This is a genomic window from Stenotrophomonas sp. TWI587, from assembly GCF_039674145.1.
Lineage (GTDB): Bacteria > Pseudomonadota > Gammaproteobacteria > Xanthomonadales > Xanthomonadaceae > Stenotrophomonas > Stenotrophomonas maltophilia_AY.
This window is the reverse complement of record NZ_JBDJMW010000005.1, coordinates 228,689-285,430: the sequence shown is the minus strand read 5'-3', so window position 1 is coordinate 285,430 and position 56,742 is coordinate 228,689. Positions and strand designations below refer to the sequence as shown.

Here is a 56,742-nt window from a genome sequence, read left to right as displayed (position 1 = left end):
CTAGCGGGCAAATAAAGAACACCGTCAAGTCGACGATACTCAGTCTATCTTCTCCATGGTGGCGAATAGTACCGAAGTGGGCAGACACGATCGCCCAAACATTGATCTTTCCGCTCATATCCTCTCCATGGGCTAATTTGCCTTGATGAGATCGTCTATCAAGTCCGTCGCGTAGCCTGAGATCGAACTCCGTACGGGCATACCGTTGACGAATTTTACCTCAGGGTCCTGGATGTAGAATTTGGCCTTGGGTGTCTTCGTGCCTTCCAGCGAGATGGTTCGTGTCCGGCCGTCAAATGCAACTTCTGCCTTCACATCTGTGCAGTTCGCATCAGAGATAGCCACCAGCTGATCGCGCTTCTTGCCAACGCCCATGAGCGACTTGAGCTTGCCAAAGCCCCCCTCTTTTTTGAGGACTAGAATTTTCTCAACATCCCCATCCATCAGGATGTCGGCGACGTCAGGGCCTGCTTGGACTTCAAATGCAGAGACCTTGATCGATTTAACGTCAGCTTCCTTCAAGTACTTCTTCATGGCCAGTGACGAGCACAATGGTTTCATTTTCAATGCGCAGCCCGAGAGCGTGGTATTGACATGGAGACCCAAGTTGTCAGCGAACCAGCTTTTGACATTCATGTTGCCAATGGAATGAAAAATTACATACCCACACTTCCGGCCTGCCGGGATGCGCAAATGGACGTAGTACTCAACCACGTCACTTTCTTCTGATTGTTTTTTGTGCGTCGAGACTAAGCTCTTTGAGCTAATGATGTCGCTTGGAATACCGAACGTACCTTGGCCCACATAGCAAGAAATTTCTCGTGTCGCCTTGTTGGTCGTTATCGCACTGACTTTTACCAAGCGATTGGAGTTATTTACAATAAATTGCTTGTGCGTTGCAGAGTGAAGGCCAAGAAATTTCCCTATTACATCGAACAGATCGTGGGCAACCCCCTTGATGGTGATCTTATCGAGGACAGCGAGCTGGTCGCCCTTGAGTGCAGTGTTCCTGACCTGAATTTCGAACGCAGAAACTGAGTGTGATGTCATCTTGTGTTCCCCCTGTATGTTGCCCGCCGACTTGTCGCTGACATGCTCCAAGTTCACGCGACACTAACGGGGCATGATGCCACTCAGGGACGATTTGCACTGTAGGGATTCCCCTACCGTATGCTCCGCCTTTCGCTGGGGAAACCGCGTCAAGTGGATCAGCCGAGGAGCCGTACGCGCCTCGGGTGCGACTGTGGTCAGAACTCCTCGGCCTCACGCAATGGGTGGGCATAGGGTGGCAATAGGGTGTAGAACGAAAAAAGGCTCACGCATGTCTGCGTAAGCCTTTGATCTTTTTGACAACATTGGTCGGGACGGCCGGATTTGAACCGACGACCCTCTGCCCCCCAGGCAGATGCGCTACCAGGCTGCGCTACGCCCCGATGATGCTGGCAATGTCCCCGCCTCTCAGCGGGCCGACGAGTATAACGGGTTTGCGTGAAAAATGGTTCAGCGGCGCAGCAATTGCAGCACTTCTTCCAGTTCCATCCGCGTCTGCTTGATGATCTGGTTGCTCAGCGCCGATTCCTCGCGCGCATCGGCACCTTCCAGGCGCAGGCGCGCGCCGCCGATGGTGTAGCCCTGCTCATAGAGCAGGCCGCGGATCTGGCGGACCATCAGCACGTCGTGGCGCTGGTAGTAGCGACGGTTGCCGCGGCGCTTGGCCGGCTCGAGACTGGGAAACTCGGTTTCCCAGTAACGCAGCACGTGCGGCTTGACGTCGCACAGTTCGCTGACCTCACCGATGGTGAAGTAGCGCTTGGCCGGTATCGGCGGAAGTTCTCGGTTACTGCCCGGATCCAGCATATGCCTCTACCCTTTCCTTGAGCTTCTGGCCCGGACGGAAGGTGACCACCGTACGGGCGGAAATCGGAATTTCCTCACCGGTCTTGGGGTTGCGACCCGGGCGCTGGTTCTTGCGCCGCAGGTCGAAATTCCCGAAGCCGGACAGCTTCACCTGACGTCCCTGTTCCAATGCTTCACGCAGCACATCGAAGAACGCGTCGACAAATTCCTTGGCTTCGCGCTTGTTCAGACCGACTTCGTCGAACAGCTTTTCGGCCATCTCCGCCTTGGTCAATGCCATTGCCTGCTATCCCCCATGCTTCCCGCTCAACCGCGGATCCGAGCGTGATGTTCACGCTCCATGGCAGAGACCGCCTCGGCCACCACCGCATCCACGTCGCGGTCCGTCAGAGTGCGCGACTTGTCCTGCAAAATCAAGCCCATAGCGAGACTCTTGAACCCCGGCTCGACCCCCTGGCCGACGTAACGGTCGAACAGGGTGACCTCGCGCAGCAGCGGGCCGACGGCCCGGCGCAGGGTCGCTTCCAGGTCGGCCCAGGCCGCGGCCTCGGGCACCAGGAAGGCCAGATCGCGGCGCATCGACGGGAAGCGCGACAGCTCGGTCGCGCGCGGCAGCGCGCGGGCGGCCAACGGGGCCAGGTCCAGCTCGAAGGCGAACACGTCCACGTCGATGTCCATGGCCTTGGCCAGGCGCGGGTGGATCTGGCCGATCCAGCCCAGGCTGACACCGTCACGGGAGACCTCGGCCGACCGTGCGGGGTGGCCATACGGACGCTGCGACGGCGTGAACACCAGCTCGGCGCCACTGGCTGCGGCCAGCGATTCCAGGTCGCCCTTGAGGTCGTGGAAATCGACCTTGCGGGTCGGCAGACCCCACTGCTGGGTGTCGGCATCGCCACAGATCGCCGCGGCTACGCGCTGGGTTTCCAGCGGCGCGGGCTGGCCTTCGCCGGCCTGCTGATGGAACACGCGGCCCAGTTCGAACAGGCGCACGCGGCCCAGCTGGCGGGCGGCATTGCGGCCCAGGGTGGCGACCAGGCCCGGCAGCAGCGACGGGCGCATCACCGCCAGTTCGGCCGACAGCGGATTGGCCAGCGCGACCAGGCCCTCGCCCAGCTGCCACTGCGCAAGCAGCGCGGCATCGACGAAGGCGTAGTTGATGGTTTCCTGCAGATCGCGGGCGACCAGCTGGCGCCGGACGCTCAGATCGTCCAGACGGGTCTCGGTCGGCATCGCCACGCGCGAGGCACCGCCCGGCAGCGTGGTCGGGATCTGCTCGTAGCCGTGGATACGGGCCAGCTCTTCGATCAGGTCTTCTTCGATGGCGATATCGAAACGGCGGCTCGGCGCGGTGACCTGCCAGCCATCAGCGGTCGGGGCCACGTCCATGCCCAGCGCGCGCAAAATGCGCTCGACATCGGCATCGGCGATCTGGATGCCCAGCACGCGCGCGATACGGGCGCGGCGCAGACCGATGGTGGCGGTCGCCGGCAGGTCCGCTTCGCGCACCGCCTCGGTGACGGGCGCAGGGGTCCCGCCGGCCAGATCCAGGATCAGGCGGGTGGCGTACTCGATCGCCGCGCGCGGCAGCACAGGGCCGACACCGCGCTCGAAGCGGTGGCCGGCATCGGTGTGCAGGCCCAGCTTGCGGCCACGGCCCATGATCGCGGCGGGCGCGAAGTGCGCGGCCTCCAGGAATACGTTGGTGGTGTCGTCGGTGACCCGCGTATCGAAGCCGCCCATCAGGCCGGCCAGCGCGATCGGGCGGTCCGCATCGGTGACCAGCAGGAAGCTGTCGTCCAGCGCCGCGTCGCGGCCGTCGAGCAGCTTCAGGGTTTCACCCGCGCGAGAACGGCGCACGCCGATGCTGCCCTGCAGGGTGCCCAGATCGAAGGCATGCATCGGCTGGCCGAGTTCCAGCATCACGTACTGGGTGACGTCCACCAGCAGCGAGACCGGGCGCACGCCACTGCGGCGCAGGCGCTCAGCCATCCACAACGGGGTGGCGGCGCGGGCGTTGACGCCCTCGATCACACGACCGACGTAGCGCGGGGCCTCGGCGCCAGCGTCCAGCTGGACCGTCAGCTCACGCGTGCCCACGGCGGCGACCGGCGCGGCGTCGAACGGCACGACTTCACTGGCGCACGCGGCGGCCACGTCGAAGGCGATGCCGCGGATGCTGAAGCAGTCGGCGCGGTTCGGGGTCAGCTTGATCTCGATGCTGGCGTCGGGCAGGCCGAGATACTCGACCAGGGTCTGGCCGACCGGCGCATCGTCCGGCAGTTCGAACAGCCCGGACGCATCGGTGTCCAGGCCCAGTTCCTTGGCCGAGCACAGCATGCCGTTGGACTCCACGCCACGCAGCTTGGCCGGCTTGATCTTCAGATCGCCGATCTGCGCGCCGACCATCGCCAGCGGTGCGACCAGGCCCGGGCGCGCGTTCGGCGCGCCACAGACGATCTGCAGGTGCTCGCCCTGCCCCGCATCGACCTGGCAGATCTGCAGGCGGTCAGCTTCGGGATGGCGTTCGGCGGAGATGATCTTCGCCACGACAACATGCTGCAGGCCATCACCCAGCGCATCGACCTCTTCCACTTCCAGACCGATGGCGGTCAGCACCGCGCTGAGTTCATCGCGCGAAACGGTGGTCGGGACGTGGCTGCGCAGCCAGTTTTCAGAGAATTTCATGGTGTCACCCTGGTGGACCCGGCGCAGGCGCCTGGGCCGTGATGAATGGTGGTGCGACGTAGCGCCGGGGGCTGCCCGGCGGTTCCGCTGTTACGCAAACTGCTTCAGGAACCGCACGTCGTTTTCGAAGAATGCGCGCAGGTCGTTGACGCCGTAACGCAGCATCGCAAAGCGCTCCACGCCCAGGCCGAAGGCGAAGCCGGTGTAGCGCTCCGGATCGATGCCAACGCTGCGCAGCACGTTCGGGTGGACCATGCCGCAGCCGAGCACTTCCAGCCAGCGGGTGCTGCCATCCGGCTGCTGCCAGGCGATGTCCACTTCCGCGCCCGGTTCCACGAAGGGGAAGTAGCTGGGACGGAAGCGCATCTCGAAATCGCGCTCGAAGAACGCGCGCACGAACTCGGACAGCGTGCCCTTCAGATCGGCGAACGTGGAGTGCTCGTCGACCAGCAGGCCTTCGACCTGGTGGAACATCGGCGAATGGGTCTGGTCGCTGTCGCTGCGGTACACCTTGCCGGCCGCGATCATGCGCAGCGGCGGCGCGTGCTCGCCCATGTAGCGCACCTGCACACCGGAGGTATGCGTGCGCAGCAGGCGGCCATCGCCGAAATAGAAGGTGTCGTGCATCGCGCGCGCCGGGTGGTGCGGCGGGAAGTTCAGCGCTTCGAAGTTGTGCCAGTCATCTTCGATTTCCGGCCCTTCGGAGAGCTCGTAACCGAGGCGGCCGAAGATCTCGGTGATGCGCTCCAGGGTACGGGTCACCGGATGCAGGCCACCGCGCTCATCGCGACGGCCCGGCAGGGTGATATCGATCGCTTCGGCGGCCAGGCGCGCGTCCAGCGCAGCGTCTTCCAGCACGGTCTTGCGATCACCCAGCGAGCTGGTCAGCGCGTCACGGGCACGGTTGATGGCTTCGCCGGCGGCTTTGCGCTCGTCGGCCGGCAGGCCACCGAGCTGCTTGAGCTGGGCGGTGATGCTGCCGTTCTTGCCCAGCAGGGCCACACGCAGGGCTTCCAGCGCGTCAGGGCTCTGGGCAGCGGCCACATCGGCCAGTGCCTGCGTGGTCAGGGATTGGATGTCACTCATGGATAGCCGGAGCCTCGCGTCGGTATGCCATCGCGATGCGCGTCGGGCCGACCCCCGTCGCCACCGCTGTCGATCAATGGCACCGGGAGGGCCACCGCCAACACAAAAAAGAATGGGGAAGGACTTGCGCCCTTCCCCATGCATTTGCCTTACCCACAGCCGTTGCGCGTGAACGGCAACGGCAGGGGAATGGACTTATGCCGCCAGTGCGCCCTTGGCCTTTTCGGCCAGTGCAGCAAAACCAGCTGCGTCGTGCACGGCGATGTCAGCCAGAACCTTACGGTCCAGGGTGATGCCGGACTTGAGCAGGCCGTTCATGAAACGGCTGTAGCTCAGGCCGTTGATGCGGGCAGCCGCGTTGATGCGGGTGATCCACAGCGAACGGAAATTACGCTTCTTCTGCTTACGACCGATGTAGGCGTACTGCTGTGCCTTGATCACGGCCTGCTTGGCAACGCGGAAGACCTTGCGGCGAGCGTTGTAGTAACCCTTCGCCAGGGTCAGAATTTTCTTGTGGCGGCGACGCGCCTGTACGCCACGCTTTACTCGTGCCATGGGTCAGTCCTCAGAGGTAGGGAAGCATACGGTTCAAACGGCCTGCGTCTTCTGCACGAACATGGTTCGTCTGACGCAGATTGCGCTTCCGCTTGGTCGACTTCTTCGTGAGGATGTGGCTACGGTTGGCGTGGCCAGCCTTGAACTTGCCGGACGCGGTCTTGCGGAAGCGCTTGGCCGCCGCCCGGTTGGTCTTGATCTTGGGCATTGCTATGTCCTTGATGATGTTTTGTCACTGACCAGGGCGGTGGCATTGCCACACTTTCCGTCCGTGCCCTTGCCTGCTTGTAAGCCCGGGATCCCCTATGGGAACCAGGCCGGTCCTGTTTGCCGTTGAAACAGCGTGCCTTTGTGGGGCGAGAAACCGTTCAAAACAGCACCCCCGCAAAACGGGGCCGCCCATTATGCCCGTGAATCCAGGCAGTTGCAAACGCTTGATTGGGCGGGTGTTTACCGGTGCCGGCCGGCGTGGAACGCCCAGCGGACGGGCCGCAGGAGGCTGCGGCCACGGCAAACGGCAGCAGGCGCCTGAAAAGGCGCCCGTGCCTGTTACGCGAATCGAAACAGCCGGCGGGGCCGGTTATTTCTTCTTCGGCGCGATCATCATCACCATCTGCCGGCCTTCAAGGCGCGGACGGGACTCGATCACGATGTCTTCGCCCAGATCACCTTCGATCCGGTTGGCCATCTCGCGACCCAGTTCCTGATGGCTCATTTCACGGCCACGGAAGCGGATGTTGACCTTGATCTTGTCGCCCTCTTCCAGGAAACCGCGCATCTTGCGCAGCTTGATCTGGTAATCACCTTCATCGGTGACCGGGCGGAACTTCACTTCCTTGATCTCGACCTGCTTGGTCTTCTTCTTGGCCTCGTTGGCCTTCTTCTGCGCTTCGAACTTGAACTTGCCGAAGTCCATGATCTTGCACACCGGCGGATCAGCCTGCGGCTGAATCTCGACCAGGTCCAGACCTTCGTCTTCGGCCATCGACAGCGCTTCGTCACGCGTCAACACGCCAATCATTTCTCCGTCGCTGCCGATCACGCGGACGCGCGGCACCCGGATTTCCTGATTCTTGCGGTTCTGTTTGTTGTCAGGGGTACTGATATTGCAATCTCCCAGAGGAATCAAACCGGCCCATCGCGGAACATCCGCAGGGCCGGGACTTTCTTACACGGACTGTTCTGCCTGCAACCGCTCGATGAAGGCCTGGACGGACATGCTGCCCAGATCTTCGCCAGAGCGCGTACGCACGGCCACGGCGCCATTTTCCTTCTCACGGTCGCCAACCACCAGCAGGTACGGGACCCGCTGCAGCGTATGCTCGCGAATCTTATATCCGATCTTCTCGTTGCGCAAATCGGCGTTCACGCGGAAGCCTTGATCTGCAAGGGTTTTCCGGACCTCGCTGACGTATTCAGCCTGAGCATCGGTGATATTGGCCACCACCACCTGGGTCGGGGCCAGCCAGGACGGGAAGGACCCGGCGTGGTGCTCGATCAGGATGCCGATGAACCGCTCCATCGAGCCGACGATCGCCCGGTGCAGCATGACCGGGTGCTTCTTCTGGCTGTTTTCGTCCACGTACTCGGCGCCGAGGCGGCCGGGCATCATGAAATCGACCTGCATCGTGCCCAGCTGCCAGGTACGGCCGATGGCGTCTTTGAGGTGGTACTCGATCTTCGGGCCGTAGAAGGCGCCCTCGCCCGGCAGCTCCTGCCATTCCACGCCACAGTTGCCCAGCGCCGAACGCAGCGCGGCTTCGGCCTTGTCCCAGGTGGCGTCATCGCCCAGGCGCTTTTCCGGGCGCAGTGCGATCTTGATCTGGATCTCGTCGAAACCGAAGGTCGTGTAGACCGCCAGCGCCTGCTGGTGGAAGGCCGTCACTTCGGCTTCGATCTGCGACTCGGTGCAGAACACGTGGCCGTCGTCCTGGGTGAAACCACGCACGCGCAGGATGCCGTGCAGCGCGCCGGACGGCTCGTTGCGGTGGCACGAGCCGAACTCGCCGTAGCGGATCGGCAGGTCGCGGTAGCTGTGCAGGCCCTGGTTGAACACCTGGATGTGGCCCGGGCAGTTCATCGGCTTGACCGCGTAGGTGCGCTTCTCCGATTCGGTGAAGAACATGTTCTCTTGGTAGTTGTCCCAGTGGCCGGACTTCTGCCACAGCGACACATCCAGGATCTGCGGGCAGCGCACTTCGCCGTAGCCGCTGTCGCGGTACACACGGCGCATGTGCTGCTCCACCACCTGCCACAGCGCCCAGCCCTTGGGGTGCCAGAACACCAGGCCCGGGGCCTCTTCCTGCAGGTGGAACAGCTCCTGCTGCTTGCCGATGCGGCGGTGGTCGCGCATTTCGGCTTCTTCGATGCGCTTGATGTAGGCCTCAAGCTGCTTCTTGTCGGCCCAGGCGGTGCCGTAGATGCGCTGCAGCTGCTCGTTCTTGGCATCGCCGCGCCAGTAGGCACCGGAAATGCGGGTCAGCTTGAAGGCCTTCAGGAAGCGCGTGTTGGGCACGTGCGGGCCGCGGCACATGTCCACGTATTCCTGGTGGTAGTACATGCCCATCGCCTGGATCTCCGGCGACATGTCCTCGATCAGGCGCAGCTTGTAGTCTTCGCCACGCGCCTTGAAGATCTCGATGACCTCCGCACGCGGGGTGACCTTCTTGATGACGTCGTAGTCCTGCGCGATCAGCTCGCCCATGCGCTTTTCGATGGCGGCCATGTCCTCGGGCGTGAACGGACGCTCGGAGTAGATGTCGTAGTAGAAGCCTTCGGCGATGACCGGGCCGATCACCATCTTGACGTCCGGGTACAGCTGCTTGACCGCATGGCCGACCAGATGGGCGGCGGAGTGGCGGATGATTTCCACGCCCTCCTCGTCCTTGGCGGTGATGATGCGCAGGCTGGCATCGTGGTCGATGACGTCACTGGCATCGACCAGCACGCCATCCACGGCACCGGCGATGGTGGCCTTGGCCAGGCCGGCGCCGATGGACTGGGCGACGTCCATGACACTGACGGGGTTTTCGAATTCACGGCGGCTGCCGTCGGGGAGCGTGATCGCGATCATGAGAGTGCTTTGGTCTGGTGGCCCGCAAGGGGGCCTGGAGAATCCGGGGGCGAGGCAATAAAAAAGCGCCACGAGGGCGCCTGCGTCAGGGGCCGTCGGGGGCGTTCAGCGGTGGGCGGTGGTAGTGCTCATGTCACACGCTAGACCGGCGCAGGGCGCGGGCCACCTTGTTGCCTCGATAGAGATGCCCTGATCTTAAACCAATCCGCCGATGAATGCGCCGCCCGCCAGCCAACCGGTGCCCGCACAGCGCCTGAATGCGTCCGTGTGGCGCCCGCAAACCGCAATGATTACCATGCGCGGATTACTGTCCTGCCCGGGACAGGGTTTGCCGACTGGATTGCCGATGATCACTGTTGCCCTGACCTCGCTCGGCTTCTGCAGCCTGGCGCTGGTCGGCTCCGCCTTTTCCGCCCTGGCACTGTATGCCGCCTCCCCGCATTGCCGCTGGCCACGCCTGCGTCGTGCCGGACGGCTGGGCCGGCAGATCAGCCTGGTTGCCGCCGTGGCGGCGCTGTGGCTGTGGATCGCCAACCTGGGCATCGCCACCGGCGTGGTGGTGATGCTGTGCAGCTGGATGCTGGTGGCGATCGCGCTGCCGCTGCTGGCCGCGTGGCACCGCCCGGCACAGGTGATGCGCTGATGTGGGCACGCGCCGGTGCCGCCGTGCTGGCGGGCTTTTTCGTCGCCGCCGCGGCCACCGGGTTGATCGCCTGGCTGCCGCCGGGGCCGTGGCAGACCACGTTGGTGCCCAGCCTGATCGCCTTCATTCCACTGTGGATGCTGGGCGCGATCTGGGCCTTCAGCTTCCGTACCGGGCTGCGGGCATGGACTGTGATGAGCGCCACCGCCCTGGCCGGATTCGGCCTGCTGTGGCTGCTGCGCCTGACCGGCGCGGTGCAATGAGAGCGATACGATGAAGTTCAGTTCCCAGACCCTGCGCACCTTCACCACCCTGCACACGTGGGTGGGCCTGGTCGCCGGTTTCGCACTGTTCGTGGCGTTCTACGCCGGTGCGCTGACCCTGTTCCATCACGATCTGCCGCTCTGGCAGACCCCGCACGCCGTGGATACCCCGGCCGCGAGCCTGGACGACGCGCAGCGGCTGCTCGACGGCGTGCTGGCGCGGCACCCCGCTGCGCGCGCCCACGTGGGCATGACCTTCCCGGGCGCCGATCATCCACAGCCGATCGCCTATTGGCAGGATGCCAAGGGCACCTGGCTGTACGCCTGGCTGGATCACTACGACGGCAGCGTCACGCCGCCGCAGACCGGGCTGGCCGAGCTGGTCAACGAATTGCATTACAGCCTGGGCCTGCCGGTTGCGGGCACCTACCTGATGGGCATCGTCAGCCTGCTGTATGGGGTGGCCCTGCTCAGTGGCCTGGTGATCCACCTGCCCAAGCTGCTGGGCGATCTGTTCGCACTGCGCCCGGGCCGCAACCTAAAGCAGATGTGGCAGGACGCGCACAACGTGATCGGCGTGCTCAGCCTGCCCTTCCATCTGATGTTCGCCGTCACCGGTGCACTGCTGTGCCTGGTGTTCCTGCAGATGGCGGCGCTGAATCCGCTGATCTTCGACGGCAAGCTGATGCAGGCGGTGCCGGCGGCGATGGACACTGCGCCGGTACGGGAGCCCAGCGGCCAATCGGGCGACGGAACGAACCTGCGCATGCTGCACGCCCGCGCGATCGACGTAGCGCGCACCCAGGGAGTCGCGGATTTCGAACCTGCCTTCCTCAAGCTCGCCCATGCCACTGATGCCACGGCCACCATCGAGATCACCGGCGAATCGGGCGGCACGCTGGGGCCGCTCGGTGCGGTCGGGCTGGATGCGGCCACCGGGCGCCTGCTGAGCAGCCAGCTGCCCGGCCAACGAGATGCCAACCACGCCACCCTGAGTGCGGCGTATGCGCTGCACTTCGGTGAGTTCGGCAATGGCGTGGTGGTGTGGCTGTATTTCCTGCTCGGCCTGGGCGGCGCCTTCTTGTTCTATTCCGGCAACCTGCTATGGATCGAATCACGGCGCAAGCGACGCCAGGTGGAACAGGGCCGCGCGCAGATCAACATGGCCCGGGCCACGGTGGGGGTCTGCATCGGGCTGTGTGTGGCGGTCTCGGCGAGCTTCGTGGGCGCGCAGATCCTGGAGCAGGTCGCACCGCAGGCGGTGGACCGTGGCATCCGCTGGATCTGTTTCGTCACCTGGGCCGCCTGCGCGCTGTGGGCGGCAGTCCGGCGCCCCGACCAGGCCGCCCGTGAGTTGCTGTGGGCAGCGGCCATCAGCACCGCGCTGGTGGCGGTCATGCACGGCGCGCTGACCGGCCACTGGCCCTGGGTGAGCGCGGCGCGCGGCTACTGGCCGCTGTTCGGCGTGGATGCGGTGGCACTCGCGCTGGCCTTCGGATTTGCCACGCTGGCGCGTGCGAGCCTGCGCCGCGCGCGGCATGGCGACCCGAACAGCGTCTGGAGTGCGCCGCGCTGATCACCCTGGAGGCCTGCTGCGGCGGGCTTTCAGAATTCTTCAGGCGCATTTCCAGCACTTCAGACCGCGTCATGGCGTAGTCGGCCCTCATCTCGAGGAGCCTTGCCCATGCATCACCACCGACATCCCTTTGCCCCCCTGTTCTTTGCCGTGGCGGCCGCCCTGCCACTGACCGCTCCAGCCGCACCCGCAGCGCTGGACAGCGCCCGGATCACCGCACTGGAGTCGGCGATCGCCACCCAGGACATCAAGCAGGTCACCAGCGTCCTGCTGCTGGTGGACGGCCAGGTGGCGTACGAGAGCTACTTCAACGGCGGCTCTGCGGACACGCTCAATGACGTGCGCTCGGCCAGCAAGAGCGTCACCGCGATGCTGGTCGGGGCGGCCATCGGCGACGGCCACCTGCCCGGCGTGCAGGCCCGTGTGTACGACTACTTTCCCGCATTCACTGCCAGCCATCCCGTCGATCCGCGGCTGCGCTCGATGACGGTGGAAGACCTGCTCACCATGAGCACGTTGTGGGAGTGCGATGACCAGAACGCGTTCTCGGCCGGCAACGAAGAACGCATGTACGTCACCGAGCGCTGGCTCGACTTCACGCTGTCGCTGCCGGTCAAAGGCTTCGCACCGTGGATGACGCGACCGGAAGACAGCCCGCACGGCCGCGCGCATGCCTACTGCACGGCCAATTCCTTCGTACTCGGCGCGGTGCTGGAACAGGCCACCAAGCTGCCGTTGGCCGACTACGCCGCGCAGGTCCTGGAACGCCCGCTGGGCATCACCGCCAGCCGATGGAACCGCTCGCCCGAAGGCATCGGCATGGGTGGCGGCGGAACGCGCTATCGCAGCCGTGACCTCGCCCGGCTGGGCGAACTGGTGCTGGCCGAGGGTCGCTGGCGGGGCAGGCAGCTCATCCCGGCCGCCTATGTCCGTGCGATGGTCAGCGCGCAGGCCAGCACCGATGACGGCAGCGACTACGGCTATCAATGGTGGGGGCTGAAGCTTCCGGTCGATGGGCACGAAACCACGGTCTGGACAATGTCCGGCAACGGCGGCAACTACGTGTTCGTGATGCCGGAGAAGAAGCTGGTGGCGGTCATCACCAGCCAGGCCTACAACCGCAACTACGCCCACCCGCAGTCGCGCCGCATCCTCACCGAGTTCCTGCTGCCCGCGCTGCGCTGAGGCCATCGAGGTCTGTTGGCCGCCAGGTGGCGGCCAGCACCTGGGCGCGCTGGGCAAATACGTCCGTCTCGATCGTGTCGAGCAGTCCCTGCCAGCCGGCCGCACCGTGCAGCGGCGCAAACAAGGGGGTGGCGCGAAGCCACGCCGCATCGCGGAAGCCGGCGCTCACCGCGTGGCGCAGGGCCACCAGCGCAGCTGCCTCATCGCCTTGGGCGTGCAGCAACAGGGCACGCTCCAGCGCGGTGTCGGACCAGCCATCGTCGCCCTGCCCTTTCAGCCGTTGCAGACGCTCGGCAATCCATGCCGGCGTAGGCGCTGGATCGCCGTACAGACCGGCCAGGGTCTGCCCCATCGACTGCTGTGGGCGCAGTGCCCGGCTCTGCTCGAAGGCGTCAGCAGCCTCCTTCCGATTCCCGTTCAACAGCCGCAGTTCGCCCTGCAGACGCAGCAGCTGCGGATGCGGGGTTCCACGCGTCAGCGCCTGATCGAGCGCCGCCTGCGCCTTGCCCGGCTCCCCCATCGCCAGCAGGCTGCGCGGCCAGGCGATGTTGGCGAACACGTTGTCCGGATAGAGCTGGAAGTTGCGGGCATGCCGGCGAGCGGCGGCATCGGTGAACCCCAGCAGCTCCAGTTCGCGCGCGACCTGTACGTCGCGGAAGCGGACCCGCTCGGGCGCACGCAGCGACAGGTTGTCCTGCAGCGCCTGCGCGAGGTCGCCTTTTTCCTGCTGCAGGTAGGCCAGCGATGCACGCGTGCGCTCGTCACCCGGATCGCGCTGCAGTGCCTGCCGGTAGTCCGCCATGGCCTGCGACATCGCGCCAAGGCAGTCGTAGGCATAACCGCGTGCCGCCCAACCGGCTGCATCTTCCGGGGCCTTGCGCACCAGCTCGCCGCCCAATACCAGCGCCTCCTCCGCGCGCTCGCGTGCGCCGTTGAACAGGCAGGCATCGGCGGCCAGCGCACGGGCGAGCCCGCGCCTGGCCGTCAACGATTCCGGATCTATCTGCAGCGCCTGGCGATACAGCCCGATGGCACGCTCGTTGTTGCTGGCCTGCCCGATGCCCGCGTAATACGCAGCGCGCTGCAGCACCGGATCGGCAGGCGACACCGGTGCGGGATCGGGACGGGCCACGATCACCGCGGCAGCGACAGCGGCGACGGTGACGCCCGCCGCCAGCCAGATCCAGCGTGCACGTCCGTGTCGAGGTGACACGAGGGCGCTGTCAGCGATGACCATGGCAACGGTGTCGTGCACTATCGGCTGCGGCGGCGCGCACAGCTGGTAGCCGCGGCCGCGCACCGAGCGCACGTAGCGTGGCCGCCGGCTGTCATCGCCCAGTGCCTGGCGAAGCAGCTTCACACGCTGGCTGATCGCATCCTCACCGACCACCGCCGGCGCCCAGACCTGCTGCGCGAGGGTGTCGAAGCTGACGACATCGGTACCGTGCGACAGCAGACACTCCAGCAAGCGCCAGCTCAATCCATTGACCGGCAGCACCTCATTGCCGCGCCGCACCTGCTGTGCGTTGCGGTCGATATGCAGATCCAGCAGTGTCTCTATCCCCATGCCGCCCAGCATAGGGCACTGCGCACAGACGCGGCAGGGAGCGCTCGATGGCAGGCCCACAGCGCCAGATGTTCACCTGCGGCTTGCGCGCCCGGCCGTACAGTTCAACCGCTCTCCCTGCCTGCTGCGTGACACCGATGACCGACCTGCATATCGACCGATTGGACCACCTGGTCCTGACCGTGGCGGATGTCGCCGCGACCTGTGCGTTCTATCAGCGCGTGCTGGGCATGGAGGTGGAGACCTTCGGCGAAGGCCGCAAGGCGCTGCGCTTCGGGCTGCAGAAGATCAACCTGCATGCACACGGGCGCGAGTTCGAGCCCAAGGCCGAGCGGCCCACACCCGGCTCGGCGGACCTGTGCCTGATCACCTACGCGACGATGGACGAGATCCTGGCGCATCTGCAGGCGCAGGGCGTGACTGTCGAAGAAGGACCCGTGCAGCGGACTGGTGCGACCGGACCGATCCTGTCTGTCTACTTCCGCGATCTGGACCGGAATCTGATCGAGGTATCGCGCTACCTGGCGTAGCGCGGGATACGCCAGCGGCAGCCATGCCTGGCGTGGCACTACAGCGCCGAGCGCCTGAAACGCGCGCACAAAAAAAGCGGGCCGAAGCCCGCTTTTTCCTGTCTGCGTAGGCGTGAGGACCAACGGCCCTCACCTACCGCGAGATCGGCGTTGGCCGATTACTCGGCGGCGGGGGCGCCCTCGCCTTCTTCGACGGCCTTCATCGACAGGCGGATACGGCCCTGCTTGTCGACTTCCAGGACCTTGACCTTGACCACATCGCCTTCCTTCAGCACGTCGCCGACCTTCTCGACGCGGTCGCTGGAGATCTGCGACACGTGGACCAGACCGTCCTTGCCCGGCAGGATCGTGACGAACGCACCGAAGTCCATGATCTTGGCGACCTTGCCTTCGTAGATGCGGCCCGGCTCGACGTCCGAGGTGATCTGCTCGATGCGGGCCTTGGCAGCCTGGGCAGCGATGGCATTGACCGAGGCGATGACGATGGTGCCGTCATCCTGGATGTCGATCTGGGTGCCGGTTTCCTTGGTGATGGCCTGGATGGTGGAACCACCCTTGCCGATCACTTCGCGGATCTTGTCCGGGTGGATCTTGATGGTCAGCAGGCGCGGCGCGTAGTCCGACAGCTCTTCGCGCGGGGCGGTCAGGCCGTGGGCCATTTCACCCAGGATGTGCAGACGGCCAGCCTTGGCCTGCTGCAGTGCCTGCTTCATGATCTCTTCGGTGATGCCTTCGATCTTGATGTCCATCTGCAGGGCGGAGATGCCCTCAGCGGTACCAGCGACCTTGAAGTCCATGTCGCCCAGGTGATCTTCGTCACCCAGGATGTCGGACAGGACGACGAAGCGCTCGCCTTCCTTGACCAGACCCATGGCGATACCGGCGACCGGCGACTTGACCGGCACGCCGGCGTCCATCAGGGCCAGCGAGGAACCGCAGACCGAGGCCATCGACGAGGAGCCGTTGGATTCGGTGATTTCCGAGACCACGCGGATGGTGTACGGGAAGGCTTCCAGCGACGGCATCACTGCCAGCACGCCGCGCTTGGCGAGGCGGCCGTGGCCGATTTCGCGACGCTTCGGGCCCATCATGCGGCCGGTCTCACCCACCGAGTAGGGGGGGAAGTTGTAATGGAAGAGGAAGTTTTCCTTGTACTCACCAGCGACGGCATCGATGACCTGGCCATCACGGGCGGTGCCCAGGGTGATGGTCACGATGGCCTGCGTTTCACCGCGGGTGAACAGCGAGGAGCCGTGGGTACGCGGCAGGATGCCGGTCTTCACCGAGATCGGGCGGACGGTGTCCAGCGCACGGCCGTCGATGCGGACCTTGGTGTCCAGCACCGAGTTGCGCATGGTGCTGTATTCCAGCTCGCCGAATTCCTTCGACAGCTCGGCCGGATTCCAGCCGTCAGCGGCCACACGGCCAGCCAGCGACTCGGTCACGTCCTTCTTGATCGCCGAGATGGCGTCACGGCGCTGCAGCTTGTCGCGCACCTGGAAGGCTTCGCCCAGACGCGGGCCGATGGCTTCCTGCAGGGCGCTGATCAGGGCGGTGTTCTTGGCCGGGGCTTCCCAGGTCGACGGCTTGGTGCCGGCTTCCACGGTCAGCTCGTTGATCGCGTTGATGACCTTCTGCATTTCGCGGTGACCGAAGGTCACAGCGCCCAGCATCACGTCTTCGGACAGCAGCGCGGCTTCGGATTCCACCATCAGCACGGCGTTGGCGGTACCGGCGACAACCAGTTCCAGCTCCGAATCCTTCAGTTCGGTCACGGTCGGGTTGAGGATGTACTCACCGTTCTTGTAACCCACCTTGGCGGCGGCGATCGGACCCTTGAACGGGGTGCCGGCCAGCGACAGCGCAGCCGAGGCGCCGATCAGGGCAGCGATGTCGCCATCGATGTCCGGGTTCAGCGACATCACCGTGGCGATGATCTGAACTTCGTTCTTGTAGTCTTCCGGGAACAGCGGACGGATCGGGCGATCGATCAGGCGCGAAATCAGCGTCTCTTTTTCGGTCGCGCGGCCTTCGCGCTTGAAGAAGCCACCCGGGATACGGCCACCTGCGTAGAACTTCTCCTGATAGTCGCAGGTCAGGGGGAAGAAGTCCTGGCCCTCACGCGCGCTCTTGGCGGCAACGGCGGAGACCAGCAGCACGGTGTCGTCGAACTTGACGATGACGGCACCGCCGGCCTGACGGGCGATTTCGCCGGTTTCAAGCGTGACGGTGTGCTTGCCGTACTGGAAGGTTTTGGTGATTTTTGCCACGGGGGTTTCCTTGGATGATGCTTTCTTCAATGGACCGCGGGCGACCCTTGCCGCCGACGGGTGACCGGTTGTCCGGCCCATACGTTTGATGCGGTACTGCCAAAACAAAACCGCGGCGCATTCCTGCGCCGCGGTGGGGGTTCGTGCTTAGCGACGCAGGCCGAGCTTTTCGATCAGGGCCTTGTAACGCGGAGCGTCTTTCTTCTTCAGGTAGTCGAGCAGGCTGCGGCGACGGTTGACCATCTGCAGCAGACCACGACGGCTGTGGTGATCCTTCTTGTGGGTCTTGAAGTGGCCGGTCAGCAGCTCGATGCGGGCGGTCAGCAGAGCGACCTGGACTTCCGGGGAGCCGGTGTCAGCGGCGCTGCGCTTGTTGTCTTCAATGACCTTCTGGGTGTCGATCGACATATCTGTTTTCTCTTGGATGCGTGGCCCGCAGAAACGTCCCATTGACGTACCGCGCGACTCGCCGTGAACGAAAGGATGAACCCGCAGAACGCGGGAAGCCTGAAAAGGCCGCGGAATTGTAACGTCAGCGGCCCTCCGGAACAAGGACCGGGGTGTAATGCCCGGCCGGGTCGGTCAGAGGTTGAACAGGCGCTGCGGGGCCAGCAGACCGGTCTCGTCGACCTGGCCCAAGCCCTGGATCGCCTCCCCGGGGCCGAAGACCACCACCCCACCCTGCGGCCAGCCTGCGTCGCGGATGCGCTGCCCCACGCGGAAGCGAGGGGTCTGCTCGTCGTCCAGCGTCACCCGGGGGTAATGGGCCAGACCCGCGTCCAGCGGCAGCAACAGGGCCTCCATGCCGGCCTCATCGCCCTGCTCGGCCAAAGCCCGCAGGGTGTCGAGGGTGACCATCGGCGCCTCACGGAAGGGGTCCACCCACAGCCGGCGCAGGCCGGCGATGTGGGCGCCACAGCCCAGGGTCTCGCCCAGATCGCGGGCCAGGCTGCGGATGTAGGTGCCTGAACCGCAGGTCACCCGCAGCGACAGCCGGGTCGGTTGCTGCGCCAGCACCTCCAGGGCGTGGACCTCCACATCGCGCTCCGGCGCTTCGATCGACTCGCCACGGCGCGCCTTCAGGTACAGCGGCTCGCCGCCCTGCTTGAGCGCAGAGTAGATGGGTGCGCGCTGGCGGATGCGACCGCGCAGCGGTGCCAGTGCAGCCTCCAGTTCGCCCGCACTGATCGCCGGGACCGGCCGCTCGCGCAGCACGGTGCCATCGGAGTCATCGGTATCGGTGGTCTGGCCCAGCACCACCTCGGCGTCATACGCCTTGGCCGAGCCGAGCAGCAGGCCCGCGATCTTGGTCGCTTCACCGAAGCACAGTGGCAGCAGACCGGTGGCCAGCGGATCCAGGCTGCCGGTATGGCCACCCTTCTCGGCGCGGTACAGGCGGCGGGCCACCTGCAGGGCTGCGTTGGAGCTCATGCCGGTCGGCTTGTCGAGCAGCAGGATGCCATCCAGGCGGCGGAATGAAATTCGGGGTGCCATGCATTCGATTCAAAAACGGCGCCGTGTGGCGCTGCCGGTCAATCCGGCCTCCGGCGGAGCGGTCGCACTGCGACAGGCCCCACCCCATAAGACAACAGCCCTTTCGGGCTGTTGGTCCATCAGGCTTTCTTTTCGCCTTCGTCGGCGTCTTCGCCTTCGTCATCTTCACCGTCGTCATCGCCCTGCCGGCTTTTCTCTGCCGCCAGCGTATCGGGCAGATCGCGCAGGATGTTGTCGATGCGCTCGCCGCGATCCACCGAATCATCGTAGTGGAAGTGCAGCTCGGGCACGTGGCGCAGCTTCATCGCACGCGCCAGCTCCATCCGCAGTTCCCAGGCCAATTCCTTCAGGCCTTTCATGGCCTCCACCGAACGTTCGGGCATCAGCGCGGTGACGAAAATCTTGGCATGCGCCATGTCACGGGTGATTTCCACGTCGGAGACGCTCACCGAAGGCAGGCCGTGTACACGCACGGCGTTGTGCACGAGCGTCCCCAGTTCGCGGCGGATCTGGGCGGAAACACGGTCGGTTCGATGGAAGGTCTTTGGCACGGTAGGCGGACTCGTCTTGAAGGGTCATGCGTAAGCGAAAAAGCCGGACCGCATCAAGCGGCCCGGCCTGGAACATTACAGGGTGCGCGGCACTTCGATACGCTCGAAGCACTCGATCTGGTCACCCGGCTTGACGTCGTTGTACGCCTTCACGCCGATACCGCATTCGGTACCGTTGCGGACTTCCTCGACGTTTTCCTTGAAGCGACGCAGCGATTCCAGCTCGCCTTCGAAGACCACGACGCTGTCGCGCAGGACGCGGATCGGCTTGCTGCGCTTCACCGTACCTTCGATGATCATGCAGCCTGCGACCGCACCGAACTTCGAGCTGCGGAACACATCGCGGACCTGTGCGATACCGATGATCTCTTCGCGGATTTCCACGCCGAGCAGACCGGAGGCCACCTGCTTCACCTGATCGATCACGTCATAGATGATCGAGAAGTAACGCAGGTCCACACCGTTGGACTCGATGATGCGACGCGCGGAGGCGTCGGCACGCACGTTGAAGCCGATCACGGTGGCCTTGGAGGCAACCGCCGAGTTGGCGTCCGACTCGGTGATGCCGCCCACGCCGGAGTGGATCACGTTGATGCGGATGTCGTCGTTGGACAGCGCCACCAGTGCCTGGCTCAGCGCCTGCACCGAACCCTGCACGTCGGCCTTGATCACCAGGTTCAGCACCTGCTGGCCATCGCCCTTGCCCAGGGTCGCCATGATGTCTTCCATGCGGCTGCCGGCCGACTGCACCAGGCGCGATTCACGGCGCTTGGTTTCGCGCTGCTGCGCGACGTCCTTGGCCAGACGCTCGTCTTCAACCACGACGAAGTCATCACCGGCATCCGGCACGCCGGACAGACCCAGCACCTGCACCGGAATCGACGGGCCAGCCTGGTCGGGCTGTGCGCCGGTTTCGTCGAACAGGGCGCGCACGCGGCCGTACTGGATACCGCAGACCAGGTAATCGCCCTTCTTCAGCGAACCCTGCTGCACCAGCACGGTGGCGATCGGGCCACGGCCCTTGTCCAGCGAGGACTCGATGACCACGCCGGTGGCGCGACCGTCGGCCACGGCCTTCAGTTCCAGCAGTTCGGCCTGGATCGAGATCGCGTCCAGCAGGTCGTCGATGCCCAGACCGGCCTTGGCCGAGATCTCGACCATCTGCACGTCACCACCGAAATCTTCGGAGACGACCTGCTCGGTGAGCAGCTCGTTCTTGACGCGCATCGGATCGGCGCCGGACTTGTCGATCTTGTTGATCGCCACGATCAGCGGCACACCCGCCGAACGGGCGTGCTGGATGGCTTCCTTGGTCTGCGGCATGACGCCGTCATCGGCAGCCACCACCAGCACCACGATGTCGGTCAGCTTGGCACCGCGGGCACGCATGGACGTAAACGCCGCGTGGCCCGGGGTATCCAGGAAGCTGATCACGCCCTTCGGCGTTTCAACGTGGTATGCACCGATGTGCTGGGTGATGCCACCGGCTTCGCCCGTGGCGACCTTGGTGCGGCGGATGTAATCCAGCAGCGAGGTCTTGCCGTGATCGACGTGGCCCATGATGGTGACCACCGGCGGACGTGCCACCGGCTCGCCCTGGTTGCCACCGGCCAGCGCCAGCAGCGCGTCTTCGGCGTCGTTGGTGTTGGCACGGATCACGTTGTGGCCGAGTTCTTCGGTCACCAGCGCGGCGGTGTCGTGGTCGATGGTCTGGGTGATGGTCGCCATGACGCCCATCTTGAACAGCGCCTTGACCACATCGCCGCCCTTGACGGCCAGCTTCTGGGCCAGATCGGCGACGGTGATGGTGTCGCCGATGGTGACGTCACGCACGATCGGAGCGACCGGACGTTCGAAACCATGGGCACCACCGCCGCTGCGCGACTGGTTGCTGTCACGGCGGCTGCCGTGCTGCACGCGCCCGGTCGGACGACCACGCGAGTTGCTGTTGTTGCCACGGCGGGCACGATCGGCGGCCGACAGATGCAGCTGACCGGCGAAGCGGTTGCCACCATCGTCGTCGCGCTTGGCGCCCGGACGGTTGTTGTTGTTGTTCGAGTTGCGATCGTCCGAACGCGGTGCCGGACGGGCAGCCGACGGTGCAGCCGGGCGCGCGTTGCGGGCCGGTGCATCGGCAGCAGCCGGCTTGGCCGCAGCCGGGGTCGGGGCCGGCGGTGCGTTCTTGGCCGCTTCTGCAGCGGCTTCAGCCGCCTTGCGCTCGGCTTCGGCACGCTCCTTGGCGTCGATCTCTTCCTGACGCTTGCGGGCGATTTCTTCGTCGCGCGCACGGTCCTTCTCGGCCAGTGCGCGCTGCTCGTCCAGATTGCGCTGGCGGGATTCCTCCAGCTTGCGCAGGATGTCGGCGCGCTCCTCATCCGCGGTCATCGGCTTGCCGCTGGCGTCCTTCATGTAGGTACGCTTCTGGCGCACTTCCACGTTGACGGTGGTCTTGCTGCGGCCGGCGCTGACGGTCACTTCCTGCAACTTGCGACGGTTCAGGGTGATCTTCTTGGCGGCTTCGTCGGTGCTCTCGACAGGCTGCTCGGTCTTGCCGTGCGAGCGACGAAGGAAGCCCAGGAGCTTCACCTTCTCGGTACTGGTCACGACCTGGTCGGGACCGCTGAACTTCATGCCGGCTTCGGCAAGTTGTACGAGCAGTTTATCGACCGGGGTGTTGACCAGTTCGGCAAGCTTGCGGATGGTGGTTTGCTGCGACATTCGGATCCTATGATCTGGTTGGCGCTCCCTCGAAACGTGCGAAGGCAGCGCGGAGTCTAAGCCCTGAGCGGGTCAGGGCACTGTTCATCGCTGGCTCATTCGCCGCGCTCCAGGCGGGCGATCTCCTCGGCTCGGGCGGCAAGGATCAGGGCGGCGGCGCGCTCCTGGTCCATGTCCTCGATGCCGAACTCGAGGATCTCGTCGGCGGCCAGGTCCGACAGGTCCTCACTGGTACGCACGCCATGACCGGCCAGGGCGTAGGCGGTTGCCTCGTCCATGCCTTCCAGGGCGAGCAGGTCTTCCGACGGCGAGCCGTCCTCCAGACCTTCTTCCACCGCCAGCGCTTCGTTGAGCAGCGCATCGCGGGCACGGGCACGCAGCTCTTCGACGATGTCTTCGTCGAAGCCTTCCACGGCCAGCAGTTCGCCGACCGGGACGTAGGCGATTTCTTCCACGGTGTTGAAGCCTTCGGTCACCAGGATGGCGGCGATTTCTTCATCCACTTCCAACTTGTCCATGAACAGCTGGCGGGCAACGCCCTGCTCTGCCTCGGACTTGGCGGTCACCTGGTCCTGGGTCATCACATTGAGCTGCCAACCGGTCAGGCGGCTGGCGAGGCGCACGTTCTGGCCGCCCTTGCCGATCGCCTGCGCCAGGCGCTCTTCCGCCACGGCCAGGTCCATCGAGTGCTTTTCTTCATCGACGATGATCGACTGCACTTCCGCCGGCGCCATCGCATTGATGACGAAGTTGGCGGGGTTCTCGTTCCACAGCACGATATCCACGCGCTCGCCATTGAGCTCGTTGGACACGGCCTGCACGCGCGAACCGCGCATGCCGATGCAGGCACCGATCGGATCGGTACGCGAATCGTGGGCCAACACGGCGATCTTGGCGCGGTCGCCCGGATCACGGGCACAGGCCTTGATCTCGACCAGGCCCTGGCCGACTTCCGGCACTTCGAGCTTGAACAGTTCGATCATGAATTCCGGGGCGGCGCGGCTGATGAACAGCTGCGGGCCACGCGGTTCCGAACGGACTTCGGCCAGGTAACCGCGCACGCGGTCGCCAGCGCGCAGTACGTCGCGCGGAATGCCCTTGTCCTTCGGGATGAAGGCCTCGGCGTTGCCGCCCAGGTCCACATAGATGTTGCCGCGCTCGGCGCGCTTGACCACACCGGTGACCAGTTCGCCAACGCGATCCTTCCACGCATCGACCACCTGCTGACGCTCGGCCTCGCGCACGCGCTGGACGATCACCTGCTTGGCGGCCTGTGCGGCGATACGGCCGAAGTCCGGGTTTTCGATCTGCTCTTCGATGAAATCGCCGACTTCCACGCCGTCGGCTTCATCGATGGCGTCCATCAGACGGATCTGGCGGTCCGGAGACTCCATGACCACGTCATCGGCCACCACTTCCCAGCGGCGGAAGGTTTCGTAGTTGCCGTCCTTGTGGTCGATCGACACACGGGCCAGCACTTCTTCTTCCGGGTAACGCTTTTTGGCAGCCGAAGCCAACGCTGCCTCGATGGCATCGAAGATGACTTCGCGCGGAACGCCTTTTTCGTTGGCGACCGCATCCACTACCAGCAAAAGTTCCTTGCTCATTGGCTCACTCCGCGCGCGGCTTTTTGGCCGCCGGCTCGTTGGATGGTTTCTTGTTCGCCTTGCCACCCTGTTTGGGTGCCGGGCCAGTCGGTTTGGTCGGAGCCAGGCCGAGGGCGGCCCAGTCCGGCATGATGCGCGCCTTGTCGATGTTCTCGATGTCGGCGGTAAACGGGGCATTGTCCACCTTGAAGGTGACCGTGCCTTGTTCGATATCCACGGCGAGGATTTCGCCCTGCAGACGACGACGGCCGTCCTGCGGCAGCTTCAGCGTCACCTTGGCGGATTCGCCGACGGCGCGCTCGAACTGGTCGCCGGTGAACAGCGGGCGGTCCACGCCCGGCGAAGACACTTCCAGCGTGTAGTTCGCCGTGATCGGGTCTTCGACGTCCAGCTGGGCGGACACTTCGCGGCTGACGCGTTCGCAGTCGTCGATGTTGACGATGCGCTCGGGCTGTTCGGCCAGCGGCACGTCGATGTACAGGCGCAGCGTGGCACCACCCGGGGCGGTCAGATATTCCACGCCCAGCAGCTCGAGACCCAGCGACTGAACGGTGGGGGCGAGCAGATTCGCGATTTCGGTTGCCTTGTCGCTCACAGTCGGCCTTGATTCGTTGAAAAGAAATACGGTCTGGTCCACGGCTTGGACCACCTTCCGGAAACAACAAAGGGCCCGTTGGGCCCCTGTCCGGTACAACTCCGGTCATGCTGGATTCCGGTGCAGATGCGCACGTGGTGCACGTCTGCGAGCCCAGCGTTCCGGGGGGTCACGGCGGCCTGGGTACAGGTTGCCGTTCCTGGAAGCCGGTCGCGGGGCCTGTTCATATCCGTTGAGGGGATATGAGTAGACAGTCCGCTAAGCCACTGATGATAGCCGTTGCACCGCGCTGGTGCAATGGTTGGGGTGGCTTGGCGCCTCACCATTTGGAAAGCTGAACGGCAAAAGCCGCTGTTTCGGCCTTCGTCGTGGGCAGCGGTGCGGGCAGGTCCGCGGGACGCGCCGTGAACCCGTCCATGGGGGCTCATGGGCGACATCCATGTCGCCCCAATGGTCCCGCCAACCTGCCCACACCGCTGCCTACGGAAATGGCTGGTCAGTCATTGAGGTCACAAGCAAAAGCAGAGCAACATTCCAAACGACTACTCGTCACTAATCTTGGGTGCACTTCAATCATCGTTGGCGCAACTGCAACTGCAATCGCAATCGCAACCGCAACAGGAGCCGCCGCCCGCGCTCTGCCACGCATCCACCGTCGCGCCGACGATGTCGATGCCACAACGAAAAAAGCGACCTCGTTGCCGAGATCGCCTTTTCGTCTACTGCATCTGCACTGCAGATTTTCTGTGGTAGCGGGGGCAGGATTTGAACCTGCGACCTTCGGGTTATGAGCCCGACGAGCTGCCAGACTGCTCCACCCCGCAGCAGAAGCGGAATTGTAAGGGAGTTTAAGTTCCCGTGCAACCCCTTTGAAACATTGGCTGTGCAAAAGCCCATAAGCCAAAGCCAAAGCCAAAGCCAAAGCCAAAGCCAAAGCCAAAGCCAAAGCCAAAGCCAAAGCCAAACAGGCAATGCGATCCAAGCCCTGGAACGAAAAAAGCGACACCGTTTCCGGTATCGCTTGATTCGTCCACTGCCTCCGGTTTACACCGGAGCTATATGGTAGCGGGGGCAGGATTTGAACCTGCGACCTTCGGGTTATGAGCCCGACGAGCTGCCAGACTGCTCCACCCCGCAGCAGAAGCGGATGAGTGCGGAAGACCTTAAGGACTTCCTAGCAACGATGTTCTGGCGAAACCGCTGCATCAACAACTCAGGAGATGAATATTACACGAGTTGCGCACGTTTGTATCGTTTTTTACGAAATATGTGCAAATGCCTGCTGGCACCACACCATGATCGGGTTCCATGCCACGCCCAGGGCCAGCAGCGCCAGGGCGTTCACGCCCAGCACCACACCCAGCACGCGGTCGTTGTTGGCCGGCAGCGGCTCGCCCACCGGCTCATCGAAGTACATGACCTTGATGACGCGCAGGTAGTAGAAGCAGCCGATCACGGCGCAGATCACGCCGACCATGGCCAGCCACAGCATGTCACCCTGGATCGCGGCACCGAGCACGGCCAGCTTGGTCCAGAAGCCCAGGAACGGCGGGATGCCTGCCAGCGAAGCCATGATGCACAGCACCAGGCCGGCCATCCACGGGTTGCGGGCGTTGAGGCCCTTGAAGTCCTCGATCTTCTCGGCTTCAAAGCCATTGCGCGACAAGGCGATGATCGCACCGAAGGCGGCCGTGGACATGATCGCGTAGCTCAGGGCGTAGAACAGCGCCGCCGAGTAACCGCGCTCGCCACCACCGGCCATGCCCATCAGCAGGAAGCCGATGTGCGAAACGGTCGAGAAGGCCAGCATGCGCTTGAGGTTGGTCTGCGCGATGGCCATCAGGTTGCCGATCACCAGCGACAGTGCGGCCAGGCCACCGATCAGGTACTTCCACTCGTCGGCCAGCGGACCCACGCCCATTTCCAGCAGGCGGTAGGCCATGCCGAACGCGGCGAGCTTCGGGGCCGAGCTGATGAACAGCGCGACCGGTGCCGGAGCACCCTGGTACACATCGGGCAGCCACATGTGGAACGGGGCCGCGCCCAGCTTGAAGGCCACGCCGGCGATCATGAACACCGCGCCGGTCAGCAGCAGCATCTTCTCTTCGGTATGCGGAATGGCCGCATTGATGGCGTCCAGGTGCAGCGAACCGGTGGCGCCGTAGATCAGCGACATGCCGTACAGCAGCAGACCCGAGGCCAGCGAACCCAGCACGATGTACTTCATCGCCGCTTCCGAGGCCAGACCGTTTTCACGGTTGCTGGCGACCAGCGCGTAGGAGCACAGCGCCAGCAGTTCCAGGCCCAGGTAGACCATCAGCAGGCTGCCGGCCGAGACCAGGATCATCATGCCCGCGGTGGCGAACAGGATCAGCACCGGAATCTCACCCTGATAGAGCTTGCGCTCGCGCAGGTAGCTCCAGCCGTAGATCAGGGTCAGGCCGCTGCACAGCACGATCACGGTCTTCATCACGTCGGCCGCGGTGTCGCGGACGAACATGCCGTGGAAGACCTCGCCCTGCCCGCCCACTCCGGTGGCGAGCATGAAGAACACGACCGCCAGCGCGGCGACCGAGAACAGGTGGGTCCAGATCTTGTTCTTCTCACTGATGAAAAGATCAAGCATCAACAGGGCGAACGCACTGCCGACCAGCACCAGCTCGGGAGCGAGCGGCGGGAGGTCAGCGGCGGTCAGTGGCAACAGCGGCGAGGTGGTCATCATCAAATCCTGGAATCAATACTCTCGACGGCCCGATTACAGCAGCTTGCTGGATGCGATCTGCATCGCCAGCTTCGCGATCGAGGGCTCCATCAGGTCGGTCAGCGGCTTGGGGTACAGGCCCAGGGCAAGGGTGCCCACGGCGAATACACCCAACACCAGCCACTCGCGACCGTTGATGTCCTTCAGTTCGGCGACATGGGCGTTGGCCACTTCACCGAAGAACACGCGCTTGTACAGCCACAGCGTATACGCCGCGGTGATCACCAGGGTGCTCGCCGCGCCGAGTGCCAGCCACGGATTGCGCTGGAAGCTGGCCATGATGATCATGAATTCACCGACGAAACCGCTGGTACCCGGCAGGCCGGCATTGGCCATGAAGAACAGCATGGCAAAGGTGGCGAACCAGGGCATGACGTTGACCACGCCGCCGTAATCGGCGATGCGGCGGCTGTGCATACGGTCGTAGAGCACGCCGACGCAGGAGAACATCGCGCCGGACACGAAACCGTGCGAGACCATCTGCACCATCGCACCCTGCAGGCCCAGGCGGGCCGCATCCGGGTTGCCGGCGTCACGCACCAGCCACATGGCGATGAACGTACCCAGGGTCACGAAGCCCATGTGCGCGATCGACGAATAGGCGATCAGCTTCTTCATGTCGTCCTGCACCAGGGCGACCAGGCCGACGTAGATCACCGCCACCAGCGACAGCGCGATCACCAGCCAGGCCCACTCATGCGAGGCGTCCGGCACGATCGGCAGGTTGAAGCGCAGGAAGCCGTAGCCACCGATCTTCAGCGCGATCGCCGCCAGGATCACCGAACCGGCGGTCGGTGCTTCCACGTGGGCGTCCGGCAGCCAGGTGTGGACCGGGAACATCGGCACCTTGACCGCGAAGGCGATCAGGAAGGCGAAGAAGATCCAGGTCTGCTCCTTGCCCGACAGCTGCAGTTGGTACAGGTCGGCCAGCTGGAAGCTGCCGCCCTTCAGGTACAGGTAGATCAGGGCCACCAGCATCAGCACCGAGCCGAGGAAGGTGTACAGGAAGAACTTCAGCGCGGCGTAGATGCGGCGCGGGCCGCCCCAGACGCCGATGATCAGGAACATCGGGATCAGCATCGCTTCGAAGAACACGTAGAACAGCATCGCGTCCGTCGCGGCGAAGATACCGACGGTGACACCTTCCAGAATCAGGAAGGCAGCCACGTACTGGTTCACGCGCTTGTCGATCGCGCTCCAGGCACCGATCAGGGCCAGTACCGAGACCAGCGTGGTCAGCAGGATCAGCGCGATGGCGATGCCGTCGACGCCGAGGTTGTAGCCGATGTCGTAGGCGGGGATCCAGGCGCGGGTCTCGACGAACTGCAGCGCGTCGATTCCCGTGTCATAGCCGCTGAGCAGCGACAGGCTGGCCACGAAGGTCAGCACCGCCACACCCAGCGACGCCCACCGGGCGGTCTGGGCATCACGGATGGCAAGGATCAATGCACCGCCGATGATCGGCAGCCAGATGAGAACACTAAGTAGGGGCCAGTTCGACACGTCTTCTTATTCCGTACAGGTCATCAACGCAGGTAATGCATCAGGACGCCCAGGAGGGCAATCAGGCCGATGATCATCGCGAAGGCGTAGTGATAGAGGAAACCGGATTGGGTGCGACGCAGCAGGTTGGCCGCCAGATCGATCAGGCGCGCCGAACCGTTGACCACCACACCATCGACCACATTCGTGTCGATCGCGCGCGAAACCTTGCCGAGCTTGATACCGCCGCCGGCGAAACCGCCGATCCAGAGCTTGTCGAAGCCGTACTTGTTCTCCAGCACCGACACGATCGGCGCGAAGGTCTTGCGGGCCTTGCCGGCCAGTTCCGGCTTCCACAGGTAGAACAGCGCCGCCAGCAGGAAGCCGACCACCGTCAGGATGAAGGCCGGGGCCATCATGCCGTGGATAGCGAAGGCAACCGGGCCGTGGAACTCTTCGGCCAGCGCACCGATGGTGTTGCGCGCGGGGTCGTAGAAATCAACGATGCCGGTGAAGAACGAATGCACCTGGCCCGGGATGGCGGTCTCGGCATGGTGGCCGGCCCAGTCGGTGCCGTACAGCATCGGACCGATGCTGAAGAAACCGATAACCATCGAGGGGATCGCCAGCAGGATCAGCGGCAGCGTCACCACCCACGGGGTTTCGTGCGGCTCATGGGCGCCATGGCCGTGGCCATGATCGTCATGATGCGCGTCGCCATGGTGGGCATCGGCTGCATGCGCGTCGGCGGCGTGGTGACCGTCATGGCCATGGCCGTGATCGTCATGCGCATCGCGGAAGCGCTCCTTGCCATGGAAGGTCAGGAACAGCAGGCGGAAGCTGTAGAAGCTGGTGACGACCACGCCACCGAGCACCGCCCAGTACCCGTAGGTCGCCACCCAGCTCGAGGACACGTGCGCGTGGTGCTGCGCGGCCTCGATGATGGTGTCCTTGGAATAGAAGCCGGAGAAGAACGGGGTACCGACCAGGGCCAGCGTACCGATCCACATGGTGATGAAGGTGATCGGCATGTACTTGCGCAGGCCGCCCATCTTGCGCATGTCCTGCTCGTGGTGCATGGCGATGATCACCGAGCCCGCGCCGAGGAACAGCAGCGCCTTGAAGAAGGCGTGGGTCATCAGGTGGAACACGGCGGCCGAGTACGCCGACACACCCAGGGCGACAGTCATGTAACCCAGCTGGGACAGCGTGGAGTACGCGACGACGCGCTTGATGTCGTTCTGCACGATGCCGATCAGGCCGGTGAAGAACGCGGTGGTGGCACCGATGAACAGCACGAAGTTCAGCGCGGTCTGCGACAGCTCGAACAGCGGCGACATGCGGGTGACCATGAAGATGCCCGCGGTGACCATCGTCGCGGCGTGGATCAGGGCCGAGATCGGGGTCGGGCCTTCCATCGAGTCCGGCAGCCAGACATGCAGCGGCACCTGGGCCGACTTGCCCATTGCACCGATGAACAGGCAGATGCAGATGACGGTCGCGACCGACCAGATCACCGGCTCGCTCATCACCGGGATGGAGGTGCCGAACAGGTTGATCGTGCCCGACCAGATCTGGATCAGCGCATCCGGGTGGCCCAGCACCTGGGCATTGGCGAACACGGTGGCGTAATCCAGGGTGCCGAACACCCACAGCACGCCGGCGATGCCGAGGATGAAGCCGAAGTCACCGACACGGTTGACCAGGAAGGCCTTCATGTTGGCGAAGATGGCGGTCGGGCGCTTGAACCAGAAGCCGATCAGCAGGTACGACACCAGGCCCACCGCTTCCCAGCCGAAGAACAGCTGCAGGAAGTTGTTGCTCATCACCAGGGTGAGCATCGAGAAGGTGAACAGCGAGATGTAGCTGAAGAACCGCTGGTAGCCCGGGTCATCCTGCATGTAGCCGATGGTGTACACGTGCACCAGGAAGGACACGAAGGTCACCACGACCATCATCATCGCGGTGAGCTTGTCGACCATGAAGCCGACGTGCGCCGAGTACTGGCCCACTTCGAAGAACGTGTAGATGTTCTGGTTGAACGGCTGGGCACCGCCCCACAGCAGCATGTACAGCACGTAGCTGGACAGCACGCAGCTGACCGCCACGCCGAGGATGGTGACCGCCTGCGCGCCAGCGCGACCGACCTGACGACCGAACAGGCCGGCGATGATGCTGCCGAACAGCGGTGCGAGCACCACTGCGATCAACAGACTCTTGGAGAGAGTGATTTCCATCTACGGATCAGCCCTTCAGCGAATCGACTTCGCCGACATTGATGGTGCGGCGAGTACGGAACAGGGTTACCAGGATCGCGAGGCCGATGGCGGCCTCGGCCGCGGCCACGGTCAGGATGAAGAAGACGAACAGCTGTCCGCCCGTATCACCCATCTCACGCGAGAACCCGACGAAATTGATGTTGACCGACAGCAGCATCAACTCGATGGACATCAACAGCACGATGATGTTCTTGCGGTTGAGGAAGATGCCGGCAAGGCTGATGCAGAACAGCACTGCGCCCAGCGCCAGAATGTGGCCAAGCGTGATCATGGCTGCGCCTCCTCGTTGCTGGACGGCTTGATGTTGGTGTGCACGACCGGCTTTTCGGCATCCATCTTGACGATGCGCAGGCGGTCGCTGCCCTTGACCATGGTCTGCTCGGACGGGTTCTGGGTCTTCAGGCCGGTGCGGCGACGCAGGGTCAGCATCACGGCCGCAACCACGGCCACGGTCAGGATGACGGCGGCGAACTCGAACGGCAGCAGGTACTCGGTGAACAGGCTGCGGGCCAGCCAGGTGATGTTGGAGGTGTCGGCGGCCAGCGCGGCGGCGTTGTCGGCCGGGAACGGATTGACCGCCCTGCCCTTCACACCGATCAGCACCAGCATCTGCACCAACATCGTCACCGCCACCACCAGCCCGACCGGCAGGTAACGCACCCAGCCCTCACGCAGGTTGGAGGGATCGATGTCCAGCATCATCACCACGAACAGGAACAGCACCATCACCGCGCCGACGTAGACCAGCACCAGCGCGACACCGAGGAACTCGGCCCCGACCAGGATCCAGATGCAGGCCACGGAGAAGAAGGTCAGGATCAGGCACAACACGGCATAGACCGGATTGCGCACGCTGATCACCGCCGCAGCGGAAATGCCCGCCACGATGGAGAAGACCCAGAAACTGATATTTACCCAATCCATCATTCGACCTCAGCGGAAAGCGGCATCGGCGGCGCGACGCTCGGCGATCTCGGCTTCAAGCCGATCACCGATGGCCAGCAGCTGCGGCTTGGTAACGATGTTCTCGCCACGGTTCTCGAAGTGGTACTCGAGAATGTGGGTCTCGACGATCGAGTCCACCGGGCAGCTTTCTTCACAGAAGCCGCAGAAGATGCACTTGAACAGATCGATGTCGTAACGGGTGGTACGGCGGGTGCCGTCCTCGCGCTTGGCCGAATCGATGGTGATCGCCAGCGCCGGGCACACCGCTTCGCACAATTTGCATGCGATGCAGCGTTCCTCGCCGTTAGGGTAGCGGCGAAGTGCATGCAGACCGCGGAATCGCGGCGACTGCGGGAACTTCTCCATCGGGTACATCAGCGTGTACTTGGGCTTGAAGGCGTACTTCAGGGTCAGCCACAGACCACCGAGCAGCTCAAGGAGCAGCAGGCTTTTGAAGTAATGGGTAATTCGGTTCATCGCTTAGACGCCCTTCTGGATCACGCCGTAAAACACCATCAACGCCGTCACTGCAATCCAGAAGATGGTGAGCGGGATGAAGACCTTCCAGCCCAGACGCATGATCTGGTCGTAACGGAAGCGCGGGAAGCTGGCACGGAACCAGATGTAGGAGCTGGCGAAGAAGAAGACCTTCAGCAGCAGCCACGGCCAGCCGCCCTTCCAGATCCAGTCGATCCACGGCGAGATGTCTGCCGTGATCCACCCCTGGAGCGGGCTCAGCCAACCACCGAGGAAGAAGATCGAGATCAGGAAGCTGATCAGGATCATGTTGGCGTATTCGGCCAGGAAGAACAGCGCGAAGGCACCACCGGAGTATTCGACCATGTGGCCGGCCACGATTTCCGATTCACCTTCCACCACGTCGAACGGCGCGCGGTTGGTTTCGGCGACGCCGGACACCCAGTACACGATGAACAACGGGAACAGCGGCAGCAGGAACCAGTCGAACAGACCGGAGTTGCCCGCCTGCGCCATCACGATGTTGCTCAGGTTGAGGCTGCCCGAGGCGATCATGACGCCGACCAGGGCAAAGCCCATCGCGATTTCGTAGCTGATCATCTGCGCCGAGGCGCGCATGGCACCCAGGAACGCGTACTTCGAGTTGGACGCCCAACCGGCCAGGATGATGCCGTACACGCCCAGCGAGGTCATCGCCAGCAGATACAGCAAGCCGGCGTTGGCGTTGGACAGCACAATCTGTGCGTCGAAGGGAATCACCGACCAGGCCGCGAAGGCCGGGCCCAGCGTGATCAGCGGCGCAAGGATGAACATCGCCTTGTGCGAGCTGCTCGGCTGGATGATTTCCTTGAACAGCAGTTTGAAGACGTCGGCGAAGGCTTGGAAGATGCCCATGCCGACATACATCGGGCCATGACGCACGTGCATCCAGCCGATCAGCTTGCGCTCCCAGACCACGTAGAAGGCCACCGAGATGATCACCGGCATGGCGATCACCAGGATCTTCAGGATGATCCAGAGCAGCGCGCCGATGTCGCCCAGTGACAGCAGCCACTGGTGCAGCGGGTCGACCGCGTTCAACAGCAATTCGTTCATGCAGCCACCACCGTTACGCGTGCGGCGCCCAGCGGTGCGGTTGCACCGTGGCCCGATTCAATCCAGACCGACCCAGCGGCAACGCGGGCGTCGACCACCACCGGCAAGGTGGCACGACCGGCATCGGTGCCGACCTTGGCCATCTGGCCTTCCACCAACTGCAGGCGGGCAGCGTCGTCGGCGTTGAGCACGATGCGCGGGGCGTTGTTGAGCGGATGCGATTGCAGTGCCTGGGCGCGACGGACCACCGCATCGGTGCGGTAGATCGCGGCGGTCGAGGTCACTTCCAGGCCCTCGCCTGCCACCGGCGTTGCCGCCGAAGACGAGACGGCGACGCTGACCGGCGCCAGGCTGGCGCGCAGGCCGGCCAGATCGGTGAACTCGAAACCGGCCAGCGACAGTTCGCCGCCCAGTGCGCGCAGCACGCGCCAGCCCTCACGCGCCTCGCCCGGCAGCTTTCCGCCGGCACGGGCCGACTGCTCGCGACCATCGAGGTTGGTCAGGGTGGCATCCACTTCGGGCAGCGCACCGATCGGCAGGATCACGTCGGCGACGTCGCGGGTCGAAGCACAGGCGAACTGGCTGAAAGCCACCACCTGGGCACCGGCCAGTGCCTTGCGGGCAGCGGCGGCGTCGGCGAAGTCCAGGCCCGGCTCGATGCCGTAGATGGCATAGGCCTTGCGCGGCTGGGCGAGCATGGCGTTGACGTCCTTGCCGGCCGGCAGCACGCCGGCGCGGGTCAGGCCCACGGCATTGGCGCCCTGCGGGATGCGGCACAGCTTGGCACCGGTCGCAGCGGCGAAATCACGCGCGGCAGCGCGGATCGCAGCAGCCTGCGGGTGGTTTTCGGCGATACCACCGACGATCAGCACCGCGTTGCTGGCGCCCTTGACGGCGTCACGCAGCTCGGCGTTGCCCAGTGCGTCGATGAAGGCCGACGGGGCGACGATCTGCTTGCTGGCCAGCTTGAACGCGAAATCGAAGTCCACCGGATTGACGGCGTGGATCTTCGCATTGCGCGTGGTCTGTGCCTTGCGCAGGCGGGCATGCAGCAGCGGCAGCTCGTGGCGGATGTTGCTGCCAAGCACGACGATGCTGTCCGCGCCTTCGATCTCCGCCAGCGGCAGGCCGAACACTTCGGCGGTGGCGGCGTCGGAGAAGTCGCGGTTGTTGATGCGGTGATCGATGTTCGTGGTACCCAGGCCGGTGGCGAGACGGGCCAGCAGTGCGCCCTCCTCGTTCGAGGCCGACGGGTGCACCAGCACGCCGAGGTCGTCGCCCTGGTTGGCAGCGAAGATCTCCTTGGCAGCGGCCAGGCCTTCAGCCCAGCTCACTTCTTTCCACTCGCCATTGACCTTGCGCAGCGGCTTGACCGCACGGTCTTCGCTGTACAGGCCCTGGTGCGAATAGCGGTCGCGATCGGACAGCCAGCATTCGTTGACGGCTTCGTTGTCGCGCGGCACGGCGCGCAGCACTTCGCCGCGGCGCACGTGCAGGAACAGGTTTGAGCCCATCGCGTCGTGGTAACCCAGCGACTCGCGTGCGGTCAGTTCCCACGGACGGGCGCGGAACTGGAACACCTTGTTGGTCAGCGCGCCGACCGGGCAGACGTCGACGACGTTGCCGGACAGCTCGGTGGTCAGCGGCTTGCCGTCGTAGGTACCGATCTGCAGGTTTTCACCGCGGTACATGCCACCCAGTTCATAGGTACCGGCAACGTCGGCGGTGAAGCGGACGCAGCGGGTGCACTGGATGCAGCGGGTCATTTCGGTGGCGACCAGCGGACCGATGTCTTCGTCGGGCACCACGCGCTTGCGCTCGTTGAACCGGCTGACCGAACGGCCATAGCCCAGCGACACGTCCTGCAGCTCGCACTCGCCGCCCTGATCGCAGATCGGGCAGTCCAGCGGATGGTTGATCAGCAGGAATTCCATCACCGAGCGCTGGAACTTCAGCGCCTTTTCACTGCGGGTGGCGACCTTCATGCCATCCATGACCGGCGTGGCGCAGGCCGGTGCCGGCTTGGGCGACTTTTCCACGTCGACCAGGCACATGCGGCAGTTGGCGGCGATCGGCAGCTTCTCGTGGTAGCAGAAGCGCGGGATCGGAATGCCGGCCTTGTCGGCGGCCTGGATGATCATCGAGCCCTTGGGCACGACCAGGGACTGGCCGTCGATTTCGACGGTCACATGATCCGGTGGCACGCTCGGGTTTACGGGTTGCGCGCTCATGCGGCGGCTGCCTCCACCTTCTTGCCGTCAACCATCGAATGACCGTTGACGATGTAGTACTCGAATTCGTCCCAGAACTGGCGCAGGAAGCCCTGGATGGGCCATGCCGCCGCTTCACCGAACGCACAGATGGTGTGGCCTTCGATCTGGCCGGCCACCGTCTTCAACTGGTGCAGGTCTTCCATCGTGGCCTTGCCCGCAACGATGCGCTCCAGCACGCGGTGCATCCAGCCGGTGCCTTCACGGCACGGGGTGCACTGCCCACAGGATTCCTTGTGGAAGAACTGACTGATGCGGCAGGCGAACTTGACGCAGCAGACGCTGTCATCCAGCACCACGATGGCGCCCGACCCCAGACCGGTGCCGAGGGCACGCAGGGTGTCGTAATCCATCTGCAGGCCCTTGAGCTCTTCAGCCTTCAGCACCGGCATCGAGACGCCGCCCGGGACCGCGCCCTTGAGCTTGCGGCCCGGCTTCAGACCACCGGCCATTTCCAGCAGGTCGTCGAAGGTGGTGCCCAGCGGCACTTCGAAATTGCCGCCCTTCTGCACGCAACCGGAGACCGAGAAGATCTTCGGACCGCCGTTCTTGGTCAGGCTCAGGCCCTGGAACCACTCCGGACCATTGCGGATGATCGCCGGCACCGAGGCATAGGTCTCGGTGTTGTTGATCGTCGACGGCTTGCCGTACAGGCCGAAGTTGGCCGGGAACGGCGGCTTGTAGCGCGGCTGGCCCTTCTTGCCTTCCAGCGATTCCATCAGCGCGGTTTCTTCGCCGCAGATGTACGCGCCGGCGCCCAGCGCACCGTAGATGTCGATGTCCACGCCGCTGCCGAGGATGTCCTTGCCCAGCCAGCCGTTCGCGTACGCGTCGGCCAGGGCCTGCTCGAAGTTCTCGAACGGCTCGTGGTGGAACTCGCCACGCAGGTAGTTGTAGCCCACGGTCGAGCCGGTGGCGTAGCAGGCGATCGCCATGCCTTCCACGACCGAATGCGGGTTGTAACGCAGGATGTCGCGGTCCTTGCAGGTTCCCGGCTCGGATTCATCCGAGTTGCACAGGATGTACTTCTGCATCGTGCCCTTGGGCATGAAGGACCACTTCAGGCCGGTCGGGAAGCCCGCGCCGCCACGGCCGCGCAGGTTGGACTGCTTGACCATCTCGATGACCTGCTCCGGCGAGATCTTCTCTTCGAGGATCTTGCGCAGGGCAGCGTAGCCACCGGTCTTGAGGTAGCTTTCATACGACCACGGGGTGTCGTAATGCAGGGTGGTGTAGACCACCTGGTGCGGCAACGGTGCGGGACCGACCGGACCACTGGGTGCGTGATGATGTGCCATGTCTTACTCCAACCCGTCCAGCAGCTCGTCGACTTTCTCGACGGTCAGGCGCTCGTGGTAATGGCCATTGATGACCATCATCGGCGCACCGGCGCAACCGGCCAGGCATTCTTCTTCGCGCTTGAGGTAGATGCGGCCATCAGCGGTGGACTGACCGGTCTTGCAGCCGAGCTTCTTCTCGGCGTGCGCGACCAGGTCTTCGGCACCGTTCAACCAGCAGCTGATGTTGGTGCAGAAGGCGACGTTGTGGCGGCCGACCTTCTCCAGTTCGAACATCGAGTAGAAGCTGGCGACCTCGTAGGCCCACACCGGCGGCAGATCCAGGTACTTGGCGACGCCGGCGATCAGCTCGTCGGTCAGCCAGCCCGCATTCTGTTCCTGTGCGGCGTGCAGGCCCTGCAGGACAGCCGAGCGCTTGCGATCCGGCGGGAACTTGGCCAGCCAGTGATCGATGTGCGCACGGGTCTTGTCATTCAAGACCACCATCGGGTCGACGTCGCGCGCCGCCTCGAAATTACCTGTCGCCTTCATCGGCCGACCTCAGCGAATACGAAATCGTTAAAAACCAGAACCTGCAGCGCCGGCAGCAGCCGGCGGGTGTCAGGCGTCGTGCAAGCGGATGCGATCACCGGTCCACCTCACCAAACACCAGATCGTAGGTGCCGATCATGGCCACCACGTCGGCGAGCATGTGCCCGCGCACGACCGAGTCGATCGAGGACAGATGGGCGAAGCCCGGCGCGCGCAGGTGCACGCGGAACGGCTTGTTGGCACCATCGGACATCAGGTAGCAGCCGAACTCGCCCTTGGGCGCTTCGACGGCGGCGTAGGTTTCGCCGGCCGGGACGCAGTAGCCTTCACTGAACAGCTTGAAGTGATGGATCAGCGCTTCCATGTCGTCCTTCATGTCTTCGCGGCTGGGCGGCGCGACCTTGAAGTTCTTGACCATGACCGGGCCCGGGTTGGCCTTCAGCCAGGTGACGCACTGCTTGATGATCCGGTTGGATTCGCGCATCTCGGCCACGCGGCACAGGTAACGGTCGTAGCAGTCACCTTCCTTGCCGAGCGGGATGTCGAACTCAACCGCGTCGTACTTGGCATACGGCTGCTTCTTGCGCAGATCCCAGGCAATGCCCGAGCCGCGCAGCATCACGCCGGTCATGCCCCAGGCGTGGGCGAGTTCCGGGGTGACCACGCCGATGCCGACCGTACGCTGCTTCCAGATACGGTTGTCGGTCAGCAGGGTTTCGTATTCGTCCACGCGCTTGGGGAACTCAACGGTGAAGTTCTCCAGGAAATCCAGCAGTGAACCTTCGCGCGCGGCGTTGAGGTTCTTCAGGGCCTTGCCCTTGTGCCAGCGCGATTCCTTGTACTTGGGCATGTGGTCCGGCAGGTCGCGGTAGACGCCACCCGGACGGTAGTACGCTGCGTGCATGCGCGCGCCGGAGACCGCTTCATAGCAGTCCATCAGCTCTTCGCGCTCGCGGAAGGCGTACAGCATGACCGCCATGGCGCCCAGATCGAGCGCGTTGGAACCCAACCACATCAGGTGATTCAGGATGCGGGTGATTTCGTCGAACATGGTGCGGATGTACTGGGCACGCTCGGGCGCCTCGATCCCCATCAGGGTCTCGATCGCGCGCACGTAGGCGTGCTCGTTGCACATCATCGACACGTAATCCAGGCGATCCATGTAGCCGATCGACTGGTTGAACGGCTTGGACTCGGCCAGCTTTTCGGTACCACGGTGCAGCAGGCCCACGTGGGGGTCGGCACGCATGATGGTTTCGCCGTCCATTTCCAGGATCAGGCGCAGCACACCGTGCGCGGCCGGATGCTGCGGGCCGAAGTTCATCGTGTAGTTGCGGATCTCCTGCCGGAGTTCGGCTGGATTGCTCGCAAAGGCCTGGTGGGCCTGGGTGAATTCACTCACTTGCTTGCCTCCGTCTGCGCGCTTTCGCCGGCAGCGGTCTGGAAACGGGCGTCGTCACGGATGACACGCGGCACGCCGACGCGCGGCTCGACCGAGGTCACCGGCTCATAGATCACGCGCTGCTTCTCTTCGTCGTAGCGCACTTCGACGTTGCCGATCAACGGGAAATCCTTGCGGAACGGGTGCCCGACGAAACCGTAGTCGGTCAGGATCCGGCGCAGGTCCGGGTGACCTTCGAAGATCACACCGAACAGATCGAACGCTTCGCGCTCGAACCAGTTCAGGCCCGGCCAGATGTTGGTCAGCGAGGCGACCACCGGCAGTTCCTCGTTCGGCGCAAAGCAACGGATGCGCATCGTGAGGTTGTGCTGGTAGGAACGCAGCTGGGCGACCACGGCAAAACGCTGCAGCGGGATCGGCTGGGGCTGGGCGCCATCGCTGGTTTCGCGGGTGGGGAATTCACCCCACGCGAAACGACCGACGGACTTGCCCTCGACGCCACGGCTGAACCCCTGGGACGACACATCGGCCGTATCCCATTCGTCGCTGCCATAGCCGAGGTAATCCAGGCCGCACAGGTCAACGGCCTGCTCGAAACCGAATTCGTCGCGCAGCGCCAGAGCGGTGGCATGCCAGTCAGCGGCGGGCACTTCCAGCGTCACTTCGCCGCGGGGTTCGACCACGAAGACCTGCGCACCTGCGAAACGTGCGGAAAGTCGGTCGATGAAGGAAGGTGCTTGCTCTGCCATGGGGGCTTGGCGTGCTCTTGTCAGGAGGGATGTCAGCGGGCGATGGTCTGCGTACGCCAGATCTTCTTCTGCAATTGCAGGATCCCGTACACCAGCGCTTCGGCGGTAGGTGGGCAGCCGGGGACATAGATGTCCACCGGCACCACGCGGTCACAGCCACGCACTACTGCATAGGAGTAGTGGTAGTAGCCGCCACCGTTGGCGCAGCTGCCCATCGAGATGACCCATTTCGGGTCCGGCATCTGGTCATAGACCTTGCGCAGGGCCGGAGCCATCTTGTTGACCAGGGTGCCGGCCACGATCATCACGTCGGACTGACGCGGCGACGGGCGGAACACCACGCCGTAACGGTCAAGGTCCAGGCGCGCCGCACCGGCATGCATCATTTCCACTGCGCAGCAGGCCAGACCAAAGGTCATCGGCCACATCGAACCGGTACGCGCCCAATTCAACAGCGCATCGACGCTGGTGGTCACGTAGCCCTTTTCGAGCAGGGGGTTGTCGCCTTCGGGGCGCAGGATGTCATCGACCCGCCCTTCCGGGACCGGGTTGTTCATCAGGCCGTCGAGCGTCTGAATTACTCCCATTCCAGCGCTCCCTTCTTCCAGACGTAAATGAAACCGAGGAAAAGCATGCCTACGAAGAGGCCCATCGTGACCAGCGAACGTGCGCCCAGTTCCATGAAGACCTGGGTCCACGGCACGATGAAGATGATTTCCAGATCAAATACGATGAACTGAATCGCGATCAGGTAGTAGCGCACATCGAACTTCATGCGCGCGTCCTCGAAAGCCTCGAAGCCGCATTCGTACGGCGAGAGCTTTTTAAGATCAGGACGTCGGGGACCGAGGAATCGGCCAACCAGCATCAGCGCAACGCCGATACCGGTGGCAACGATCAGAAACAGCAGAGACGGCAAATATTCGGCCAGCACAGCGATTCTCTCTTGCCTCTGCCGCTGCGCCTGCAGGCGCTTTGGCATGGGGGAGTGGACGGATACCGCTACCTGGCGCTTTGCGCGCCAGACGAACCCGCTTACAAACAAATGGTGCCCAAGAGGGGACTCGAACCCCTACGACTCTCGTCGCTACCACCTCAAGGTAGTGCGTCTACCAATTCCGCCACCTGGGCTTACGATCGCACCGGTTGTTCTCCAGTGCGCCGCATATTGTAACCGTCTTCAGCGAGTCTGGGTGCCTTCCGAAGGCTTTTCTTCACCAGATTTCGGAGTTTCTGCCTGAGCCGGCACAGTGGCCGACGGAACAGGCTGCTGCACCGGGGTTTCCGGTGCCTTCGGCACGGCCGGAAGTTCGCCTGCCGGTGCGGCCGGCGCAGTGGCGGCCGGTGCCGACATCAGACCCAGATCCTGCTGCGCCGCCGGGCGCGAGCCATGGCTGGCGTACCAGGCCATGAAGAGACTGATGCCGAAGAACACCACGGCCAGCCACTTGGTCGACTTGGACAGGAAGTTGGACGCGCCACGCGCGCCGAACACGGTGCCCGAGGCGCCGGCACCGAAACCCGACCCTGCGGCCGCGCCGGAACCACGCTGCATCAGGATGAGCGCGATCATGGCCACTGCGACCAGCACGTAGACCACATTGAGGATCAACATCAGCATTTCGAATCCGTCCTCGGACATGTCGTGCCGGCGGTTGGGCCGACAACGTAACTAATTAGCGCCCCGCCGCCGCGGCAGCGATGGCAAGGAAATCCGCGGCCACCAGCGAGGCGCCGCCCACCAGCCCACCATCGACATCGGGCTGTGCGAACAGTTCCGCGGCGTTGTCGGGCTTCACGCTGCCGCCATAGAGGATCGACAGTGAATCCGCAATTCTAGCATCGAGCTTGGCCACTTCGCCACGGATGAACGCGTGGACCTGCTGGGCCTGCTCCTTGGAGGCGGTCCGGCCGGTCCCGATGGCCCAGACCGGCTCATAAGCGACGACGGCCTGGGCGAAGCCCGCGGCGCCGACCAGCTCCAGAACGGGTGCCAGCTGCGAGGCGATGACGGCGTCGGTCTGGTCGGCTTCACGCTGCTCGAGGGTTTCGCCGACGCACAGGATGGGGGTCAGGCCGGCGTGCAGGGCGGCGGCGAACTTGCGGGCGACCAGTTCGCTGCTTTCAGCGTGGTACTGGCGGCGCTCGGAGTGGCCGACCAGGCCGTAGCGGGCACCGACTTCGGCCAGCATGGTGGCCGAGACCTCGCCGGTGTAGGCGCCCTTTTCATTACTACTGACGTCCTGGGAGCCAAATTTGACGGCGCGGCCTTCAAAGGCTTCGACCAGTTCGCCCAGATACGGGAGCGGGGGGAGCACGACGACGTCGACGCCGGGCAGCGGCAGGTCGGCAACCAGGTCACTGACCAGGTCGGTGGCGAATTGGCGACTGCCGTGCAGTTTCCAGTTACCGGCGACGATCTTGCGGCGCATGGCGGTGCTCCTTTGGGTATCAGCCGGCCATGATAACGGATGCAACGAAATGGCGTTGACGGGAAAACGCTTACATTTCAATTGGATATTTATTTTCGCTGCGAGCCAAGAGCAAAAGCAAGGGCGACGGGAGCGGCGGACGTGCCCGGGCTGGGCGGGCGCGGATGGGTTGGCGGGACACGCCGTGAACCCGTCCATGGGGGCTCGATATGCGCCATCCATGGCGCATAACGGTCCCGCCAACCCACCCACGCCCACCCTCTGACAGTGTGTCGGCTTGCATGGGACAGCTACAAAGCGCCGGATCGGCATTGAGTCCGCCCTGCTCTGCCTTACTCAGCCCTCCGGCGAGGCAATCCGTCGGGGGCGAGCGCTGCCGTGCCCAGCCGGGACCGTCGGGCGCCATGGATGGCGCCCGTCGAGCCCTCATGGGTGAGAGCGCATTGCTTGCAAGGCACTGCCTCGCATGCGTTCGAACGCACAGCCGCCAGCGGCTGGGCCGGGCCGCGGAGCGGGGTTTACGGCGCGTCCCGGCTGGGCATGGCAGCGCTCGCCCAACACGGGGCAGCGAATAGCCGGATGCAGCCGGGCCAACATTGTCTGGAGCCGGCCAGCGGCCGGCACTCCGCAGAATGAAGAAGGCCGCCTTGCGGCGGCCTTCTTTGTTGCTCCGGCAAGATCGCTTACTTCAGCTTGATCTCGCGCAGGCGCTCTTCCAGGAAGCCGTGGGCGGTGATCGGCTCCGGGTAGCGGCTCGGGTTTTCCGGGGTGATGCAGGTCGGCAACACGTCGATCAGGAAATCCGGGTTCGGGTGCAGGAAGAACGGCACCGAATAACGCGGCTGGCGGGCCTGCTCGCCCGGGGGATTGACCACGCGATGGATGGTCGACGGGTACACATGGTTCGTCAGCCGCTGCAGCATGTCGCCGATGTTGACCACGATGGTGTCCGCGTCCGAGGTGAAGGGCACCCACTTGCCTTCATGCGACTGCACTTCCAGGCCGGCCGCGCTGGCGCCGACCAGCAGCGTGATGAAGTTGATGTCGCCGTGGGCACCGGCGCGCACGTTCGGGATGTTCTCGGCGGTGATCGGCGGGTAATGGATCGGGCGCAGGATCGAGTTGCCGTTGTTGGTCTTGTCCGCGAAGAAGTCTTCCGGCAGGCCGATGTGCAGGGCCAGCGCCGACAGGACGCGCGAACCCAGCTTGTCCAGGGCCTGGTAGATGCCATAGCCGCGCTCACGGAAGCCCGGGACCTCGCTCGGCCACAGGTTCGGGGCCATCACCTCACGGTAGGGGGAGTCGTCCGGAATCTCGCGGCCGATGTGCCAGAACTCCTTCAGGTCGAAGTGCTGCGAGCCCTTGGCCGTCTCCACGCCGAAGGCGGTGTAGCCACGCGCGCCGCCGCTGCCAGGCACGTGGTACTGGCGCTTGGTCTCTTCCGGCAGGGCGAAGAAGGCCTTGAAGACCTCATAGGCTGCGTCGATGTCAGCCTGCGGAATGCCGTGGTTGCGGATGCCAGCAAAGCCCCATTCGCGGTAGGCCGCACCCAGCTCGGCCACGAACGCGTCGCGGTCGGTGTCAAAACGGGTGATGTCGAGGGTGGGGATCTGGCTCACAGCGATTCCTGCTTGTTCATGGTGGTCGGTGGGCCAGCTGTGGCCCGGCTGAACATTGTGCCAGATCGGGCCAACCCCGCCACCGATACATTGATACAAACCGATACAATGCGCGCGCCCAGACGGCCAGAACGGGCCACCGGCGACGCCCAGGCGCCGCCCCCATTACTCCTTGCGTCGCCCGGTCCGCCTCATGGATGCCCCTGCTCTCCCCCTCATCGCCGATGGCGTTGCGCTGACTCACGCCGGCAGCGGCGAGACCGTGCCGGGCCGTCCGCACTACCCGACACCCACGGCACTGCACAGCGTATCGGATGCGCTGGCGCGAGCCGCAGGCAACAACGACAGCCGCTCGCGCAGCGCGGGCGCTTTTTCACACATGGATCGTCCACCGATGAACGCGCCACTGAAAATTCTCCACACGGAAGCCGCCAAGGGATTCGGTGGGCAGGAGATCTACATCTACCGCCACATGCTGGCCATGCGCGACCGCGGCCATGAGGTCTCGCTGCTGTGCCAGCCGGGCGCCCGTCTGGGCGAGATGGCGCGCGAAGCCGGCTTCACCGTCCACGCCCTGAAAATGGGCGGCCTGCTGCGCATGCTGCGCGGCATCTGGTCGGTCTCACGCCTGGTGCGCCGCCATGGCTACGATGTGGTCAACACCACCAGCCGCCGCGACAGCCTGATCGCCGCCGCCGGTGCCCGGCTTGGCGGTACGCCGCTGGTGGTGCGCTCGCGCCATCTGATGAGTCCGATCAACTCGCTGCTGACCTACACCGGCCTGCCCCACCGGGTGATGACCGTCAGCAGCTTCGTCAAGAAACTGATGGTCAGCCGCGGCATCGACGACGCACACGTCGGGATCGTTCCGCCGATCGCGGTGCCGCCGCAGTGGTCGCAGATCGCCAAGCGCGACCCGTGGCAGTGCCTGCAGGACACCCGTGCAGAGGTGCGTGCCGAGCTGGGCTTCAACGAGGAACAGATCGTGGTCGGCTGCGTCGCCGTGCTGCGCGAGCCCAAGGGTCACCTGGAGCTGCTGCAGGCCATGGCGCCGCTGTGCCGCGCCGATCCGCGCGTGCAGCTGGTGATCGTCGGCGACGGCCAGCCGGTGATGGACCGGCTGATCGCGCTGCGCCAGCAGCTCGGCATTGCCGCACAGGTGCATCTGCTTGGCTACCGCCACGGCGCTTGCCGGCTGATGGCCGGCTTCGATATCTTCGCGCTCGCCACCCACAAGGAAGCCGCCGGCACGGTGTTCCTGGAAGCGGCGTATGTCGGCGTGCCGATCGTTGCGACCCGGGTGGGTGGCGTGCCGGAAATGGTGGTGGAAGGCAGCAACGCCCTGCTTGCTCCGCTGGGCGACCAGGCGGCGCTGACCAACGCACTGCGCACCCTGATCGAACAGCCCGACCGCCGCCAGCAGATGGGCCTGGCCGGGTGGGAATGGATGCGCAGCGCACATCGCTTCACCCCGACCGGTCACACTGAAGCGACCGAATACTATTACCACCAGTGGTTGAAGGAACTGGGCCATGGCCAACGCTAGATCCGTCCCGGTGCTGATGCACCACCATGTGTCCCCGTCCCCGGGAATGATCACGGTCTCGCCGGAGAATTTTGAAAGCCAGATCGCCTGGCTGGCGGCCAACGGCTGGACCTCGCTGACGCTGGAGCAGTACGCGGATTTCCTCGCGGGCAAGCCAACGCCGGCCAAGTCGATCGTGATCACCTTCGATGACGGCTATCTGGACAACTGGGTGTACGCGCACCCGATCCTGGCCAAGTACGGCATGCACGCGGTGGTGTTCGTGGTCACCGGCTGGATGGGCGAAGGCGATGTCCGGCCGCATGCGGGCCAGCCCGGCGCCACCCTGCCCGCAACGCCGGACCATCGCGGCTGCGAGGCCGCGATCCTGCGCGAGAACCGACCGGACGAGGTGATGATGCGCTGGAGCGAAGCGCGCGAGATGATCGCGGCCGGCACGTTCGAGGTGCACTGCCACACGCACACGCACACCCGCTGGCTCAAGCAGGACATCTCCCGCGAGCACAAGCGCCAAGGCATCAGTGGCGACCTGTCGGTGGCGCGCGATGTGCTGCAGCAGCAGCTGGGTGAGGTCTCGGACACGCTGTGCTGGCCGTACGGCGATTTCGACGAGGACTACGTGCAGATCGCACGGGCACAGGGCTTCAAGTACCTGCATACCACCCACCCGTTCGGCCGCAACGTGGTCGGGGGCGATCCAGAGCACATCTACCGGTTCGCGATCCGCGACCGCCCGGCCAGCTGGCTGCGCAAGCGCATCGCTTACAGCTACCACCCGCTGATCGCGCCGCTGTTCAACCGCTTCAAAGCGAAGAAAAAGAAGATGGTGGCCGGGCCGTGATCGGCACCGGACCCACGACGAAAAACGCCCCGGTCTCCCGGGGCGTTTTCGTTTCACTCGTCATCGCGTGACTCAGGCTGCGGCCGCCGCCTTCACCGCCGCCGAGAGATTGTCCAGCGTGGACTGCATGAGCTCGGCACTGTCCGCCTCGACAGTGACACGCACCACCGGCTCGGTGCCCGACGGGCGCAGGAACGCACGGCCGCGCCCCTTCACTGCCTGCTGCGCAGCCGCCAGCGCGGCCTGCACGCTCTCGGCCTGCACGGTTGCCTTGGCCGCGCCCTGCAGACGCACGTTCACGGTCTTCTGCGGCACCTTGTTGAGCACCGACAGCACCTGGCGCAGCGAGGTGCCATCACGGCGCAACACTTCCAGCACCTGCAGCGCGCTGACGATCGCATCGCCGGTGGTGGCGCGGTCCAGACACAGCAGATGGCCGGACGCTTCGCCGCCGAGCACGCCGTCATTTTCCACAAGTGCCTGATGCACGTAGCGGTCACCGACGTTGCTGCGCTGGAACGGGATCTCCAGCCGTTCCAGTGCCTGCTCCAGGCCGAAGTTGGTCATCAGCGTGCCGACCACCGGGCCATGCAGGCGACCACTACGCTGCCAGGCCTGGGCCAGCACGAACAGCAGGTCATCGCCATCGACCGGGTTGCCCTGGTCATCGGCCATCAGCACGCGGTCGCCATCGCCATCGAAGGCGATGCCGAAATCGGCGCCGACCTCGCGCACTTTCGCGGCCAGGTTGTCGATGTGCATCGAGCCGACGCCATCGTTGATGTTCAGGCCGTTGGGCGCATCGCCGATGCTGATCACCTCCGCGCCCATCTCGCGGAACAGCAGCGGGGCGACGTGATACGTAGCGCCGTGCGCGCAGTCGAGCACGATTTTCAGCCCACGCAGATCGAACCCGCGCGGCACGCTGGCCTTGCAGAATTCAATGTAGCGGCCCACCGCATCGCGGGCGCGCATGGCCTTGCCCAGCCGCTCGGATTCGACCGTGGTGAACGGCGCATCAAGCGCGGCTTCCAGCGCCAACTCGGTGGCGTCATCGAGCTTCTCGCCATCGGCGGAGAAGAACTTGATGCCGTTGTCGTAGTGCGGGTTGTGCGAGGCGCTGATGACGATGCCCGCATCCGCACCGAGGGTACGGGTGAGGAAGGCCACCGCCGGCGTGGGCATCGGGCCGAGCAGCTGCACATCGGCGCCGGCTGCGACCAGCCCGGCTTCGAGTGCGGCTTCGAACATGTAGCCGGAGATGCGGGTGTCCTTGCCGATCACCACGACCGGGCGGTGCCCGTTGCGTTCGGTCAGCGCGCGCCCGAGCGCATTGCCCAGGCGCAGCACGAAATCGGCGGAGATGACGCCCTCACCGACCTTGCCGCGGATGCCGTCGGTGCCGAAATACTTGCGCGACGCCATCAGGCCGCCGCGTCCGGTGCCGGCGCCGGCTGACGCGCCAGCATGGCCAGGATCTCCGACAGGCGGTCGCGCATCTCGCGGCGGTCGCAGATCTGATCGATCGCGCCGTGCTCAAGCAGGAACTCCGAGCGCTGGAAGCCTTCGGGCAGCTTTTCGCGCACGGTCTGCTCGATCACGCGCGGGCCAGCGAAGCCGATCAGGGCCTGCGGCTCGGCGATGTTGATATCGCCCAGCATCGCAAACGAGGCCGACACGCCACCGGTGGTCGGGTGGGTGAGCACCGAGATGTACGGCAGGCCGGCATCACGCAGGCGACCCAGCGCGGCCGAGGTCTTGGCCATCTGCATCAGCGAGAACAGGCCTTCCTGCATGCGCGCGCCGCCGCTGGCGGAGAAGCACACGTAGGGCGCACCGATCTCCAGCGCCTTTTCCGCGGCCAGCGAGAAACGCTCACCGACCACCGAGCCCATCGAGCCGCCCATGAAGGCGAAATCGAAGGCCGAGGCGACCAGCGGGCGTCCCTTCATCAGGCCCTGCATGGCGATCAGGGCGTCGTACTCGCCGGTGTTCTTCTGCGACGCCTTGATGCGCTCGCTGTACTTCTTCTGGTCCTTGAACTTGAGCAGGTCCGTCGGCCCCAGGCGCGCACCGATCTCGGTGGTGCTGTCCGCATCGAACAGCGCGGCCAGGCGCGCACGCGCGCGGATGGCCATGTGGTGGCCACACTTGGGGCAGACTTCCAGGTTCTCTTCCAGCTCAGGACGGTAGAGCGCGCTGCCGCAGCTGCTGCACTTCTCCCACAGGCCCTCGGGGACGCTGCGCTTCTTGCTGGGGACGTTGTCGGTGCGGATGCCAGACGGCATCAACTTGCTGAGCCAACTCATGCGGGATGCTACTTCCGTTCAGGGCGGCCCGGGGGCCGCAAAGGCGGACAGTCTAGCTCACCGTTTCCATGCTCGGGCACCCCCCGGCGGTTGCCGGGGGGCTGACGTAAACCATTCTGGTACGTACGTTTAGGAGCTTCAGGCGGCGTCGAGCGCGTGTCGCAGCGGCGTGAGGAATGCCTGCGCCGTTGCTGCGGCGGCCGCCGCGTCGGGCGCCTCACCCAGTGCAGCCACCAGCGCACTGCCCACGACCACGCCATCGGCCTCCACGGCCATGGCCGCGGCACTGGCCGCATCCTTGATCCCGAAGCCGGCCACCACCGGCACGGTGGAGCGGCTGCGCAGGTCGCGCAGGCGGGCACCGGCGGCACTGCTGTCCAGGCGATCGGATGCGCCGGTCACCCCGGCGAAACTGACGTAATACAGGTACCCCTGCGCCATCGCGGACAGCGCATCCAGGCGCGTATCAGCGGTCGTCGGCGAGGCCAGCAGGATCAGCGCCAAGCCGGCCGCGGTGAAAATCTCCCGGGTTTCGGCCGCTTCTTCCGGCGGCAGATCGACCAGCAGGATGCCGTCCACGCCGGCGGCAATAGCCGACTGCGCGAAGCGTTCCGTACCGTGGATCTCGATCGGGTTGAGATAGCCCATCAGCACCACCGGCGTGGTGGCATCGTCCTTGCGGAAGGCGGCGACAGTCTCCAGCACATAGCGCAGCCCTGCCCCGCGAGCCAGCGCACGCTCGGAGCTGCGCTGGATGGTCGGGCCGTCGGCCATCGGATCGGAGAACGGCACCCCGAGCTCGATGACATCCGCACCGGCCGCGGCCAATGCATGCATGACCGGCAGGGTGGCTTCCAGACCGGGATCGCCGGCGGTGATGAAGGGGATCAGCGCCTTGCGACGTTCATCGCGCAGGCGGGCAAAACAGGCATCGATACGGTCCACGGACATCTCAGGCACATCCTTCAATCAGTTCAACGGCGCCACTGGCGCCCCAGTACAGCTTCGATATCACCCCGTCGAAGATCTCCAGCCGGATCGCCAGATCCGAGCCAGGGTCCTGCCAGGTCAGGTATTCGCCCGTTTCCGGGTCATAGGCATGCGGCGCGCGTGTACTGCCGGGCGGCAGCCGCGTGAGCGCTTCATCCAGGGTCATGCCCAGGCGCAGCCCGAACGGCCCCGGCTGGGTGATGGCCTCGTAGGACTCCTCGATCGGCGCCAGCTCGAAACGCTGCACATGGTCGTCCTCAACCATCATCGACACACCTTCGGGCAGGTTGCCGCGCTCGTAGTACTCGCAGGCACCGCTGGGCTCGCCTTCGCTCAGGCCGGCCGAATGCCAAGGGCCATCAGCGGCGAGCTCGGTGAAACGCTGCCCGATCAGCACCTCCCCGGCGTGATCCAGCGCGACCGACACCACCGACGGCGCAGCATCGTCAGCAACGGTTGCCTCCACAGCGGGTGGCGGCTCCGGTGCGTCCTCGATCGGGCGGTTGGCGATGTCATCGTCATTGCTGGCCGATTCCCGCGCCGGCGCCACGGCACCGACCGGTGCGGCCGGCGCGGGCAGCACCGGCGGATCCGGCGGCGTACATCCGGTCAGGCCGACCACCATCAGCAGCGCACTTCCCTGGCGCAGCAGCGGATTCACAGCACCAGACCCTCCCGGGCAGCGATGGTGTGTACGTCCTTGTCGCCGCGGCCGGACAGGTTGCACAGCACCAGCTTGTCGCGTGGCAGATCACGCGCGATCTTGATCGCCTGCGCCACTGCGTGGCTGGATTCCAGCGCGGCCAGGATGCCTTCGCTGTGCGCCAGCTGGTGGAAGGCGGCCAGCGCTTCGTCATCGGTGATGCCGACGTACTCGGCGCGTCCGGCATCGGCCAGGAAGGCGTGTTCCGGGCCGACGCCCGGGTAATCCAGGCCGGCCGAGACCGAATGGGTTTCGGTAATCTGGCCATCGTCGTCGCAGATCACATAGGTGCGGTTGCCGTGCAGCACGCCGGGGCGACCGGCCGCGATGGAGGCGGCATGGCGACCGGTCTCGATGCCGTCGCCCGCCGCTTCGGCACCGACGATGCGCACATCGCGATCATTGAGGAAGGCATGGAACAGGCCGATCGCATTGCTGCCACCGCCAACGCAGGCGGTGATCGCATCGGGCAGACGACCGTAATCGGTCAGCATCTGCGCGCGCGCCTCGCGGCCGACGATCGCGTTGAAATCACGCACCATGCGCGGGTACGGATCCGGGCCGGCCACGGTGCCGATGATGTAGAAGGTGTCGCGCACGTTGGTGACCCAGTCGCGCATCGCTTCGTTGAGCGCATCCTTGAGCGTGGCCGAGCCGGAGGTGACCGGCACGACGGTCGCGCCGAGCAGCTTCATGCGGTAGACGTTGATCTTCTGCCGCTCGATGTCAGTGGCGCCCATGTAGACCACGCATTCCAGCCCCAGGCGCGCGGCCACGGTGGCACTGGCCACGCCGTGCTGGCCGGCGCCGGTCTCGGCGATGATGCGCTTCTTGCCCATCCGCGCGGCGAGCAGCGCCTGGCCGATGGTGTTGTTGATCTTGTGTGCGCCGGTGTGGTTCAGGTCCTCGCGCTTGAGCAGGATCTGCGCGCCGCCCACCTGCTGGCTGAGGCGCTCGGCGTGATAGATCGGGCTGGGACGGCCTACGTAATGGGTCAGATCCTTGTCGTAGGCGGCGATGAAGGCCGGATCGCGGCGCGCTTCGTCGTAGGCAGCTGCCAGCTCCTGCAACGGCCCGATCAGGGTCTCGGCGACGAAACTCCCGCCGTAGCGGCCGAAATGGCCGTTGGCATCGGGGTAGGCATGGAAATCGACGATGGGGGAGACGGGGGAAGCAGACATAGCGCGACAGCCGGTGGAGACAGGCTGCCAATTTAACGCACCTGTCATGACAGGAATATCGATAATATCTGCCACGACCTGTCAGGAAAACTCACATGACCGACGGCCCGTTGCCCCCGCTGAACGCCCTGCGCAGCTTTGAAGCGGCCGCCCGGTTGGGCGGGGTTGGTCGTGCCGCCGAGGCACTGCATGTCACCCATGGCGCGATCAGCCGCCAACTGCGCCTGCTGGAGGAGCACCTGGGCGTCGCGTTGTTCCAGCGCGAGGGACGTGGACTGCGCCTGACCCGCGCTGGTGAGGATCTGCACGCCGCCTGCGAAGGTGCGTTCGAGCAGATCCGCGAAGCGGTGGTCGCGCTCAAACGCCAACAGCGGCCCGAAGCGTTGGTGCTGGGCTGCAGCGGCAGCATCCTGGCGCGCTGGATGATTCCCCGCCTGCAGGCACTGCAGAACGCCCTGCCCCAGCTGCCGCTGCATTGGTCGGCCCAGGACGGGAGCTTCACCGCCGAGCAGCAGGGGCTGGATGCGGTGCTGCTGCTCGCTCAGCCGCCGTGGCCGCGTGGCTGGCAGGTGCGGGAGCTGGCCCCGGAGCGTGTGGGTGTGGTGGTGAGTCCGCAGCACCCGGCGGCGGCGCGGCTGAGGCATCAGCCGCCCTCCTCCCTGGTGGGCGAATCGCTGCTGCATACGGCCTCACGCCCGCAGGCGTGGCCGGCCTGGGCGCTGTCCCACGGGCTGGAGCCGGCCCAGCTGCAACTGGGCAGCGGCTTCGAGCATCTTTATTACCTGCTGGAAGCAGCGGTGGCCGGACTGGGCGTGGCGATCGCGCCAGAACCGCTCGTGGCCGATGAGCTGGCCGCCGGCCGGCTGCTGGCACCCTGGGGATTCGGCGCGACCGGGGGGTTCTGGGTACTGGCGACGCCGGAGGGTGGGGCCGATCCGCGGGTGGATGCGCTGGCCGGGTGGCTGCAGGAGCAGCTGAAGGGATGAGCGCGCCACGACCAACGGTCGTGGCCTACCCGTGGGGCCTGCGGATCAATCCGCTTCGTGGCAGTCGGCGCGGCGGACTTCTTCGACGAACTTGCGCATCTTGTAGCCGTCCTTGATGCCCGGTTCGGATTCAATGCCACTGGACACATCCACGCCCCACGGCAGCGTGGCCACGATCGCATCGAACACGTTGTCCGGGGTGATCCCGCCGGCCAGCAGGAACGGGCGATGCAGGCCGGTCGGCAGGCGCGTCCAGTCAAAGGCAACGCCGGTGCCACCGCCGCCACCGGGGGCGTGGCTGTCGAACAGGAAGCCCGCCGCGCTGGGATAGCGCAGCTGCAGCTGACGGGCGTTGACCTCGTCCTTGCCGCCCATCGCCACGGCCTTCAGGTACGGCATGTTGAAGCTGCGGCAGAACGATTCGTCTTCATCACCGTGGAATTGCAGCAGGGTCGGCCGCACGGTGCGCAGCACTTCGCGCACCTCTTCCTTGGTGTTGTCGCGGAACAGGGCGACCACGTCGACCATCGGGGCGATGGCCTGGCGCATGGCGCGCGCCTCGGCCGGCGCGACCCGGCGTTTGCTCTCGCGGGCGAAGATGAAACCGACCGCGTCCACGCCGAGCTCGCCGGCCAGGCGCACGTCGCCGGCACGGGTCATGCCGCAGAACTTGATACGGGTGCGGTAGAAGGAGCGGCTCATAAGGTGACCTCGGCAGGCAGCTGCCAGTTGTCGGGGTACAGGGGACCAACGAAGACCAATCCCTGCGGCGGGGCAGTCGGGCCGGCCACGGTGCGGTCGCGCCCGGCCAGCAGTTGCCCCATCCACGCGACCGGCTGCTCACCACAACCGACCAGGATCAATGAACCGACGATATTGCGCACCATGTGATGAAGGAATGCATTGGCCTGAACGGCGACCTCCACCACTTCGCCCTGACGGGTCACCGAGAGCGACTGCATGTTCCGGCGCGCGTGCAGAGCCTCGCACTGCACACTGCGGAAGGCGCTGAAGTCGTTCTCACCCAGCAGGGCCTGGCCGGCTGCGTGCATCAGCTCGGCATCCAGCGGCCTGCGCTCCCAGCTCAGGGTCTGCCGATAGAGTGCCGGGCGGACCTGGCGGTTGAGCAGACGGTAGCGGTAGCGGCGCGCGCGCGCGGCAAAGCGCGCATGGAACTCGTCGGCGACCGGTACGCACCAGCGCACAGCGATGGAGCGCGGCAGGCGCGTGGTGGTGCCCAGCATCCAGCTGCGCGGATCACGCACGACATCGGTATCGAAATGCACGACCTGGCATTCACCGTGCACCCCGGCATCGGTACGCCCCGCACACACGACCTGGATCGGTGCATTGGCCACCGAGGACAGCGCATCCTGCAGGCTGGCCTGCACGCTTGGGCAGCCGCTCTCACCGAGCCGCTGCCAGCCTTTGAATTCGCTGCCGTCGTATTCCACGCCCAGTGCGTAGCGCATGGTGAACCTCTGTGTTTTCGGGAAAACCGGCGCAGGCGCCGGGTGTTGCATCACGCAGCGTCGCGTTCGGACCAGATGGCCAGCTCGTTGCCGCCCGGTTCCACGAACTGGAACCGGCTGCCGCCGGGGAAGGCGAACACCGGTTTGATGATCTGCCCGCCCTGGGCCAGCACGGCGTTGAGCATGGGCTGCAGATCATCGGCGTAGATCACCAGCAGCGGCGCGCCTCCCGCCGAAGCGCTCTGCGGCTCCGCGCGGAAGAAACCGCCCTGGAAACGGCCGTCGTCGAAGGCGGTGTAATCCGGACCGTAATCCACGAACGACCAGCCGAACACCTGCTCGAAGAAACGACGACTGGCGGCAGGATCACGCGAGGCGAACTCAACGTAGTCCAGGCGGCGTTCCCGCACTGCTACCGGAGGGGCGTCGCTCATCCCAGTCGCGCCAGCAGTTCGCGCGCTTCGGCCTGGCTGTGCGGGTCGGCGCCCACGGCGACTTCCTGCAGCAGGGTGCGGGCAGTCTCGGCATCGCCGAGGTCCAGGTAGGCGATGGCCAGCTCCAGACGGTCGCGGCCGGGGCTTCCGATCGGCGCGACAGGTGCGTTGTCGGCGACCGAGTCGGCACTATCGAGTGTCCCGTCATGGCCGGCAGTCACCGCCTCAACGTCGGCACCGATGCTGTCATCGCTCGCGTCTGCCGCACGTTCGGCAGTGGCGGTTTCATCGGGGAATTCGAACACGCCGCGGAACGAAGGCTGCGCAGCGGCTTCCAGCGCATGCGCTGGCGGCTCGATCAGCGGAGCCGGTTCGCGGAACAGCGCATCGTCCACGTTCACATGCTGGGCGTCGGCGTCGATGCTGTACGCAGACGCCGCCGTCGCCTCGACCTCGGGCAACACCGGCGCTTCGTCCGTCGCGGTAGCACTCCAGCGAGAATCGTCGAGGGCATCATGCGGATCGGCGTCGTGCGTGGATGACGCCAGCGAGAACACCGGCTCACGGCGCAGCCCAGCATAGACGTCGGCCTCTGCACTCGCCTCTTCGTCGGGTGCGCGGTGTGCGTCATCGCCTTGCGCAGCCAGTTCGTCCACATGATCCGCGACCGGCACGGCAGCCGCCAGCGAGGCACCGTCGAGCCCATCGCGTGACAGCGGCGGCAGCGGCGATGGCTTCCGCCGCCGCACCAGGGCCCAACCACCCACCACCAGAAGCAATACGACCAGGCCGAGCCAGTACCAGCCACCGCTGGCGCTGTCGCGCGTACCGGGTGCCTGCTCCAATCGCTGTTGTGCGGCGGCCAGGTCGTTGTCCTTCATCGCGATCAGCGACTGCTGCTGGGCCTTGAGCTTTTCCAGCTCGGCCACGCGCTCGCGCAGTTCCTGGATCTCGGCATCGCGCGTGGCGACGTCTTCCTTGGCCTGACGCAGTTGTTCGTTACCCAGCATGTCGCCCTCGGTGCCGGCAGCGGTGCCGGTGGTTGTGCCTGCGGTGGTGCCGGCGGCGGCGACGGCCGGCGCGATTTCCAGGCGTGCGTCCTGGCCAGCGGCGGCCGCTGCGACCGGGGCCGGAGACGGCGCAGCGGCCACCCCGCTGTCGGCGGGCTGCGGGATCGCAGCGCGCGACTGCCGCCATTGCGCGGTGTGCTCGCGCACGATCGCCGCAGCCTGTTGTGCATCAATCTGGGCAAGCCCATCGGCACCCGGCGTGCGCAGCACTGCGCCCTGCTTGAGCAGGTTCACGTTGCCACGGATGAAGGCCTCCGGATTGGCCCGCAGCAGCGCGATCATCGCCTGGTCGCGGTTGATGCCCTGCTCGCGCGCCAGCGAACCGGCGATCTGCGAGAGCGTCTGCCCGCGCTGGACGGTGACGCTGCCATCGGCGGCGACGGGCGCGGCCGGGGCGGCCTGTGCAGCCCTCGGCGCGGCCGGCCGGGGTGCGGCGGCGGGTTCAGCGCGGCGCGACGGCGCGGCGACGGCTGCCGCCTCCGGCGCAGGCTCACGGATGATGGCATTGGACATCGCGCCCGCCGGGGCGACGATTTCCGGCTCGGCCACGGCGGCGGCGCTGTTGGGCGCATCCACCAGGGCGGAATACTCACGGACCAGACGGCCCTGCCCCCAATCGGCTTCGATCAGGAAATTCAACGAAGGCGTCGCGACCGGCGCCTGGCTGCTGACGCGCACCACGGCGCGGCCCTGCGCATTGCGGGTCAATTCAAACTGCAACTCGCTGACCAGCCCGGACGGCGGCTCCAGCCCGACCCGTGCGAAGGTCGCCGGCGAAGCCAGCGCGACGCGCAGGTTCTCCAGCTCGGACGGATCGGCGGAAATGACCGGAATCTCGGCCAGCAACGGCTGGCCCGGCTTGGACAGCACCCGGATATCGCCCAACCCCAGGGCCATGGCGGAACTGCTGGCCAAAGCCAGCAGCAGCGTGGACACATACTTGAACGGACGCACTGCGCCCGGAACCCGGTTCTTCATGGCGGCCAATATAACGGCTCCCCCCGTGATCGGCGATGTTTCGATGCGGGTGGTCGGCGGCATCCCCATGCCGCCAACCACCACGCGATCAGCCTTCGGCGGCGACCAGCTCGGCCAACTGCACGGCATTGAGGGCGGCGCCCTTGCGGATGTTGTCCGAGACGATCCAGAGGTTCAGGCCACGCGGGTGCGACAGATCCTCGCGGATGCGGCCGACGTACACCGCATCGGTGCCCGAGGCGTGCGTGACCGGGGTCGGATAGCCACCGGCTTCATGCTTGTCGACCACTTCCACGCCCGGCGAACGCGCCAGCAGCTCACGCGCGGCATCCGGGGTGACCTTGTCGCGGGTTTCGATGGTGACCGCTTCGGAGTGACCATAGAACACGGGCACGCGCACGGCGGTCGGGTTCACCAGGATGCTGTCATCGCCGAGGATCTTGCGGGTTTCCCAGACCAGCTTCATTTCTTCCTTGGTGAAGCCGTTCTCCTGGAAGTCATCGATGTGGGGGATCAGGTTGAAGGCGATCTGCACCGGGAAGCGCTGCGGGTCGATTTCCTGGAAGCTGAGCAGCTGGCCGGTCTGCTTGCCGAGTTCTTCCAGCGCCGAGCGACCGCCGCCGGAGACCGACTG

Annotated in this window: 54 protein-coding genes and 4 tRNA genes (2 of these 58 only partly in view); 8 read left to right on the top strand and 50 right to left on the bottom strand. The window is 65.1% G+C overall.

Features of this window, described 5'->3' with window-relative positions; genetic code table 11:
- The 11 genes from ABE464_RS10645 to thrS all read right to left on the bottom strand — a co-directional run.
- Positions 1-118 carry the start of a hypothetical protein gene (locus tag ABE464_RS10645; RefSeq protein ID WP_346471904.1) on the bottom strand. 434 nt of this gene lie to the left of the window's left edge, so the window shows 118 of its 552 coding nt (coding positions 1-118); it begins with the start codon at positions 116-118; its stop codon lies off the left edge, out of view.
- 14 nt (positions 119-132) lie between these two features.
- The gene (locus tag ABE464_RS10640) at positions 133-1,107 is read right to left on the bottom strand and encodes a hypothetical protein (protein ID WP_346471903.1); all 975 of its coding nucleotides are present in this window, start codon (positions 1,105-1,107) and stop codon (positions 133-135) included.
- Between the two features lie 249 nt (positions 1,108-1,356).
- Positions 1,357-1,433, bottom strand: a tRNA-Pro gene (locus tag ABE464_RS10635).
- 67 nt (positions 1,434-1,500) lie between these two features.
- Entirely contained in the window at positions 1,501-1,857 is a 357-nt protein-coding gene (locus ABE464_RS10630; RefSeq protein WP_019182707.1) for a MerR family transcriptional regulator, read from the bottom strand.
- Positions 1,838-2,137 (bottom strand): integration host factor subunit alpha, encoded by a 300-nt coding sequence (locus ABE464_RS10625; RefSeq protein ID WP_005410432.1) that lies wholly within the window; start codon positions 2,135-2,137, stop codon positions 1,838-1,840. The genes ABE464_RS10630 and ABE464_RS10625 overlap by 20 nt, the downstream gene beginning before the upstream one ends.
- A gap of 26 nt (positions 2,138-2,163) precedes the next feature.
- Positions 2,164-4,545, bottom strand: coding sequence for a phenylalanine--tRNA ligase subunit beta (gene pheT / locus ABE464_RS10620; protein ID WP_346471902.1), 2,382 nt, complete (start codon positions 4,543-4,545; stop codon positions 2,164-2,166).
- Between the two features lie 90 nt (positions 4,546-4,635).
- Entirely contained in the window at positions 4,636-5,631 is a 996-nt protein-coding gene (locus tag ABE464_RS10615; RefSeq protein WP_346471901.1) for a phenylalanine--tRNA ligase subunit alpha, read from the bottom strand.
- Positions 5,632-5,826: 195 nt separating this feature from the next.
- Positions 5,827-6,186, bottom strand: coding sequence for a 50S ribosomal protein L20 (rplT, locus tag ABE464_RS10610; RefSeq protein ID WP_017355264.1), 360 nt, complete (start codon positions 6,184-6,186; stop codon positions 5,827-5,829).
- A 10-nt stretch (positions 6,187-6,196) separates the two neighbouring features.
- Positions 6,197-6,394, bottom strand: a complete 198-nt coding sequence (gene rpmI, locus ABE464_RS10605; protein WP_017355265.1) for a 50S ribosomal protein L35 — start codon at positions 6,392-6,394, stop codon at positions 6,197-6,199.
- Between the two features lie 372 nt (positions 6,395-6,766).
- Positions 6,767-7,306, bottom strand: a complete 540-nt coding sequence (infC, locus tag ABE464_RS10600; RefSeq protein ID WP_172407481.1) for a translation initiation factor IF-3 — start codon at positions 7,304-7,306, stop codon at positions 6,767-6,769.
- A 48-nt stretch (positions 7,307-7,354) separates the two neighbouring features.
- Positions 7,355-9,259, bottom strand: coding sequence for a threonine--tRNA ligase (thrS, locus tag ABE464_RS10595; RefSeq protein ID WP_346471900.1), 1,905 nt, complete (start codon positions 9,257-9,259; stop codon positions 7,355-7,357).
- 346 nt (positions 9,260-9,605) lie between these two features.
- Here thrS and ABE464_RS10590 point away from each other — a divergent pair, with 346 nt between their 5' ends.
- The 4 genes from ABE464_RS10590 to ABE464_RS10575 all read left to right on the top strand — a co-directional run bounded on the left by ABE464_RS10590 (position 9,606) and on the right by ABE464_RS10575 (position 12,926).
- Positions 9,606-9,902, top strand: coding sequence for a hypothetical protein (locus ABE464_RS10590; protein WP_346471899.1), 297 nt, complete (start codon positions 9,606-9,608; stop codon positions 9,900-9,902).
- Positions 9,902-10,165 carry a hypothetical protein gene (locus ABE464_RS10585; RefSeq protein ID WP_346471898.1) on the top strand — a complete coding sequence of 88 codons (264 nt, stop codon included), beginning with the start codon at positions 9,902-9,904 and terminating at the stop codon, positions 10,163-10,165. Before ABE464_RS10590 ends, ABE464_RS10585 begins: the two co-directional genes overlap by 1 nt.
- Before the next feature lie 10 nt (positions 10,166-10,175).
- A complete protein-coding gene (locus ABE464_RS10580) occupies positions 10,176-11,741 on the top strand; it encodes a PepSY-associated TM helix domain-containing protein (protein WP_346471897.1) in 1,566 nt (521 codons plus the stop codon).
- Positions 11,742-11,849: 108 nt separating this feature from the next.
- Entirely contained in the window at positions 11,850-12,926 is a 1,077-nt protein-coding gene (locus tag ABE464_RS10575) for a serine hydrolase (RefSeq protein ID WP_346471896.1), read from the top strand.
- Here ABE464_RS10575 and ABE464_RS10570 read toward each other — a convergent pair.
- The gene (locus ABE464_RS10570; RefSeq protein WP_346471895.1) at positions 12,895-14,493 is read right to left on the bottom strand and encodes a winged helix-turn-helix domain-containing protein; all 1,599 of its coding nucleotides are present in this window, start codon (positions 14,491-14,493) and stop codon (positions 12,895-12,897) included. The genes ABE464_RS10575 and ABE464_RS10570 overlap by 32 nt on opposite strands.
- Positions 14,494-14,639: 146 nt before the next feature.
- On the opposite strand from ABE464_RS10570, the gene ABE464_RS10565 reads away from it, so the two are divergent.
- Positions 14,640-15,023, top strand: a complete 384-nt coding sequence (locus ABE464_RS10565; protein ID WP_184997311.1) for a VOC family protein — start codon at positions 14,640-14,642, stop codon at positions 15,021-15,023.
- Positions 15,024-15,181: 158 nt separating this feature from the next.
- Here the strand turns inward: ABE464_RS10565 and pnp are convergent, their stop codons facing one another.
- The 28 genes from pnp to ABE464_RS10425 all read right to left on the bottom strand — a co-directional run bounded on the left by pnp (position 15,182) and on the right by ABE464_RS10425 (position 43,598).
- Positions 15,182-17,293, bottom strand: coding sequence for a polyribonucleotide nucleotidyltransferase (pnp, locus tag ABE464_RS10560; protein WP_346471894.1), 2,112 nt, complete (start codon positions 17,291-17,293; stop codon positions 15,182-15,184).
- 147 nt (positions 17,294-17,440) lie between these two features.
- Entirely contained in the window at positions 17,441-17,701 is a 261-nt protein-coding gene (gene rpsO / locus ABE464_RS10555; RefSeq protein ID WP_038687260.1) for a 30S ribosomal protein S15, read from the bottom strand.
- Between the two features lie 174 nt (positions 17,702-17,875).
- On the bottom strand, positions 17,876-18,787 hold the full coding sequence (gene truB, locus ABE464_RS10550; protein ID WP_346471893.1) for a tRNA pseudouridine(55) synthase TruB: 912 nt from the start codon (positions 18,785-18,787) through the stop codon (positions 17,876-17,878).
- 119 nt (positions 18,788-18,906) lie between these two features.
- Positions 18,907-19,338: a 30S ribosome-binding factor RbfA gene (rbfA, locus tag ABE464_RS10545; protein ID WP_346471892.1), complete on the bottom strand. Its 432-nt coding sequence runs from the start codon at positions 19,336-19,338 to the stop codon at positions 18,907-18,909.
- A 75-nt stretch (positions 19,339-19,413) separates the two neighbouring features.
- The gene (infB, locus tag ABE464_RS10540) at positions 19,414-22,056 is read right to left on the bottom strand and encodes a translation initiation factor IF-2 (protein WP_123730642.1); all 2,643 of its coding nucleotides are present in this window, start codon (positions 22,054-22,056) and stop codon (positions 19,414-19,416) included.
- A 95-nt stretch (positions 22,057-22,151) separates the two neighbouring features.
- Entirely contained in the window at positions 22,152-23,663 is a 1,512-nt protein-coding gene (gene nusA / locus ABE464_RS10535) for a transcription termination factor NusA (RefSeq protein ID WP_019182690.1), read from the bottom strand.
- A gap of 4 nt (positions 23,664-23,667) precedes the next feature.
- Positions 23,668-24,258 carry a ribosome maturation factor RimP gene (gene rimP / locus ABE464_RS10530; RefSeq protein ID WP_346471891.1) on the bottom strand — a complete coding sequence of 197 codons (591 nt, stop codon included), beginning with the start codon at positions 24,256-24,258 and terminating at the stop codon, positions 23,668-23,670.
- A 747-nt stretch (positions 24,259-25,005) separates the two neighbouring features.
- Positions 25,006-25,082: transfer RNA gene (locus tag ABE464_RS10525), tRNA-Met, on the bottom strand.
- Between the two features lie 24 nt (positions 25,083-25,106).
- The gene (locus tag ABE464_RS10520; protein WP_346471890.1) at positions 25,107-25,292 is read right to left on the bottom strand and encodes a hypothetical protein; all 186 of its coding nucleotides are present in this window, start codon (positions 25,290-25,292) and stop codon (positions 25,107-25,109) included.
- 26 nt (positions 25,293-25,318) lie between these two features.
- Positions 25,319-25,395: transfer RNA gene (locus tag ABE464_RS10515), tRNA-Met, on the bottom strand.
- Positions 25,396-25,516: 121 nt separating this feature from the next.
- Positions 25,517-26,977: an NADH-quinone oxidoreductase subunit NuoN gene (gene nuoN / locus ABE464_RS10510; protein WP_259261441.1), complete on the bottom strand. Its 1,461-nt coding sequence runs from the start codon at positions 26,975-26,977 to the stop codon at positions 25,517-25,519.
- A 36-nt stretch (positions 26,978-27,013) separates the two neighbouring features.
- The gene (locus tag ABE464_RS10505) at positions 27,014-28,522 is read right to left on the bottom strand and encodes an NADH-quinone oxidoreductase subunit M (protein ID WP_179458355.1); all 1,509 of its coding nucleotides are present in this window, start codon (positions 28,520-28,522) and stop codon (positions 27,014-27,016) included.
- A gap of 23 nt (positions 28,523-28,545) precedes the next feature.
- Positions 28,546-30,738, bottom strand: a complete 2,193-nt coding sequence (nuoL, locus tag ABE464_RS10500) for an NADH-quinone oxidoreductase subunit L (protein WP_346471889.1) — start codon at positions 30,736-30,738, stop codon at positions 28,546-28,548.
- 7 nt (positions 30,739-30,745) lie between these two features.
- On the bottom strand, positions 30,746-31,051 hold the full coding sequence (gene nuoK, locus ABE464_RS10495) for an NADH-quinone oxidoreductase subunit NuoK (RefSeq protein ID WP_346471888.1): 306 nt from the start codon (positions 31,049-31,051) through the stop codon (positions 30,746-30,748).
- Positions 31,048-31,704, bottom strand: coding sequence for an NADH-quinone oxidoreductase subunit J (locus tag ABE464_RS10490; RefSeq protein WP_346471887.1), 657 nt, complete (start codon positions 31,702-31,704; stop codon positions 31,048-31,050). Before ABE464_RS10490 ends, nuoK begins: the two co-directional genes overlap by 4 nt.
- Before the next feature lie 9 nt (positions 31,705-31,713).
- Positions 31,714-32,202, bottom strand: a complete 489-nt coding sequence (nuoI, locus tag ABE464_RS10485; RefSeq protein WP_017355930.1) for an NADH-quinone oxidoreductase subunit NuoI — start codon at positions 32,200-32,202, stop codon at positions 31,714-31,716.
- Positions 32,203-32,205: 3 nt separating this feature from the next.
- The gene (gene nuoH / locus ABE464_RS10480) at positions 32,206-33,297 is read right to left on the bottom strand and encodes an NADH-quinone oxidoreductase subunit NuoH (RefSeq protein ID WP_102788058.1); all 1,092 of its coding nucleotides are present in this window, start codon (positions 33,295-33,297) and stop codon (positions 32,206-32,208) included.
- On the bottom strand, positions 33,294-35,528 hold the full coding sequence (gene nuoG, locus ABE464_RS10475; protein ID WP_346471886.1) for an NADH-quinone oxidoreductase subunit NuoG: 2,235 nt from the start codon (positions 35,526-35,528) through the stop codon (positions 33,294-33,296). Before nuoG ends, nuoH begins: the two co-directional genes overlap by 4 nt.
- Entirely contained in the window at positions 35,525-36,865 is a 1,341-nt protein-coding gene (gene nuoF, locus ABE464_RS10470; RefSeq protein ID WP_346471885.1) for an NADH-quinone oxidoreductase subunit NuoF, read from the bottom strand. Before nuoF ends, nuoG begins: the two co-directional genes overlap by 4 nt.
- Positions 36,866-36,868: 3 nt before the next feature.
- Positions 36,869-37,396 (bottom strand): NADH-quinone oxidoreductase subunit NuoE, encoded by a 528-nt coding sequence (nuoE, locus tag ABE464_RS10465; RefSeq protein ID WP_121038421.1) that lies wholly within the window; start codon positions 37,394-37,396, stop codon positions 36,869-36,871.
- Between the two features lie 94 nt (positions 37,397-37,490).
- Positions 37,491-38,798, bottom strand: coding sequence for an NADH-quinone oxidoreductase subunit D (locus ABE464_RS10460; RefSeq protein WP_346471884.1), 1,308 nt, complete (start codon positions 38,796-38,798; stop codon positions 37,491-37,493).
- Positions 38,795-39,547, bottom strand: coding sequence for an NADH-quinone oxidoreductase subunit C (locus tag ABE464_RS10455; protein ID WP_346471883.1), 753 nt, complete (start codon positions 39,545-39,547; stop codon positions 38,795-38,797). The genes ABE464_RS10460 and ABE464_RS10455 overlap by 4 nt, the downstream gene beginning before the upstream one ends.
- 32 nt (positions 39,548-39,579) lie before the next feature.
- Positions 39,580-40,134 carry an NADH-quinone oxidoreductase subunit B gene (locus tag ABE464_RS10450; protein WP_019182677.1) on the bottom strand — a complete coding sequence of 185 codons (555 nt, stop codon included), beginning with the start codon at positions 40,132-40,134 and terminating at the stop codon, positions 39,580-39,582.
- A complete protein-coding gene (locus ABE464_RS10445) occupies positions 40,125-40,481 on the bottom strand; it encodes an NADH-quinone oxidoreductase subunit A (RefSeq protein ID WP_026069699.1) in 357 nt (118 codons plus the stop codon). The genes ABE464_RS10450 and ABE464_RS10445 overlap by 10 nt, the downstream gene beginning before the upstream one ends.
- Positions 40,482-40,593: 112 nt before the next feature.
- A tRNA-Leu gene (locus ABE464_RS10440) sits at positions 40,594-40,678 on the bottom strand.
- Positions 40,679-40,727: 49 nt separating this feature from the next.
- Positions 40,728-41,168: a preprotein translocase subunit SecG gene (gene secG, locus ABE464_RS10435; protein ID WP_123730889.1), complete on the bottom strand. Its 441-nt coding sequence runs from the start codon at positions 41,166-41,168 to the stop codon at positions 40,728-40,730.
- A gap of 55 nt (positions 41,169-41,223) precedes the next feature.
- Positions 41,224-41,979 (bottom strand): triose-phosphate isomerase, encoded by a 756-nt coding sequence (tpiA, locus tag ABE464_RS10430; RefSeq protein WP_346471882.1) that lies wholly within the window; start codon positions 41,977-41,979, stop codon positions 41,224-41,226.
- A 683-nt stretch (positions 41,980-42,662) separates the two neighbouring features.
- Positions 42,663-43,598, bottom strand: a complete 936-nt coding sequence (locus tag ABE464_RS10425; RefSeq protein ID WP_019182673.1) for a 2-oxoglutarate and iron-dependent oxygenase domain-containing protein — start codon at positions 43,596-43,598, stop codon at positions 42,663-42,665.
- Positions 43,599-43,992: 394 nt separating this feature from the next.
- On the opposite strand from ABE464_RS10425, the gene ABE464_RS10420 reads away from it, so the two are divergent.
- On the top strand, positions 43,993-45,144 hold the full coding sequence (locus ABE464_RS10420) for a glycosyltransferase family 4 protein (RefSeq protein WP_346472017.1): 1,152 nt from the start codon (positions 43,993-43,995) through the stop codon (positions 45,142-45,144).
- Positions 45,131-45,985 (top strand): polysaccharide deacetylase family protein, encoded by an 855-nt coding sequence (locus ABE464_RS10415; protein ID WP_346471881.1) that lies wholly within the window; start codon positions 45,131-45,133, stop codon positions 45,983-45,985. Before ABE464_RS10420 ends, ABE464_RS10415 begins: the two co-directional genes overlap by 14 nt.
- A gap of 72 nt (positions 45,986-46,057) precedes the next feature.
- Here the strand turns inward: ABE464_RS10415 and glmM are convergent, their stop codons facing one another.
- The 5 genes from glmM to trpB form a co-directional block, all read right to left on the bottom strand.
- Positions 46,058-47,410, bottom strand: coding sequence for a phosphoglucosamine mutase (gene glmM / locus ABE464_RS10410; RefSeq protein WP_346471880.1), 1,353 nt, complete (start codon positions 47,408-47,410; stop codon positions 46,058-46,060).
- Positions 47,410-48,294 (bottom strand): acetyl-CoA carboxylase, carboxyltransferase subunit beta, encoded by an 885-nt coding sequence (accD, locus tag ABE464_RS10405; protein WP_019182669.1) that lies wholly within the window; start codon positions 48,292-48,294, stop codon positions 47,410-47,412. Before accD ends, glmM begins: the two co-directional genes overlap by 1 nt.
- A gap of 138 nt (positions 48,295-48,432) precedes the next feature.
- Positions 48,433-49,245 (bottom strand): tryptophan synthase subunit alpha, encoded by an 813-nt coding sequence (gene trpA / locus ABE464_RS10400; protein WP_346471879.1) that lies wholly within the window; start codon positions 49,243-49,245, stop codon positions 48,433-48,435.
- 1 nt (position 49,246) lies between these two features.
- On the bottom strand, positions 49,247-49,945 hold the full coding sequence (locus tag ABE464_RS10395; protein WP_346471878.1) for a hypothetical protein: 699 nt from the start codon (positions 49,943-49,945) through the stop codon (positions 49,247-49,249).
- Positions 49,942-51,168: a tryptophan synthase subunit beta gene (gene trpB, locus ABE464_RS10390; protein WP_176989289.1), complete on the bottom strand. Its 1,227-nt coding sequence runs from the start codon at positions 51,166-51,168 to the stop codon at positions 49,942-49,944. Before trpB ends, ABE464_RS10395 begins: the two co-directional genes overlap by 4 nt.
- A 95-nt stretch (positions 51,169-51,263) precedes the next feature.
- On the opposite strand from trpB, the gene ABE464_RS10385 reads away from it, so the two are divergent.
- Positions 51,264-52,154: a LysR family transcriptional regulator gene (locus ABE464_RS10385; RefSeq protein WP_346471877.1), complete on the top strand. Its 891-nt coding sequence runs from the start codon at positions 51,264-51,266 to the stop codon at positions 52,152-52,154.
- A gap of 45 nt (positions 52,155-52,199) precedes the next feature.
- On the opposite strand, the gene ABE464_RS10380 is transcribed toward ABE464_RS10385, so the two are convergent.
- The 5 genes from ABE464_RS10380 to ABE464_RS10360 all read right to left on the bottom strand — a co-directional run.
- Complete coding sequence (locus ABE464_RS10380) at positions 52,200-52,856, bottom strand: phosphoribosylanthranilate isomerase (RefSeq protein WP_088433287.1); 657 nt, start codon at positions 52,854-52,856, stop codon at positions 52,200-52,202.
- Entirely contained in the window at positions 52,853-53,626 is a 774-nt protein-coding gene (gene truA, locus ABE464_RS10375) for a tRNA pseudouridine(38-40) synthase TruA (protein WP_346471876.1), read from the bottom strand. The genes ABE464_RS10380 and truA overlap by 4 nt, the downstream gene beginning before the upstream one ends.
- A 50-nt stretch (positions 53,627-53,676) precedes the next feature.
- Positions 53,677-54,060 (bottom strand): VOC family protein, encoded by a 384-nt coding sequence (locus ABE464_RS10370; protein WP_346471875.1) that lies wholly within the window; start codon positions 54,058-54,060, stop codon positions 53,677-53,679.
- The gene (locus tag ABE464_RS10365) at positions 54,057-56,108 is read right to left on the bottom strand and encodes a FimV/HubP family polar landmark protein (RefSeq protein ID WP_346471874.1); all 2,052 of its coding nucleotides are present in this window, start codon (positions 56,106-56,108) and stop codon (positions 54,057-54,059) included. The genes ABE464_RS10370 and ABE464_RS10365 overlap by 4 nt, the downstream gene beginning before the upstream one ends.
- An 88-nt stretch (positions 56,109-56,196) precedes the next feature.
- A protein-coding gene (locus ABE464_RS10360) for an aspartate-semialdehyde dehydrogenase (RefSeq protein WP_346471873.1) crosses the window boundary here: on the bottom strand, positions 56,197-56,742 show its 3' portion. It continues 480 nt past the right edge of the window; 546 of the gene's 1,026 nt are visible here — the last part of the coding sequence; its start codon lies off the right edge, out of view; its stop codon occupies positions 56,197-56,199.

What these genes read in the sequence shown, in the direction of transcription:
- ABE464_RS10630 (WP_019182707.1), bottom strand. Translation starts at nt 1,857, where the DNA reads ATGCTGGATCCGGGCAGTAACCGAGAACTTCCGCCGATACCGGCCAAG.
- ABE464_RS10625 (WP_005410432.1), bottom strand. Translation starts at nt 2,137, where the DNA reads ATGGCATTGACCAAGGCGGAGATGGCCGAAAAGCTGTTCGACGAAGTC.
- pheT (WP_346471902.1), bottom strand. Translation starts at nt 4,545, where the DNA reads ATGAAATTCTCTGAAAACTGGCTGCGCAGCCACGTCCCGACCACCGTT.
- ABE464_RS10615 (WP_346471901.1), bottom strand. Translation starts at nt 5,631, where the DNA reads ATGAGTGACATCCAATCCCTGACCACGCAGGCACTGGCCGATGTGGCC.
- rplT (WP_017355264.1), bottom strand. Translation starts at nt 6,186, where the DNA reads ATGGCACGAGTAAAGCGTGGCGTACAGGCGCGTCGCCGCCACAAGAAA.
- rpmI (WP_017355265.1), bottom strand. Translation starts at nt 6,394, where the DNA reads ATGCCCAAGATCAAGACCAACCGGGCGGCGGCCAAGCGCTTCCGCAAG.
- thrS (WP_346471900.1), bottom strand. Translation starts at nt 9,259, where the DNA reads ATGATCGCGATCACGCTCCCCGACGGCAGCCGCCGTGAATTCGAAAAC.
- ABE464_RS10590 (WP_346471899.1), top strand. Translation starts at nt 9,606, where the DNA reads ATGATCACTGTTGCCCTGACCTCGCTCGGCTTCTGCAGCCTGGCGCTG.
- ABE464_RS10585 (WP_346471898.1), top strand. Translation starts at nt 9,902, where the DNA reads ATGTGGGCACGCGCCGGTGCCGCCGTGCTGGCGGGCTTTTTCGTCGCC.
- ABE464_RS10580 (WP_346471897.1), top strand. Translation starts at nt 10,176, where the DNA reads ATGAAGTTCAGTTCCCAGACCCTGCGCACCTTCACCACCCTGCACACG.
- ABE464_RS10575 (WP_346471896.1), top strand. Translation starts at nt 11,850, where the DNA reads ATGCATCACCACCGACATCCCTTTGCCCCCCTGTTCTTTGCCGTGGCG.
- ABE464_RS10570 (WP_346471895.1), bottom strand. Translation starts at nt 14,493, where the DNA reads ATGGGGATAGAGACACTGCTGGATCTGCATATCGACCGCAACGCACAG.
- rpsO (WP_038687260.1), bottom strand. Translation starts at nt 17,701, where the DNA reads ATGTCGATCGACACCCAGAAGGTCATTGAAGACAACAAGCGCAGCGCC.
- truB (WP_346471893.1), bottom strand. Translation starts at nt 18,787, where the DNA reads ATGGCACCCCGAATTTCATTCCGCCGCCTGGATGGCATCCTGCTGCTC.
- infB (WP_123730642.1), bottom strand. Translation starts at nt 22,056, where the DNA reads ATGTCGCAGCAAACCACCATCCGCAAGCTTGCCGAACTGGTCAACACC.
- nusA (WP_019182690.1), bottom strand. Translation starts at nt 23,663, where the DNA reads ATGAGCAAGGAACTTTTGCTGGTAGTGGATGCGGTCGCCAACGAAAAA.
- nuoN (WP_259261441.1), bottom strand. Translation starts at nt 26,977, where the DNA reads ATGACCACCTCGCCGCTGTTGCCACTGACCGCCGCTGACCTCCCGCCG.
- nuoL (WP_346471889.1), bottom strand. Translation starts at nt 30,738, where the DNA reads ATGGAAATCACTCTCTCCAAGAGTCTGTTGATCGCAGTGGTGCTCGCA.
- nuoK (WP_346471888.1), bottom strand. Translation starts at nt 31,051, where the DNA reads ATGATCACGCTTGGCCACATTCTGGCGCTGGGCGCAGTGCTGTTCTGC.
- ABE464_RS10490 (WP_346471887.1), bottom strand. Translation starts at nt 31,704, where the DNA reads ATGGATTGGGTAAATATCAGTTTCTGGGTCTTCTCCATCGTGGCGGGC.
- nuoI (WP_017355930.1), bottom strand. Translation starts at nt 32,202, where the DNA reads ATGAACCGAATTACCCATTACTTCAAAAGCCTGCTGCTCCTTGAGCTG.
- nuoH (WP_102788058.1), bottom strand. Translation starts at nt 33,297, where the DNA reads ATGAACGAATTGCTGTTGAACGCGGTCGACCCGCTGCACCAGTGGCTG.
- nuoG (WP_346471886.1), bottom strand. Translation starts at nt 35,528, where the DNA reads ATGAGCGCGCAACCCGTAAACCCGAGCGTGCCACCGGATCATGTGACC.
- nuoF (WP_346471885.1), bottom strand. Translation starts at nt 36,865, where the DNA reads ATGGCACATCATCACGCACCCAGTGGTCCGGTCGGTCCCGCACCGTTG.
- nuoE (WP_121038421.1), bottom strand. Translation starts at nt 37,396, where the DNA reads ATGAAGGCGACAGGTAATTTCGAGGCGGCGCGCGACGTCGACCCGATG.
- ABE464_RS10455 (WP_346471883.1), bottom strand. Translation starts at nt 39,547, where the DNA reads ATGGCAGAGCAAGCACCTTCCTTCATCGACCGACTTTCCGCACGTTTC.
- ABE464_RS10450 (WP_019182677.1), bottom strand. Translation starts at nt 40,134, where the DNA reads ATGGGAGTAATTCAGACGCTCGACGGCCTGATGAACAACCCGGTCCCG.
- secG (WP_123730889.1), bottom strand. Translation starts at nt 41,168, where the DNA reads ATGCTGATGTTGATCCTCAATGTGGTCTACGTGCTGGTCGCAGTGGCC.
- tpiA (WP_346471882.1), bottom strand. Translation starts at nt 41,979, where the DNA reads ATGCGCCGCAAGATCGTCGCCGGTAACTGGAAACTGCACGGCAGTCGC.
- ABE464_RS10420 (WP_346472017.1), top strand. Translation starts at nt 43,993, where the DNA reads ATGAACGCGCCACTGAAAATTCTCCACACGGAAGCCGCCAAGGGATTC.
- ABE464_RS10415 (WP_346471881.1), top strand. Translation starts at nt 45,131, where the DNA reads ATGGCCAACGCTAGATCCGTCCCGGTGCTGATGCACCACCATGTGTCC.
- glmM (WP_346471880.1), bottom strand. Translation starts at nt 47,410, where the DNA reads ATGGCGTCGCGCAAGTATTTCGGCACCGACGGCATCCGCGGCAAGGTC.
- accD (WP_019182669.1), bottom strand. Translation starts at nt 48,294, where the DNA reads ATGAGTTGGCTCAGCAAGTTGATGCCGTCTGGCATCCGCACCGACAAC.
- trpA (WP_346471879.1), bottom strand. Translation starts at nt 49,245, where the DNA reads ATGTCCGTGGACCGTATCGATGCCTGTTTTGCCCGCCTGCGCGATGAA.
- trpB (WP_176989289.1), bottom strand. Translation starts at nt 51,168, where the DNA reads ATGTCTGCTTCCCCCGTCTCCCCCATCGTCGATTTCCATGCCTACCCC.
- ABE464_RS10385 (WP_346471877.1), top strand. Translation starts at nt 51,264, where the DNA reads ATGACCGACGGCCCGTTGCCCCCGCTGAACGCCCTGCGCAGCTTTGAA.
- ABE464_RS10380 (WP_088433287.1), bottom strand. Translation starts at nt 52,856, where the DNA reads ATGAGCCGCTCCTTCTACCGCACCCGTATCAAGTTCTGCGGCATGACC.
- truA (WP_346471876.1), bottom strand. Translation starts at nt 53,626, where the DNA reads ATGCGCTACGCACTGGGCGTGGAATACGACGGCAGCGAATTCAAAGGC.
- ABE464_RS10370 (WP_346471875.1), bottom strand. Translation starts at nt 54,060, where the DNA reads ATGAGCGACGCCCCTCCGGTAGCAGTGCGGGAACGCCGCCTGGACTAC.
- ABE464_RS10365 (WP_346471874.1), bottom strand. Translation starts at nt 56,108, where the DNA reads ATGAAGAACCGGGTTCCGGGCGCAGTGCGTCCGTTCAAGTATGTGTCC.